Genomic DNA, 57,221 nt, shown 5'->3' on the forward strand with positions numbered 1-57,221 from the left:
CGGCTGGGGCAATGCCATGCGCTGGTTGCTGACTGGCGATGATTTGATGCCCACGAAGCGTGTCGTTTGGGACTGGTGCAAGAAGTGTTGGCCAGCGAAGAGCTGATGCCGCGCGCCCTGCACTTGCGAACGGGTTGCCGCGCAACGCCGCTGGGTGTGCAGGCGACCTTAGCATCTGCACGCCAGGCCGTGACGGAAGGTGAAGGCGCGGCGGCGGCGGCCCACCCGCCACCATGCGCCGACTGATGGGCAGCGACGATGCCCAGGAAGGCGTACGCGCCATGCAGGAGCGCCGCCGGGCGAATTCAAAGGGCGTTGAATCAGGTCGCGGGACGCACCAGATCAATCAGGGGCTGCAAGGAATAGCCAAGCTGGGTTTGCAGTGCCGTCGCGCGCTGCTCGAGGGCGGCGACATCCAGTTCCTGGTCGAGGTCGGCCGGCACGATCAGAATCACATTGCCCTCCTTTACCGGCAGCTCCAGTAATGCCGGTGATACAAACCCGCAGCAGCGCCGCGCCCAACGGCTTGCCGTCATCACTGGCCCACTGATTGATCACCAGCCAGCCGCCCGGATTCAGACGCTTCTGGCAGCCTTCAAGAAAACGCCAGGCCAGGTGACCGACAGCGGGCCCGGTGTCGGTGTACAGGTCGACGAAAATCAGGTCAGCGTTTTCCGCGCTTTCCAGCAGTTCCAACGCGTCGCCAATGCGCACGTACAGCCGCGGATCGTCGTCCAGGCCCATGTATTCCATGGCCAGACGCGGCACATCGGGGCGCAGTTCAATGGCTTCTACGTCGTCCAGCGGCAAAAACTTCAGGCACGCCTGAGTCAGCGTACCGGCGCCCAAGCCGAGGAACAGCGCGCTCTCCGGCTGCGCATGGCTGAGCGCGCCGATAAACATGGCACGGGTGTAGTCGTACTCCAGCCAGGTGGGATCGGGCAGAAACACGCAACTCTGCTCGATGGCATCGCCGAACTCCAGAAAGCGGTAGTCGCCCACCTGCATGACCTTGATCACGCCGTGTTCGTCATGCACCTCGGCCAACAGAAGCTCTTCGGTCAGCTCGTCCCGTGGCGGCTGTTCAGGCATTGCAGTCTCCAAAATCCACCGTGACATCGCCGACCAGGCGCTGCCGAGAAAGGCGCCGATTGTCATTGATGAGCCGGGGCCCGGTCACGCGATAATTCGCCCACTTTGTACCCCCTCACTAGAATAAAAATGCTCAGGTCGTGTGAAAACGTAGCGAGCGAAGGGTAGGCAAGGCAAAAACGGGCGAACAAGCGGAGTTGGCTGTAGCCAATGAGCATTGTGATCCCGTTTTTAACGCCGCCTAACCGAGCGCAGTAGTTTTCACGCGACCTGAACGGGAGATTGTTATGTACGCGATTATCGGCGCTGGTCCATGGGCCTGTGCACCGCCCGCCAGCTGCAAAAACACGGTATTTCCTTCGTCGGCTTCGAGCTGCATGACGACGTGGGCGGCCTGTGGGATATCGATAATCCGCACAGCACCATGTACGACTCGGCGCACCTGATCTCCTCCAAGGGCACCACCCAGTTCAGCGAATTCCCGATGCGTGACGACGTGGCGCCCTACCCGCACCACAGTGAAATGCGCCGTTATTTCCGCGACTACGCCGAGCACTTCGGCCTCTACGAGCACTACCAGTTCGGCACCCGCGTGCTGCGCATGGAGCGTCAGGAAAAGGCTGGAAGCTGTATACCGAGAAAGCCGGCGTTACCCGCGAATGGCAGTTCGAGGGCGTGCTGATTGCCAACGGCACTTTGCACAAACCGAACTTTGCCAAATTGCCGGGCCAATTCAGTGGCGAGCTGATGCACTCCAGCGACTATCGCTCCGCCGAGGTGTTCGCTGGCAAGCGCGTATTGATCGTCGGCTGCGGCAACTCGGCCTGCGATATCACTGTGGATGCCGTGCACCGCGCCGCGTCGGTGGATTTGTCGGTTCGCCGCGGTTACTACTTCCTGCCCAAGTTTCTCCTCGGCCGGCCTATCGACACCTTTGGCGGCGCGGTAAAACTGCCGCGTGCGTTGAAGCAGCGCATCGACGGTCTATTGATTCGCGCCTTGATCGGCAAGCCGTCGAACTATGGTCTTCCGGACCCAGACTACAAACTCTACGAATCCCACCCGGTGGTGAACTCGCTCGTGCTGCATCACCTCGGCCATGGCGATATCAAGGCGCGCCGCGACGTGGCAAATGTCGACGGCAAATGGGTGACCTTTACCGACGGCGAACAGGTCGAGTACGACCTGATTCTGCAAGGCACCGGCTACAAATTGGATTACCCCTTTATCGAACGCAGCCACCTCAATTGGCCCGAAGGCGCCGGCGCGCCGAAGCTTTACCTGAACGTGTTCCACCCCGAGTACGACGACCTGTTCATGATGGGCATGGTCGAAGCCTCGGGGCTCGGCTGGCAGGGCCGCGCCGAGCAGGCGGAACTGGTGGCGCTATTTATTCGCCAGGTGCAGGCCGGCAGCGACGCCGCCAAGGCGTTCCGGGCCACCAAGCGCGAGCGCGCCAGCATTCGTCTGGACGGCGGCTACCAGTACCTGGAGCTGGAGCGCATGGCCTACTACGTGCACAAAGACACCTACCGCCAAAGCATCGCCGAACACGCCGCCGAGCTGCGTTTGCAGGCGCACCACATCGAGCAGTTGAGCACCGCCGCGAATGCCTCTTGAGGTTCACCTGGCGTTAGGCGTTTTCATTCTGCTGGCGTACACCCTCGAAGCGATTACCGGGTTCGGCAGCGTGGTCATCGCGCTGTCGCTCGGTGCTCTGCTGCTGCCCATCGAGCAATTGCTGCCGATATTGGTGCCGCTGAATATCTGCATGACCGGTTACCTGAGCTGGCGCTACCGGAAGCTGATCGACCGCCGCTTGCTGGTGGGCAGCATTCTGCCGGGCATGCTGGTCGTCACCCTGCTCGGCTATTGCCTGCTGCCGTGGCTGGATGGTCAGGCGTTAAAGCGTGGTTTCGGGGTATTGATCCTGTGGTTTGCCGCGCGGGAACTGCTTCGCCGCCCGAGCGACAAGGTGCGCCATGTGCCGCGCTGGATCATGCGCGCCATCACCACCGCCGCCGGTGTTTGCCATGGGTTGTTCGCGTCCGGCGGGCCGCTGTTGGTGTTTGCGCTGGCGGGTAGTTCGCTGGATAAAAGCCATCTGCGCGCCACCTTGGTGGCGGTCTGGTTCACCCTCAATGGATTGCTGACGCTGGCGTTTCTGCTCGATGGCCGCCTATGGCCGGCACTGCCGCAAGTGGCAAGTTTTGCGCCGCTGTTGGTGGTCGGCGTATGGCTGGGCGAGCGCTTGCATCACCAAGTGGATGAACGCTATTTCCGACGTGGCATTTACCTCTTGCTGGTAATCACTGGGCTGTTGCTGATCGCACCGTGGAAACTGCTCTGAAAACGTCTATTCAACGCCTCTATCGCGCCTATCAACCGCCTGTGCGCTTGTGACCGCAGGCCGATCGGTTACCATGCCTGTCCGCCTAATCTGCTTGAGCCGAGAACCTCGATGTCGCAACCATGGAGCCCCAGCAGCTGGAGAGCTAAACCCATCCAGCAGCAACCGCAGTACCCAGACGCCGCCCACCTGAGCACCGTTGAACAAACCCTGGCCGGTTATCCGCCGCTGGTGTTTGCCGGCGAAGCGCGCGAACTGCGCCGCCAGTTTGCCGAGGTCACCCAGGGCCGTGCGTTTCTGCTGCAAGGGGGCGACTGCGCCGAGAGTTTTGCCGAATTCAGCGCCGCGAAGATTCGCGACACCTTCAAGGTGTTGCTGCAAATGGCCATTGTCATGACGTTTGCCGCCGGCGTGCCGGTGATCAAAGTCGGGCGCATGGCTGGGCAGTTTGCCAAACCGCGTTCGGCCAATGACGAAACCATCGACGGCATCACCCTGCCCGCCTACCGCGGCGACATCGTCAACGGCATTGGTTTCGACCCCACCAGCCGCGTGCCCGACCCGGAGCGTCTGCTGCAGGCCTACCATCAGTCCACCGCCAGCCTCAACTTGCTGCGCGCCTTTGCCCAGGGCGGCTTTGCCGACCTGCATCAAGTGCATAAGTGGAACCTGGAGTTCATCGAGAACTCGGCCCTCGGCGAAAAATACAACCAGCTCGCCGACCGCATCGACGAAACCCTGGCCTTTATGCGCGCCTGCGGCATGGACAGCTCCGCGCAAGTGCGCGAAACCAGCTTCTTCACCGCTCACGAAGCGCTGCTGCTGAACTACGAACAAGCCTTCGTGCGCCGCGACAGCCTGACCGGCGGCGACTACGCCTGCTCGGCGCACATGCTGTGGATTGGCGACCGTACCCGTCAGGTCGACGGCGCCCATGTGGAATTCCTGCGCGGTGTGGGCAACCCCATCGGCGTGAAGTGTGGGCCGAGCATGAGCAGCGAAGACCTGATCCGCCTGATCGATATCCTCAACCCGGATAACGACCCAGGCCGCCTCAACCTCATCGTGCGCATGGGCGCCGACAAGGTCGAAGCCGGGCTGCCGCGTTTGCTGCGCACGGTTAAAGAAGAAGGCCGCCACGTGCTGTGGAGCTCCGACCCCATGCACGGCAACACCATCAAGGCGTCCAGCGGCTACAAGACCCGCGACTTCGCGCAGATCCTTGCCGAGGTGAAGCAGTTCTTCCAGGTGCATGAGGCCGAGGGCACGTATGCCGGCGGCATTCATATCGAGATGACCGGGCAGAACGTCACCGAATGCATCGGTGGTTCGCGGCCGATTACTGAAGATGGGTTGTCGGATCGCTACCACACCCATTGCGACCCTCGGATGAATGCCGATCAGTCGCTGGAATTGGCCTTTTTAATTGCAGAAACGTTGAAGCAGGTTCGGCGTTAAGCCCTAAAAGCATCGAGGCTGAAGCCTCTCCCACAGTAGAAACTCGATCCTTTGTGGGAGAGGCTTCAGCCTCGATTCCTGGAAACATCTATCCCCCGCCCTACACCCTCAACCCCGGGCTCAGGCGCAACATATCCAACGCCACATCCACGATCCGTTCCGCCTCTTTGCCCAGGGCAAAGCTCTTGGGTGCCAGCAGCCATTTGGCCAGCGTGCCGTCGATAAACGAATGCAAACAGATCGCCGCGCGCTTGGTGTCAAGGTCGGCTGGCAGCTGGTTTTTGTTGATGGCGTTCCGTAACGTGAGCTCGATACGCTGATCGCAGTCGATGCTGTTGTCTTGCATCTGCTGACGCAAGTCGTTGAGTTCTTCGGTGTATTCACACTTGTGGAACAGAATTTCGTTGATGCGCCGCACCTGAGCGTCCGACGCCGTCTGTTTCAACACCTGCACCAGCAGCTCACGCATGCGCCCTAACGGGTCCGGCTCGGTCGTGCTTTCGCTGGCTTTGGCCAGCTCTTCGAACGGCAGGTGCGCACGCTCGAGCATAGCTTCGAACAAATCGCTCTTATTGCTGAAATGCCAATAGATGGCGCCGCGGGTTACCCCGGCCACATCGGCAATTCTGGCCAGCGTGGTGCGCCCGACGCCATGCTCGTAAAACGCCTTTTCGGCGGCATCGAGAATTTGGCTGCGGGTTTCCTGCGCTTCTTCTTTTGTACGTCTGACCATGCAAAACAGCCTTTGGTTAGCGACACGTAAGGGATATGTCAGCGTCGTGTCAGTTAGGTGCAAAGCGTAAAAAAAGCTTATGTAACAGTGAGCTTTAGGCGTTTACAAACAACCATGAATGTAAGTATATTTCTTAGCATCCTACCTATCCAATCTAAATTTTTTAATTTTTGATCACACCTTGATCAGCCGCCTAACCAAAACGCTTAAAAACTAACCAATCGTACCGACGCCGTTTAACGCGCCGATCGACATGAGGCCTTTCATGCAATTCAAGCCAGCCCCCACCGCTCTGGTTACCGCCCTCGCACTGGCAACGCTGTTGCTCACCGGTTGCGAAAAAGCAGCAGAAGCGCCGCCACATCAAACCCCGCAAGTGGGTGTGGTGACCTTGAAGCCGCAGGCCTATTCCCTCGTCAGCCAACTGCCCGGCCGTACCAATGCGTACCGCGTGGCCGAAGTTCGCCCGCAAGTGAATGGCATCATCCTCAAGCGTCTGTTCACCGAAGGCCGCGAGGTAAAAGCTGGCGAGCAGCTCTATCAGATCGACGCCGCCGTCTACGAAGCCACCCTGAAAAGCGCCGAAGCCACCCTGCAATCGGCCAAGTCTCTGGCCGACCGTTACAAGCAGTTGGTGGGTGAGCAAGCGGTAAGCCGCCAGGAATACGACAACGCCGTGTCCCAGCGCCTGCAAGCCGAAGCCGCTCTGCAAAGCGCACAGATCAACCTGCGTTACACCAAAGTACTGGCGCCAATCGCCGGCCGCATTGGTCGCTCCGCCGTTACCGAAGGTGCGCTGGTGAGCAATGGCCAGACCACCGCCATGGCCACCATCCAGCAACTCGACCCCATCTATGTGGACGTCACCCAGTCTTCCGCCCAGTTGCTGAAACTGCGTCGCGAACTGGAAAGCGGCAACCTGCAGAAAGCCGGCGACAACGCCGCCAAGGTCAAGCTGGTGCTCGAAGACGGCAGCCTGTACGAGCAGGAAGGCAAACTGGAATTCTCCGAAGTGTCGGTAGATGAAGGCACCGGTTCGGTCACCATCCGCGCTGTGTTCCCCAACTCGAAGCACCAGTTGCTGCCGGGCATGTTCGTGCACGCCCAGCTGCAAGCCGGGGTTAACGAAAACGCCATCCTCGCCCCGCAGCAAGGCGTAACCCGCGACCTCAAAGGCCTGCCCACCGCCCTGGTGGTCAACGCCGAGAACAAGGTGGAGCTGCGTCAGCTCAATGCCGAACGCACCCTCGGTACCGATTGGCTGGTCAATGACGGCCTGAAAGCCGGCGACCGCGTTATCACCGAGGGCCTGCAGTACGTGAAACCAGGCGTGGAAGTAAAAGTTTCCGAAGCCACCAACGTCGCTCCAGCCGCAGCTGCCAATGGGCAACCGGCTGCCGCACCGGCAAAAGCTGACGACAGCAAAGCGCCCGCTCAAGGTGCAGATCAAGGCGAAGGGAAGTAACTCATGTCGAAATTCTTTATCGACCGCCCCATTTTCGCCTGGGTAATTGCCCTGGTGATCATGCTGGTCGGCACGCTGTCCATCCTCAAATTGCCGATCAACCAGTACCCGGCCATTGCGCCGCCTGCTATCGCCATTCAAGTGACCTACCCAGGTGCGTCCGCACAAACCGTGCAAGACACCGTGGTGCAGATCATCGAGCAACAGCTCAACGGCATCGACAACCTGCGTTATGTGTCCTCGGAAAGTAACTCCGACGGCAGCATGACCATCACCGCCACCTTCAACCAGGGCACCAGCCCCGATACCGCCCAGGTTCAGGTGCAGAACAAGCTCAACCTGGCCACCCCGCTGCTGCCGCAAGAAGTGCAGCAACAGGGTATCCGCGTCACCAAGGCGGTGAAGAACTTCCTGATGGTGGTGGGCCTGGTGTCCGAAGACGGCAGCATGACCAAGGACGACCTGTCCAACTACATCGTCTCCAACATGCAAGACCCGATCTCGCGTACTGCCGGTGTGGGTGACTTCCAGGTGTTCGGTGCCCAGTACGCCATGCGTATCTGGCTCGACCCGGCGTTGCTGAACAAATTCCAGCTGACCCCGGTGGACGTAAAAACCGCTGTCGCCGCGCAGAACGTGCAGATTTCTTCCGGCCAGTTGGGCGGTTTGCCAGCGGTTGCGGGGCAGCAGCTGAACGCCACCATCATCGGCAAGACCCGCTTCCAGAACGCTGACCAGTTCAAGAACATCCTGCTCAAGGTGAACAGCGACGGTTCGCAAGTACGCCTGGGTGATGTCGCCAAGGTCGAACTGGGCGGCGAGAACTACAGCATCAGCGCTCAGTTCAACGGCAAGCCGGCGTCCGGTCTGGCCATCAAACTGGCCACCGGTGCCAACGCCCTGGACACCGCCAAAGCGATCCGCGCCACCATCGCCGACCTGCAGCCATTCTTCCCGGCCGGCATGAAAGCCGTGTACCCGTACGACACCACGCCGGTAGTAACGGCCTCCATCGAAGGCGTGGTGCACACCCTGCTTGAAGCGGTGGCCCTGGTGTTCCTGGTGATGTTTCTGTTCCTGCAGAACATCCGTGCCACCATCATCACCACCATGACCGTGCCGGTCGTATTGCTCGGCACCTTCGGCATCCTCGCGGCCTCCGGTTTCACCATCAACACCCTGACCATGTTCGGCATGGTGCTGGCCATCGGCCTGTTGGTGGACGACGCCATCGTCGTGGTGGAAAACGTCGAGCGGGTGATGGCCGAAGAACACCTGTCACCCAAGGAAGCCACCAAGAAATCCATGGGGCAGATCCAGGGCGCTTTGGTCGGTATTGCCATGGTGCTCTCGGCGGTACTGCTGCCGATGGCCTTCTTCGGCGGCTCCACCGGTGTGATTTACCGTCAGTTCTCCATCACCATCGTGTCGGCCATGGGCCTGTCGGTGCTGGTTGCCCTGATCTTCACCCCGGCGCTGTGCGCCACCCTGCTCAAACCGATCAAGGAAGGCGAGCACGGCGTGCCGAAACGCGGTTTCTTTGGCTGGTTCAACCGTAATTTCGACCGCAGCGTGCGCGGTTACGAGCGCGGCGTGAGCAGCATGCTGCGTAACAAAACGCCGTACCTGCTGGGCTACGTCGTGCTGCTGGTCGGCATGGTGTGGTTGTTCACCCGCATTCCTACCGCGTTCCTGCCGGAAGAAGACCAAGGCGTACTGTTCGCCCAGGTACAAACCCCAGCGGGCTCCAGCGCCGGCCGCACCCAGGTGGTGGTCGATGAAATGCGTGCGTACTTGCTCAAAGATGAAGCGGATACCGTGAACTCGGTGTTTACCGTTACCGGCTTCAACTTCGCCGGTCGCGGCCAGAGTTCGGGCATGGCCTTTATCATGCTCAAGCCATGGGGTGACCGTAAGGCGGAAAACACCGTGTTCGCCCTCGCCCAGCGCGCCCAGCAGCACTTCTTCAGCTTCCGTGACGCCATGGTGTTCGCCTTCGCGCCACCAGCCGTACTGGAGCTGGGTAACGCCACCGGCTTTGACGTGTTCCTGCAAGACCGCGCCGGCATTGGCCACGACAAGTTGATGGAAGCCCGTAATCAGTTCCTCGGCATGGCGGCGCAAAGCCCGAAACTGATGCAAGTGCGCCCCAACGGCCTCAACGATGAACCGCAGTTCCAGCTGACCATCGATGACGAGCGCGCCAGTGCCCTGGGCATCACCCTGACCGACATCAACAACACCCTGTCGATTGCCTTGGGCGGTAGCTACGTCAACGACTTCATCGACCGTGGTCGGGTGAAGAAGGTCTATATCCAGGGCGAAGCCAAATCGCGGATGACGCCCGAAGACCTGCAGAAATGGTACGTGCGCAACGCTGAAGGCAAGATGGTGCCGTTCGCCGCCTTCGCCTCCGGCTCGTGGATCTACGGCTCGCCGAAACTGGCTCGTTACAACGGTGTAGAAGCCATGGAAATCATGGGTTCCCCAGCACCGGGTTACTCCACCGGTGAAGCCATGGCCGAAGTCGAAGCCCTCGCGAAGAAACTGCCGGCAGGTGTCGGTATCTCGTGGACCGGTCTGTCGTACGAAGAGCGCCTGTCTGGCTCGCAAGCGCCGGCGCTGTACGCCATCTCGCTGCTGCTCGTGTTCCTCTGTCTGGCAGCGCTGTATGAAAGCTGGTCGATTCCGGTCGCGGTGATTCTGGTGGTGCCGCTGGGTATCATCGGTGCGCTGATGGCCACCAGCCTGCGCGGGCTGTCCAACGACGTGTTCTTCCAGGTGGGCCTGTTGACCACGGTGGGCTTGGCGGCGAAAAACGCCATTCTGATCGTCGAGTTCGCCAAAGAGCTGCACGAACAAGGCAAGTCTCTGACCGAAGCGGCGCTGGAAGCGTGCCGCATGCGTCTACGGCCGATCATCATGACCTCCATGGCCTTTATCCTCGGCGTGGTGCCTCTGGCGATCTCCACCGGCGCCGGTTCAGGCAGTCAGCACGCCATCGGTACCGGCGTGATCGGCGGCATGATCACCGCCACCGTACTGGCCATCTTCTGGGTGCCCCTGTTCTTCGTCACCATCTCTTCGCTGTTCAAAGGCAAAGAGACCGAAACCCCAAGCAATGAGGCTGGCCACTGATGCGCAAGTCCCTACTGTCCCTCGCGATTGCCAGCCTGATGATGAGCGGCTGCTCGCTGATTCCTGACTACATGCAGCCGGCCTCGCCGGTGGCCCAGGCCTACCCGCAAGGGCCGGCCTACGGCCCTAACGAGTCGGCGCAAGTGGCTGAAGCCGAGCAAGGCTGGCGCCAGTTCTTCCACGACCCGGCACTGCAACAGCTGATTCAGACCGCACTGGTGAATAACCGCGACCTGCGCGTGGCGGCGTTGAACCTTGACGCCTACGCCGCGCAGTACCGTATCCAGCGCTCCGAGCTGTTCCCGAAAGTCACCGCCAACGGCACTGGGGTACGTCAGCGTACTCCGGGCGATCTGTCGCAAACCGGCGAGGCAACCACCAGCGGCCAGTACTCGGCCACTTTGGGCGTCAGCGCCTATGAGCTGGACCTGTTCGGCCGCGTGCGCAGCCTGAGTGAAGAAAACGTTGCAAACCTACTTCTCCAGCGAGCAAGCACGACGCAGCACCCAGCTCAGCCTGGTGGCCAACGTCGCCAATGCTTACCTGACGCTGACGGCCGATCAGGAGCTGTTGCGGCTCACAGAAGAAACGCTGAAAACCTACGAAGACAGCCTGCGCCTTACCCAGCGCAGCAACGAAGTAGGTGTGGCCTCGGCCCTGGACCTCAGCCAATCGCGCACCTCGGTAGAAAGCGCGCGCGTGGCCCTGGCCCAGTACCAACGCCTGGTCGCCCAGGACCGCAACAACCTGGCGCTGCTGCTCGGCACCTCCGTACCGAATGACTTGGTCGCCAACAAGCCGCTGGCCGATGACCTGCTGGAAGAAATGCCGGCTGGCTTGCCGTCTGAATTGCTGCAACGTCGCCCGGATATTCTCCAGGCCGAGTTCCTGCTCAAAGCGGCCAACGCCAATATCGGCGCGGCCCGTGCCGCGTTCTTCCCGACCATCAGCCTGACCGCCAATGCCGGCAGCAGCAGTGCCGACCTGTCCAATCTGTTCAAGGGTGGCTCGGGCAGTTGGTACTTCTCGCCGACCATCAGCATTCCGATCTTCAACGCCGGTGAGCTGAAGGCCAGCCTGGACTACTCGAAAATCCAGAAAGACATTCGCGTAGCTCAGTATGAGAAATCGATTCAGACCGCCTTCCAGGAAGTGTCCGATGGCTTGGCAGCACGCCAGACCTACAGCCAACAGTTGCAGGCGCAGCGTGACTTCGTCACCGCCAACCAGGACTACTACCGTTTGGCTGAACGTCGCTACCGCACTGGTATCGACAGCAACCTGACCTTCCTTGACGCTCAGCGTTCGTTGTTCAGCGCCCAACAAGCACTGATCACCGACCGGTTGGCGCAGCTCACCAGTGAAGTGAATCTGTACAAGGCACTGGGTGGTGGCTGGGTGGAAAACACCGGGCAGAAACCGGCTGAGCCGGCCACGCCGGGACAGTTCTCCGAGTGATAAAAAAGCCCGCCGAAATGGCGGGCTTTTTTATGGATAACGTCTCAGGTTTTGAATTCACCCCGTCATTCCGGCGTAGGCCGGAATCCAGGTTCGGTGATAGTTCAAACGACGCCGTAACCTACAAAATTCTGGATTCCGGCCTGCGCCGGAATGACGGTGTTGCAAGGGGTACCTTTTCCTTCTGCAAATGCGCCACCGTAAGGTCGATGGCGGGCTTTTTTATGGCGACTGTCTCAGCCTTCGAACCCTCCCCCGTCATTCCGGCGCAGGCCGGAATCCAGGTTCGGTGATAGTTCAAACGACACCGTAACCTACAAAATTCTGGATTCCGGCCTGCGCCGGAATGACGGTGTTTTTTGGGATGCGGCGATCTACTTCTGCAAATCCGCCAACGTCAGATCCAGACACTTACGCGCCTTCTCCACCAACTCATCAATCTCGGCTTTGCTGATCACCAACGGCGGCGCAATGATCATGGTGTCACCTACAGCGCGCATGATCAGCCCGTTATTGAAGCAATGCCCACGGCAGATCATGCCCACGCCCTTCCCTTCGTACCGCGCACGGGTGGCTTTGTCTTTCACCAGCTCGATAGCGCCGAGCATGCCCAGCCCGCGTACTTCCCCTACCAGCGGGTGATCCGCCAGCTCACGCAGACGCTTCTGCAGGTACGGCGCCGTCTCTTCCCGCACGTTCTCGAGAATCTTCTCTTCACGAATGATGCGCAGGTTTTCCAACGCCACCGCCGCCGCCACCGGGTGCCCGGAGTAGGTAAAGCCGTGGTTGAAATCGCCGCCTTCGTTGATCACTTCGGCCACCTTGTCGCTGACAATCAGGCCACCCATGGGGATATAGCCCGAGGTCAGGCCCTTGGCGATGGTCATCAGGTCCGGCGTATTGCCGTAGTAATCGCTGCCGAACCACTCGCCGGTGCGGCCAAAGCCACAGATCACTTCGTCGGCGGCAAACAGAATGTCGTACTTGGCGAGGATTTCACGCACGCGCGGCCAGTAGGTTTCTGGCGGGATGATCACGCCGCCGGCGCCCTGAATCGGCTCGGCGATAAACGCGGCCACCTTGTCTTCGCCGACTTCGAGAATTTTCTTTTCGAGCTGATCGGCGGCCCATACGCCGAACTCGGCCGGGCTCATATCGCCGCCCTCACCGAACCAATACGGCTGGGGAATATGCACGATGTCCGGCAGCGTGCCGGCCTGGTCGTGCATACCCTGCATACCGCCCAATGCCGCGCCCGCGACGGTGGAACCGTGGTAACCGTTGATACGGCCGATGATCACTTTCTTCTCTGGCTTGCCCTTCACCTGCCAGTAGTGACGGACCATACGCAGCATGGTGTCGTTACCTTCGGAACCCGAGCCGGTAAAAAACACGTGGTTCATATGCGCCGGCGCCAGGTCGGCGATGACCTTGGCCAGCTCCAGCACCGGCGGGTGCGCGGTCATAAAGAACGTGTTGTAGAACGGCAGCTCCTTCATTTGCTTGGCGGCGGCATCGGCCAGCTCGTCACGGCCGTAGCCGATGGCCACGCACCAGAGGCCGGCCATACCGTCGAGAATCTTGTTGCCTTCGCTGTCCCACAGGTACACGCCGTCGGCGTTGGTAATGATGCGCGGGCCGACCTGCTTTAGCTGCTTGTAGTCACTGAATGGCGCCAGGTGGTGGCTGTCGCTCAGGGCTTGCCACTCCGCCGTTTTCGGGTTCTTCGTCGACTTGCTCATACGCACTCCTTACGGCCCGGCACCACGGTGCCCGGCAGGGAAAAATTAAAGAAACCAGCGGTACTCGCGGACGCTGATTTCCTGCAGAAAGGCCAGGTGGTCCTGGCGCTTGTTTTCGCAGTACACATCCACAAACTCGGCGCCCAGACCCTGGCGCAGTTCAGGTTGCTGCTGCATGGCACGCACGGCTTGGAGGATATCCAGGGGGAAATCCAGGCCGCTGCTACGGTCTTCGTTCAGTGGTGCAATCGGCTCACGACCATTGGCCAAGCCTTGTTCCAGGCCGACCAGAATGGCCGCCAGCACCAGGTAGGGGTTGGCATCGGCGCCGGAAATACGGTGCTCGATACGCAGGTTTTTCGCGTCCGACTCGGGAATGCGCACACAGGCATCGCGGTCTTCATAACCCCAGCTGGCGCGCGTCGCCGCATTTACCGTGCCGCCCAGGCGCCGATAGGCGTTCTGGTTCGGGGCGAAGATCGGCATGCAATGCGGCAGCAGCTCCAGGCAGCCGGCCACAGCGTGGCGCAGCGCCTGCTGTTCATTGGCCGCCAGCAGGTTGTTGCCATCGGCGTCGTACAGGCTGACGTGCACATGCATGCCGCTGCCGGGGTGTTCGAGGTACGGCTTGGCCATAAAGCTGGCGCGGTAGCCGTGCTTGAGCGCCACGCCACGGGTGCTGCGGCAGAACATGGCGGCCCAGTCGGCGGCCTTGAGCCCGTCGTCGAGGTGGCCGAAGTTGATTTCGAACTGGCCGGGGCCGAGTTCGGCGGTGATCACCGTGGTGTCGATGCCCTGCAGGCGAGCGGTTTCCACCATGTCGTCGAGCACCGGGGCGAAACGGGTCAGGCGCTCGATATGCATGTTCGGCATGTCGTCGCCGTCGTCGCTCAGTTCGTCGCGGGGAAACTGCGGCAAGCCATCGCGCAGCTTCTTGTCGAACAGATAGAACTCCAGCTCAAACGCCACCACCGGGTGAATGCCCTTGCTGCGCAAACGCTGCAGCACTTGGGCCAGCACTTCGCGAGGTTCGAATTCGATGGGTGCGGCGGTGCCGTCGGAGGTGATCAGCATTTGCCCCACGGGCTGCGCTTCCCAGGTCACCGGCTTGAGGGTGCCCGGCACCAGACGGCGCACGGCGTCGGGGTCACCGTCGTGGAAGCAGTAGTCGCCAATCTTGAACAGCCCGCCCTGCACGCCCAGCAACACGCAGTTCTGCGGCAGCTTGAGGGCGCTACCGGCGGCGACTTTTTCCAGCATCTCCACCGGGTAGCGTTTGCCGTAGAAGTGCCCGGGAATATCCAGGGAAATCAGGTCGACATAACGCACCTCGGGGTAGCGCTGGCGAAAGGCGCGCACTTCGGCGAGCAGGTCGGCGTTTTCTGCGCTCAACGGGGCGGCAGGCATGGCGGGAAGTCCTTCAGAGTTGATCATGTGTACACCCACAGCACGCGGGTCGGTTTTTCGGAGAGGTTGCCGTAACGGCAATGGGCGTGTTGGTCGAGCTGGAACGCGTCTCCGGTGTGCAATACGACGGGCTCATCGCTGTCGCCGAGCCACAGGGTCAGCTCGCCTTCGAGCACGTAACCGCCCTGTTCGGAAATATCGCTAAGGGTTCTTTCACCAGAGCTGGAGCCCGGCTCCAGCAAGCTTTCCAGCATCGAAAAGCTGGCCGACATTTTGGGCGACACCAGAATGTCGGTGATGCCATTGGCGAAATACAGGGTGCGGCGCTCGTCCGGGCGGGTTACCCAGGGCAGCTGCTTGGGTTTGGACAGGTTGTAGAAATACGTGGTGGTGACGTCCAGCGCCTGACTGATGGCGGTGAGATCGGCCACCGTCGGGCGCGACAAACCCCGCTCCACCTGTGAGAGAAAACCCACCGAGCGGCCGATTTTGTCCGCCAATTCCTGCAGGGTGTATTTCTTGTGCTTGCGCAGGTCGTGAATCAGGATCGCCAGCGCGGCAATTTCTTCTTCTTTGGTCACTGGGGTGTGCTCCATCAGATGCTGTCGCGCAGGCGGTAATAGGCTTTGCCCACCGCTTCCAACGGGGCCGCCAGGTAGCGGCCGCCGGGGAAACTTGGGTTGCTCAGGCCTTGGTACAAACTGAGCAAATCGGGGCTACCGAGAATGGCGTCGCTGACCGCACGGGCGCCGGCCAGCGTCGGCAATACGCCGTGGCCCGAATAGCCTTGCAGCCAGTAGCGATTGCCCTCGCGACCGAGGTCCGGGGTGCGCTTGAGGGTGATGTCGATATGGCCGCCCCAGGCGAATTCGATCGGCACACCGGCGAGCTGCGGGAATACACGTTCGAGGAATGGCCGGGTAGCGCCGGCGATGTCTTTCGGCATGCCGCCCAGGTAGGTGCAGCCGCCGCCGAACAGCAGGCGGTGGTCCGGCGTGAGGCGGAAATAGTCGAGTACGAACTGGTTGTCGGTGACGCAGGCATTGGTCGGCAGCAGCGCCTTGGCTTGCGCTTCGTCCAGCGGCGCGGTGGCCACCTGGTAAGTGCCGACCGGCAGTACGCGCTTGGCCAGCGCCGGGTCGAGTTCATCGATATAAGCGTTGCAAGCCAACACCAACACATCGGCACGCACACTGCCCTGCTCGGTTTTCACCACATAGCCCGAGCCTTCTTCGGTGTAGCTGAGCGCCTTGCTGTGTTCGTGAATGCGCCCGCCAGCAGCCTCGATGGCCGCGGCTAGGCCGAGGGCGAGTTTCAACGGATTGAGGTGGCCACCTTCAGGATCGTACAAGCCGGCCTGATAGCGGTCGCTGGCGACCCAGTTGGGCAGGTCTTCGCGGGGGATAAATTGCAGCGCATCGTGGCCCCATTTGTGGCTGGCCTCGTGCTGCCATTCATGCAGGATGGCGTTACGGCGCGGCATCACCGAGGTCCACAGGTGGCCGGCGCGGTAGTCGCAATCGAAGCCATGCCGACCCGGCAGTTCGCGCAGTTCCTGGGCGGCCCAGCGCATGCTGTCCCATAGGCGCCGGGCGCGCTCCAGCCCCAGCGCGGCTTCCAGCGGCGGCATATCGCACGACCAACCCAGAATCGCCTGCCCGCCATTTCGGCCACTGGCGGCCCAGGCAACGCGGCTGGCCTCGATCAGCGTCACGCGCTTGCCGGCTTTGGCCAGGCGCAGTGCCGTGTGCAAGCCGCTAAAGCCAGCGCCAATCACGACGACGTCGGTGTTGTGCTCGCCCTGTAGCGGCGCGCGCGGCTTCAATAACGCCGCGCAGCTGTGGGCGTAGTAGCTATCAACGTGCTGGGAAGAGCGCTGAAACATGGACCGTCCAAATTCACCCAGGTGAAATTTATTTAGATTAATTTCATGAAAATTATCTGAAAAATTTCACCAGGGCAACCTTGGGGCTCAAAACGGCCGCTGCGCTTGACCTTGCCATGGTGGTAAGCGCGAATCTGCGTACGCCACAAGATTCTGGATTCCCGCCTTCGCGGGAATGACGGTGGAATACACAAAACCCCCGTCGTCCCAGCGAAGGCTGGGACCCAGAATGGCCTAGGAAACTTCATTCGCTCCGCCAACCTGTCACTCACGGACCGACGCTCTACTACGAATTGGAACATTCACATGACCACCCGCCGTACCTTCGTAAAAAGCCTGGCCGCCGGCACCGTGCTCGGCGGCCTGGGCCTGTGGCGCACACCGGTATGGGCATTTAATAGTCCCGGCCAGCTACCAACGCTCAGCGGCACCGAGTTCGATCTCAGCATTGGTCAGACGCCGGTAAACATCACCGGCAACCCCCGAACCGCCATCACTATCAACGGCAGCCTGCCCGGCCCGCTGTTGCGCTGGCGCGAAGGCGACACCGTGACCTTGCGGGTAAAAAACCGCCTGCACGAAGACACCTCCATTCATTGGCACGGCATTCTGCTACCGGCGAATATGGACGGCGTGCCCGGCATGAGTTTCGACGGCATCGCGCCGGACGGCGCATACACCTATCGCTTCAAGGTCAAGCAGAATGGCACCTACTGGTACCACAGCCACTCCGGCATGCAGGAACAGGCCGGGCTGTATGGGCCGCTGGTGATCGACCCGCTCGAACCCGAGCCTTTCGCCTTCGACCGCGACTACGTGGTGCTGCTCAGCGACTGGACCGACGAAAACCCCAACACGCTGCTGCCCACCCTGAAAAAACAGGCCGACTACTACAACGGCCAGAAACGTACCGTCGGGGACTTTATCGACGACGTCGGCCGCCACGGCTGGAAAGCCACTTTCAGCGAACGCCTGAACTGGGCGCAAATGCGCATGACGCCGACCGATATCGCCGACATCACCGGCCAGACCTACACCTACCTCATCAACGGCCACGCGCCGGACGAGAACTGGACCGGCCTGTTCACCCCCGGCGAGCGCATTCGCCTGCGCTTGATCAACGCCGGCACCATGACCTACTTCGACGTTCGCATTCCCGGCCTGAAAATGACCGTGGTCGCTGCCGATGGACAGTACGTCAACCCGGTCACCGTCGATGAACTGCGCCTGGCCTCGGCGGAAACCTACGACGTGATCGTGCAACCGGAGGGGGCCGAGGCCTACACCCTCTTCGCCCAGGCCATGGACCGCAGCGGCTTTGCTTGCGGCACGTTGGCGGTTCGTGAAGGCCTGCGCGCCGAGGTACCGCCGCTCGACCCGCGGCCGCTGCTGAGCATGAGCGATATGGGTATGGACCATGGCGCAATGGCCGGGATGGATCACAGTCAGATGGCCGGCATGCAAACCCACCCCGCCACGGAAACCGACAACCCACTGGTCGATATGCAAGCCATGACGCCCAGCGCCAAGCTCGATGACCCCGGCATCGGTTTGCGCGATAACGGCCGCCGCGTGCTCACCTACAGCGACCTGCGCAGCGCCTTCGCCGACCCCGACGGCCGCGAGCCCAGCCGCACCCTGGAACTGCACCTGACCGGCCATATGGAGAAATTCGCCTGGTCGTTCGACGGCGTGCCGTTTTCGGCCGCCGAGCCAATTCGCCTCACCTACGGCGAACGTGTGCGCCTCGTGCTCGTGAACGACACCATGATGAGCCACCCCATCCACTTACACGGCCTGTGGAGTGATCTGGAAGACGAGCACGGCAACTTTCAGGTACGCAAACACACCATCAACCTGCCCCCGGGCAGCAAACGCAGCTACCGGGTCACCGCCGACGCCCTTGGCCGCTGGGCCTATCACTGCCACCTGTTGCTGCATATGAGCGCCGGCATGATGCGTGAAGTCCGGGTAGAAGAAGGACAAACCCCATGAAGCGCCTGACCTGCGCCGCCCTTGCCGCCTCCTTGTTGAACGGCGCCCACGCGGCCGAGACCATGGACCATTCCATGCACGGAAATATGAGCATGCCCGGCATGGATATGTCGGGCATGGACCACGACATGAGCGCTGACAGCACGCAGCTACCCAGCGCCACTGAAAGCCGTACGCCCATCGCGCCGCTTACCGATGCCGACCGCCAGGCCGCCTTTCCCGTCCTGCACAGCGGCCACGAAAACCACGACCAAGCCCTCAACAGCTACGTGCTGATCGACCGCCTGGAATGGCAAAACCTCGACGCCGGAAACGCGCTGGCCTGGGATATCGACGCTTGGCTGGGCGGCGATATCGACCGTCTGTGGCTGCGCAGTGAAGGTGAACGGGTGGATGACCGCACCGACAAGGCGGAGCTTCAAGCATTGTGGGGCCACGCGATCAGCCCTTGGTGGGATGTGGTGCTCGGCGCACGGCAAGACTTCAAACCCGGCTCACCGCAAACCTGGGCCGCGCTCGGCATTCAGGGCACGCCGCTGTATGGCCTGGAAACCGAAGCCACCGCTTACTTAGGTGAAAACAACCAGAGCGCCGTGCGCGTGAAAGCTGAGTACGACCTGCTGCTCACCAATCGCCTGGTGCTGCAGCCGCTGGCGGAAGCCAATTTCTACGGCAAGGACGATGCTGAGCGAGGGGTAGGCTCCGGCTTGGCAAACACCGAATTGGGTCTGCGGTTGCGCTACCACCTACGCCCGGAAATTGCGCCCTACGTGGGCCTGACCTGGAACAAAAGCCACGGCGATACACCGGCCGAAGAGGACGATGGTGAGGCGCGACTGGTGGTGGGAATAAGGGCGTGGTTCTGACCGTCGTCACCACGCCCAGTGCGCAGGAGCTGAGCACAAATGATCCATATAAAGATCATCGCCCCCAAGCATGATCTTTTTATGGATCAAAGCTGGTAACCGCCGAACACAGGCGGTTTCGCCCTCAGCGCAACCGATGCTTATGCAACAACCGATAAAACGTAGGCCGCGAAATACCCAGCATGCGCGCCGCCACACTCATGTTATTGCCATAACGCGCCAGCGCATCGCTTAGTGCCTGACGCTCGGCATTGCTTTTATAAACGTTCAGTGTGGCCAACGGAGTCGGCGAGTCTTGGCTATCGAGCATGTCGAGCATGGCATTCTGCTCCCTGGCATCCGTTATATTTTTTCCGATTAAAAACAAGCGTTTTCGAGCCCTGATTCAACCCTAGCAAGTTTTTTGACGCTGGTTGGATGCTTTTCTTCTAAGCAATGCGGTGCGGCTGATAAAAAAGTTCCCAATTTCCATAAGAACATTAGGTGATTAGCGTCTTGCCATTCCTGCGTTTGCTTGGCATAAACGCTCAGCCAACAAAAAATGCACAAGGACTGTTCCCCATGAAGGTTGTGAAGCGGGTTTTGCTTCTGGTGTTGCTCGCCGTTTTGGCGCTGCTCGCCGTCGTGTTGTATTACATCGCCAACCCCAATTTGCCGGCCTACGAACAGCCCAGTCAGCTGCACTATCTGGAGCAGTGGAGCCCCGAGGCGCGGCAAACCTACTACTACACCCCGCAAGGCACCGAGGTTAAGGGCCTGCGCTATGAGTGGTTCACGGCGCTGGAAGTGCCGTTCTCGGAGGCGAAATTCGCCGCCCCCGATTACCTCGCCCGCTTCGGTTTTCTGACCGAGCCCAATCAAAAAGCCACCGCATTGAACCCCGGCAACTTGCCGGTGGGTTTTGCTCGCCACGAAGAAGACGAGACCGGCGTGCAACTGCTGGATATCAGTTGCGCCGCGTGCCACACCGGCGAGCTGCGTTTCAAAGGGCAATCGGTGCGTATCGACGGCGGCGCAGCGCTGCATTCGCTGGCCTCCACGGTGCCAACGCTGAAAGGCGGCAGCTTTGGCCAGGCCCTGGGCATGAGCCTGGCTTTTACCTACTACAACCCGATCAAATTCACCCGTTTCGCCAAGAACGTATTGGGCAGCAAGTACCCCGAAGGCCGCGATCAACTGCGCGCCGACCTCAAGGTGACGCTCAACCGCATTCTGTCCCAAGCCTGGAACGACACCCACCGCGGCCTGTACCCGACCGAGGAAGGCTTTGGCCGTACCGATGCGTTCGGCCGGATTGCCAACAGCGTGTTTGGCGATGCCATCGACCCGAGCAACTACCGCGTCGGCAATGCCCCGGTGAGCTACCCGCAGTTGTGGGATATCTGGAAATTCGACTGGGTGCAGTGGAACGGTTCGGCCATGCAGCCGATGGCCCGTAATATCGGCGAAGCCCTGGGCGTGGGCGCCACGGTAAAACTGTTCGAAGACAATCAGGGCCGTGTGCCGGAAGCCGAGCGATACGCCTCCAGCGTGCGCGTGCGCGACCTCTACACCCTGGAAGAAACCCTTAAGCAACTCAAGCCGCCGACCTGGCCGGAAGATGTGCTGGGCAAGGTCAATATCGAACTGGCCAGCCGTGGTCATGCACTGTTCCAGGAAAACTGCGCGTATTGCCACGCGCCCGATCCGAAAGCGCCGGATAAACGCCTGGCGCCGAGCCGCGACCCGGAATGGCGGATGCGCATCGTGCCCGTCAGCATCATCGGCACCGACCCCACCACCGCCGACAACATTGCCGACCACCGCTTCAATATCAGCAAGCTGGGTTGGAGCAAGGAACAATTGAGCACGCTGGGCGTGAAGCTGTTCGACGGCAAACTGGAAGACCTGAATTTCCGCAGCATTTCCAGCGCCAAAGGCCTGGCCTACGTCACCGCCTATGTGGAAAACCGCGCTTACCAGGACGCCGACATCAGCGGCGAAGAACGCTGGAAAATGGACGGCTACGGCCTGCCCATCGGTGTGCAGGAAAAACGCGGCTACAAGGCTCGGCCGCTGGACGGCATCTGGGCCACCCCGCCGTTCCTGCACAACGGCTCGGTACCGACGTTGTTTGAACTGTTCTCGCCGGTTTACGAGCGCCGTGCGCAATTCTGGGTGGGCAACCATGAATACGACCCGGAGCGCGCCGGCTACCGCAGCGAACAATTCGATGGCGGCTTTTTGTTTAAAACCGGCATCACCGGCAACAGCAATCAGGGCCATGAATTCCGCGACGGCTGCCGCCAGCAAGGCGTGATCGGCCGCGGTCTGCAGCCCAATGAACGCCTGGCGTTGATCGAATACCTCAAGGTATTGGGCAACCCGGCGCTGGAAAGTCAACTGCAGCCGATCACCCCGGCGCCGTGGAACCCCGGCCCGAGCTGCCCGGGCGCCAGCGTGCAAGCCAGTAACTAACGACAGGGATGCCGGGCACCCTGCCCGGCTTAGCCACCGACTTCACAAGGATTCGCTTCATGCTTAAACGCTTCTGGCTGTGGCTTGGCCGTCTGCTGGGCAAACTGGTGCTGTTTCTCGCGGTGGTCGGCCTGGGTGGCTGGGGCATCGCCGAAATTTACTACGCGTGGAAATTCTCCGGCCCCGTATCGGCCGAGGAACAGATTCCGCCCGGCGAAGCAGCCATGACCCGCGGCATTATCGAAGACGCCATTCGCGTGGTGGAGCAGCACAAAGACCAGACCCGCGTGCTGCGCGACGCCCACGCCAAGGCCCATGGCTGCGTGAAGGCCGAGGTCACCGTGCTGCCGGAATTGAATGGCGAACTGCGCCAAGGCGTGTTCAGCGAGCCGGGCAAAACCTGGCACGCCTTGATGCGCTTATCCAACGGCAATGCCTACCCGCAATTTGACCGCGTGCGCGATGCGCGCGGCATGGCGATCAAGCTGCTCGACGTGCCCGGCGCGAAGCTGATGAACTCGCCAGCGGTGGCCGGTGAGCAAGACTTTGTGATGTTCAATCACCCTTCGTTCTTTGTGAGCGACGTGGCCGAATACCAGAGCAACTTCAAGGCCCAGGCCAATGGTCAGCAAGTGCTGGCGTTTTTCCCCAGCCTGGATCCACGCAGCTGGCAGATTCGCCACCTGACCATCGCCCTGAAAACCCTGGCGCCGGCCCCGGACAGCCCGGTGGCAACCACCTACGACTCGGTGGCTCCGTTCAAATTTGGCCCGCACAACATCAAATACCGCGTGGTGCCGGCCCCCGAACGCTGCCCGGCCTACACCCTGCCGGCGGTGAATACCGACATGCCCAATTTCCTGCATGACGCGCTGTACCAGCAGCTGTCGCTAGACCGCGTGCCGGCCTGTTTCGAGCTGCAAGTGCAACGGCAAAACCCCGACCACTACATGCCGCTGGAAGACACCAGCATCGAATGGAGCGAAACCATTTCGCCGTTCGAAACCGTGGCCACCATCAAAGTGCCGGCGCAGGATTTCGATAGCACCGAGCAAACCATCGCCTGCGACAACCAGTCGTTTAACCCTTGGCATGCCCTGCCAGAACACCGGCCATTAGGCGGCATCAACCGCCTGCGCAAAGCGGTGTATGAGGCGGTGAGTGCTTACCGGCACGAGCGCAATAATCCGCAGTGATTGGGTAAGCGCATAAGCCTTCTAACGCCCCCAGCCGCGCTCCGGCAAAAATGGGTGTGACGCAAGTCGTTGCGTCACACCCGTCATCCCTGCCTGCGCAGGGATGACGGTGGGTTGTTTCAGTACCAGCGTTCCCTGCCTCACCAAGCCGCCTAAAAGCCCCGCCAGTCGGGGCTTTTTGCTGAAAAACTTGGCGCTTTTATCAGATTTGCGACTTTTTTCTGCTAATCAGCGACTTTGTTGTGACTCATAGGTCAGGTGCGGCCATCAACACCCTGAAGGCCCCAGTAGCGAAGACTCGCTCCAGCGGCCGCTTACTGTTGGGACCCATCGGAGAAACAACCCCATGAATACCCCGCTCCGTGTTAACGAAGCCTTGTTGATTGCCCACCGCGCTTTTCAACCTTTTCAATGCGTCGCCTGGGCGCCACAAGATGGCACCGGCGAAGTGAATTTTTCAGTCGTCGACCGCACCAATACCCGTCTGCTGGGCCGTACTCAGGTTTCCCCCAGCGCGTTCACCAACCCTGCCGAGCTGGAGCGCCTGCTGAAGCAATCGCGCGCCGAGTTGAACCAACAAGGTTACGACCTTGAGCCTTGGCAGATGAGCGCCTGATAACGGCGTAACAAACTCTACTGCGCTCCCTGGGGGAGAGGCTTCAGCCTCTCCCCCAGTGCTATCTACAGCCCACAAATACTCCGAACCTAACCCCGCGCCCCGCCGTCTACCTTCAACAACTGACAGGCAGGACGTCTCCCATGTTTTTACCCCCGAGCAATGGCTCATGACCGCCTTCGATTGGCAGCGAATGCTGATCGCCGAACTGCCCGTGCAGTTTCTGCTCGAAGTCACCCTACGCACGCTCTTCGCCTACCTCGTAGTCTTCACCTTTCTGAAGATTTCCGGGCGCCGTGGCGTGCGCCAACTATCGCTGTTCGAGCTGGTGGTAATCCTCACCCTGGGTTCGGCCGCCGGCGATGTCACCTTCTACGACGACGTGCCGCTGCTGCCCGTGGCCGTGGTGTTTATCTCCCTGCTGGCGATATACCGCGCGACCACCCATGCGATGGAGCGCTTCCCACGTTTTGGTGATTGGCTGGAAGGCAAACCGGCGGTGATCATCGAAGACGGCGTGTGCGACGTGCCGAACCTGGAACGCAAAAACATCTCCACCGACGAGTTCTTTATGGAGCTGCGGCAAAAGGGTGTGGAGCACCTCGGCCAGGTGCGCATCGGCATCATGGAAGTGAATGGCGATGTCAGCCTGTACTTTCAACCAAACGACGATGTGCGCCCCGGCCTGTCCGTGCTGCCCAGCCCGTTGCGCCAGCAATACCGCCATGTGCCCAGCGCTGGTTTGTATGCCTGCACTTGCTGCGGCAAAACCACCTCCCTGAATGCTGGTGAGGGTGGCCCGTGCACGCGCTGCAAGCACGAAGAATGGAGCGAAGCGATCAACAGCCACCGGCACTCTCCTGCATAAGGCGTTCACCATGACCAGTGCGATCAACCCCGAAGTACTGCCGCTGGCCAAGGGCAAACGTCCATTGCCCGACGATGAAGGTGGCGACACCGGCACCCTGCTCTGCCCCGCACTGCCGCCCGACCTGCACTACGTGGATGACCGCCAGCCCGGTTTTCGGCGGCGCAAGCTACGGGGCAAATTCGTCTATTTCGATCTCGACGGCGAGCGCATTCGCGACGAGGGCGAGATCCAGCGCATCAACAAATTGGCCATTCCACCGGCGTACCAGGACGTGTGGATTTGCGCCGACCCCAAAGGCCATTTGCAAGCCACCGGCCGCGATGCCCGCGGGCGCAAGCAATACCGCTATCACCCGCGCTGGCGGGAGATTCGTGATGCCGACAAATACGAACGCCTGCTGGAATTCGGCCGTGCCCTGCCCAAATTGCGCACGCGCATGGAAGAGCACTTGCAGTTGCCGGGGCTGGGTCACGACAAAGTCGTGGCCACGGTGGTCGCCCTGCTCGACTCCACCCTGATTCGCGTCGGCAACAGCCAGTACGCGCGCGATAACAAATCGTTCGGACTCACCACCCTGCGCAACCGCCATGTCGAGGTCAAAGGCGCCGGTATCCGCTTTCATTTCCGAGGCAAAAGCGGCGTCGAGCATCAGGTCAGCCTGCAACACCCACGGTTGGCGCGCATCATCCGCCGTTGCCGGGAGTTACCCGGCCAACACCTGTTTCAGTACCTGGACGACGACCAACAACGCCGGGTAGTGACCTCGTCCGACATCAACCTCTACCTGCAGGAACAAAGCGGCAGCGACTTCACCGCCAAGGACTACCGCACCTGGGCCGGTACCGCCCTGGCCCTCGACCAGTTGCGCCAGCTACCTAAGGAAGAGCGCTCCGTCACCGAACAGAAGCGGCTGATCAACGAGGTGATCAAGGATGTTGCCAGCCAGCTCGGCAACACCCCGGCCATCTGCCGCAAATGCTATGTGCATCCAGCGGTGCTGGAGAGTTTTATTGCTGGAGAACTGGCCAGCTTAGGCAAGCCACGCACCCGCAAAGGGCTGCGCGATGAAGAAGTGACGCTGATGCGCTTTCTGGAACAACTCAACCCGGCGTAACGCCGCCACACCTTTGTAGGAGCGAGCTTGCTCGCGAAGCTGTTGACGTTAAGAGCTTCGCGAGCAAGCTCGCTCCTACGCCCCCGCCAAATTGGCAAGATCTGTGGGCTTATTGTCATTGTTGCCAAGCCCGTCGCGCGACAGAATGGCCCCATCGTTTCCGTTGGTGCCCACCCCATGGCCAAGTCTCTGCCACCCGAACACCTGCGCACCGTCGCCTGCCTGGTTTATCCGCAGGTAATGAGTCTGGACGTTACCGGCCCCATGCAAGTATTCGCCTCGGCCAATGTGGAGCGCGAACGCCAGGGCCTGCCACGTGCCTATGAGCTGCTACTGATCGGCGCCGATCTCACGCCCGTGGCCACCTCGGCCGGCATGCGTTTGTGCGTGGACCGAACCTGGCGTGAAGTCGACGCGGCGCACCTGGACACCCTGCTGGTACCCGGTGGCCTGGGCGTGAATGAGCAGATGCTCGACGGTGATTTGCTGGCCTGGCTGCATGCCGCCGAGCCCAAGGTAAGGCGCCTGGGCTCCATCTGCTCCGGCGCGCTGATTCTGGCCGAGGCCGGCGTGCTGGACGGGCGTCAGGCCACCACCCATTGGGCTGACGTCGACGAACTGCGCTGCCGCTTTCCGACGGTGCTGATTGAAAGCGACCGCCTGCACACCTTCGACCCGCGCAACCTGGACGGCGACAGCCATGTATTTACCTCGGCTGGCGTGACCGCCGGCATCGACCTGGCCCTGGCCTTGGTTGAAGCCGACCTGGGCCGCCCCATTGCCCTAAGCGTGGCGCGCCGCCTGGTGATGTTTTTGCGCCGCCCCGGCGGTCAGACCCAGTTCAGCGCCCTGCTAACTCCCGAACCCAGCCGCGTGCCGCGCCTGGCCGCGCTGCTGGACTGGTTGCCGGCTAATCTGGGTGGCGACCTGTCGCTTGAAACCCTGGCACAACAGGCCAAGCTGACGCCGCGCACGCTGTCGCGCGTATTCACCCAGGAACTGGGCATGGGCCCCGGCCGCTACGTGGAACGGCTGCGCCTGGAAGCCGCGCGCACCCTGCTGCAAGACGCGCAGGCCTCAATCTCCACCGTGGCGCGGCTGACCGGTTTCGGCCACCCGGAAAATCTGCGCCGCACCTTCCATAAACACCTGGCGGTAAGTCCCCAGGAATACGCCCAACGCTTTGGCTAAAACATCGACGAAAGGAATCCCGCCATGCTCGAACTACGCCCCAACTGCGAATGCTGTGACCGCGATTTACCACCCGACTCGGTGGATGCGCGCATCTGCACCTTCGAATGCACCTTCTGCGTCGACTGCGCCAATACCCACCTTAACGGTGCCTGCCCAAATTGCGCCGGCGAACTGCTGCAACGCCCACGTCGACCGGCCGCCAAGCTGGCCAACAACCCGGCCTCCACCGAGCGCGTGCTAAAGCCTGAAGGCTGCGCCAAAGCCGGCTAACACCCTCCGGCTGCGCCTCCAGGTGCAGCCGCCCCTACCTGTAGTTCGTTTACGAGGCGCCATCATGTTGCTGCTGCGCAATGCTTCCGTTCGCCTGCTGTTCGGCGGTCAGGCCCTGTACTGGTCCTGTTCGCTGATCGGCATCACCCTCACTTCACTGGTGGGCCTGCAATTGGCGCCCAGCAATGCGCTGGCCACCCTGCCGCTGGCGATGCTGGTACTGGGCAACCTGTTGGCGGTGCAGCCGCTATCGCTATTTATGCAGCGTCATGGCCGCCGACCGGGACTGATGCTCGGCGCTGGCAGCGGCGTGGTTGGCGGCCTGATCTGCGCGCTGGGCGTTGGCGTAGGCGACTTCGCCCTGTTCTGCCTCGGCGCGCTGCCCATCGGCGCTTATCAGGCCTCGGCGATGTACTACCGCTTCGCCGCGCTGGAGGCGGTGGAGGAACAGCAGAAAGGTCGTGCCACCGCCTGCGTGATCGGCGGCGGCGTACTGGCAGCGCTGGTCGCCCCGAGCCTGGCGCTGTGGTCGCGCACTGCACTGAGCACGCCGTATATGGGCGCCTACCTGATGATTGCCGTGTTGGCGGCGCTGGGCCTGCTGCTGGTCAGCCAATTGCGTGAAGGCGCCGCGCCTGCGCCGGGCAAGGCCGGCCTGGCGGCCATGCGTGAATTGCTGGCCCGGCCGCTGGTACGCGCCGCCATCGCAACCACGGCCATCGGCCATGGCCTGATGATTCTGGTGATGAACGCCACGCCACTGGCGATGAGCTTCTGCGGCTTTGATGTGGCCACCAGCGCCGGCGTTATTCAGTGGCACATGCTCGGTATGTTTTTGCCCGCCTTTGTCGCCGGCCCGCTGGTAGACCGCCTGGGCAGTCGCCGCGTAGCCGTACTGGGCGGCAGCATATTGCTGGCCAGCGCCGTGGTGGCGTTGCTGGGACTGAGCCACGCGCACTTTCTGCTCAGCTCGTTTCTACTTGGCCTGGGTTGGAACCTGGCGCTTATCGCCGGCACCACCCTGCTCGCCGAAGGCCATAGTGCCAGCGAGCGCGGCCAGGCGCAGGGCTTGATGGAGTTGGTGAACGGTTCGGTGGCGGCCTGTGCCTCGTTTGCCTCCGGCGCGTTGATCACAGGCCTCGGTTGGTCAGCGATCAACATCGGCGTGCTGCCGTTGGTAGCGATTGCGTTGCTGATGCTGATACCGGCGCGGCGCTTGGCGACCGCCTAACGCGCGCACAAAAAAGGCGACCCTGAGGTCGCCTTTTTGCCAACGGACCGCGCTTAGTAGTAAGCGTTTTCCTTGTTGGTGTGGTCGGTTACGTCGCGCACGCCTTTGAGTTCCGGAATGCGCTCGAGCAGGGTTTTCTCGATGCCTTCTTTCAACGTCAGGTCGACCTGGCCGCAGCCCTGGCAACCGCCGCCGAACTTGAGCACGGCAATGCCGTCTTCCACCACGTCGATCAGGCTGACTTCGCCGCCGTGGCTGGCCAGCCCCGGGTTGATCTCGGTTTGCAGGTAGTAGCTGATGCGCTCGTTGACTGGGCTGTCTTCGTTCACCATCGGCACTTTGGCGTTAGGCGCCTTGATGGTCAGCTGGCCGCCCATACGGTCGGTGGCGTAGTCGACTACGGCGTCTTCCAGGAAGGCTTCGCTGAAGGCGTCGATATAAGCGGTGAAGCTTTTCAGGCCGATGGCGTGGTCTTCAGGTTTTTCTTCGCCTGGCTTGCAGTAGGCAATACAGGTTTCGGCGTACTGGGTACCCGGTTGGGTGATGAAGACGCGGATACCGATGCCGGGCGTGCTCTGCTTGCTCAGCAGGTCGGCTAGATAATCGTGGGCAGCTTCAGTAATGGTGATGGCGCTCATGGCAACTCCTCGCAAACATGGGCGCAGTTTACGCCCATGGGGCTTGTGAATAAAGCCCTAGTAAATCAGTCAGGAATAGCCGATCTGTTCGTAACGGCGTTCGGCGTGTCCAGCCAGACCTTGGCCTGCTGGAAAAATCGCTTCTCGATCAGCTCGTAGCTGCCCCAGGAGGCGAGCACGATAGCTGGAATGCAGGCGCCGATCATCCAATAAATATTCAGGTCGTAGCGCTGGGTGAGGTACCAGCCCAGCGACAACACCAGCACGTGCACCAGATACACCGAGTACGAACAGTCGCCCAGCGACTTGAGCACCCGATTACCTCGGAAATAGCCCTCAAGCGAGATGCAGCTGGCGACGATCAGCGCGCTCGGCACGCCCCAATGCAGCACGCGCATTTCGGTGTCGAGGTGATAGATGGTCAGAAGCGAGGCCACGATCAGCATCACCGGCAACCAGCGGCCGGGGCGAATCCAGCCGCGCTGATAGGCCATGCCGAGCAGAATGCCAAACAGGAATTCATACACGATGCTGTTGCGGTAGAAGTCGCTCACCCAGTCTTCGCGCGTGGCCACCGTGCCCACCAGAAACAGCGCCCCTGCGATCAGCCACAGGCGATAGCGCTCCGGCACGCTGAAGCCCAGGGCAAAAAGCAGGTAGAAAAACATCTCGTAATTGAGCGTCCAGCCCACCGCCAGCGTTGGGTATAGCCCGTAACCGGCGGGGTTGGACGCGGGAATAAATAGTAGCGAAAGGATGAAGTGCTGCAGGTCGAACGCTTGCCCCGGCATCATCGGTTTGGCGTATACGATCAGGAGTGCCGCCAGCAGCGAGAACAGCCAATACGCCGGCACGATACGCAGCACCCGGTTGAGCAGAAAACGTCCGGCGGCGATGTCTTTGCCTTGGGTAGACAGGTAGATCACGAAGCCGCTGATTACGAAAAAAATGTCGACGCCAACGGCGCCCTTGTCGATAAAAAATTGCCCAAACGGGCTGTCTGTCTTGAAGTCGAAAAACACTTGCATGATGTGGTGACCCACCACCAACCAAGCCGCTAATGCTCTTAGCGCTTGCAGTGAAATCAGCATAGAACCTTGCTCCCAGCCAGCGCGCCACACGGCGCCAAACCCAGCGCGCCCATGGCAAACCGACACCACGGCACGCCACCTCGCGTTACAGGGTTGACCCTGGCGGGGTTGGAAAAGGTCCATAAATCAGAGAGCCAAACTGCTGAGGCACGCCCGTACGAGATCTCTTAGGCTAGAGCCAGGCAAGGCGCCCCGCAGCTTTTAAGCGCAGCGTACTGCAGTACGTGAGCATTAAAAGCGAGGACGCAACGCCGCATGGCCGACGACTAAGAGATCGGCCAGGAGATCACAGGTTTTCGTAGCGGTTCATATCGAGGATGCCGGCTTCAACGGGGTCGGTGCGCTGGATATAGCGGTCCAGATCATGGAAATACCGCCAGAACTCAGGATGCGTACGACGCACGCCCCACTGTTTCACCAACTGTTCAAACGCCGCGTCATCACGCACTTGCTCCATGGCCGCGACAAACGCCGGCACCTGCGCAACCGGTACGTTGAACATAAAGTTGGGATAACTACTCATCACCCCCGGATACACCGTGAGCGTGTCCAGCCCCGGCTGGTAGCGCAGGCTTTCGCCCATCATGAATGCCACATTGCTGTGCGCGCGGTTGCGCAGCAAGCTGTAGAAATCGATCGTGCCGTCGCCCTCTTCCACCCGCACCATGGTCGCTTCCGGCAGGTGCTGAATCACTTTGAGCCCGGCGCCCGGCTTGTTGGTCAGCCGGCTAAGCGCCTGTTCGGCGTCTTGCTGCGGTTTGGGGAAGTTGCGGCGGTAGCAGGCGCCATCGACGCAGCGGTTGATCGGGTCCGGGCGCATATTGAAGCCGGTGTAGCGCTCCAGCAGTGCTTGGCGAAGGCATTCTTGGCGTCGGCTTCCGGCAGTTTGAGGCCGGTGGGGCTGTCGTCGTCGATGTCTTGATAGTCCATCCACACCTTCAGCTTGCCGCTGTTCTGGTACCAATCATCAAGAATGCCAGCGCGCGCGTCGGGCGGCATCAGGCGCAGGAAGTTCTGCTCGGCGCCATTGCGGATCAGGTCGAAATACAGCCGCGTCTGCGCCTGGTGCGACACGTTGCCGAACACGTCGAAATTGACCACCAACTGGTAATACGTGCGTTCCAGCAGCGGGTAGTCCATCCACCAGATGGTTTGCGGCACCTCGCCAATCAGGCCCTTCTTCACCGTGGCGCTGTCGTAATGACGGAAGATCGACAGCACCGCATTGTCGTTACCGGCCCAGATATGCGACCAGCTTGGCGGCGGCGCATCGGCATAGGCGTCCTGGCGGGCGGCTTCGTACTCGTTGCGTTTGTCACGGTAGGTGCGCCATAGACTCAGCGTGGCACTGAGGCCATCCATCTGCCCCGGCAAGGCAAGCTGTTCGGTGACCTGGCCGCGGTAGTTGGGGTCGGTGATAAAGAGGTCGTGGTCGGGGTCCTGGAACATCACCCAGAAGTTATCGCGGATCACGTCGGTGGCAATCTGCCCGCGGCACACCGGGCCGCGAATAAAGGTCTGCACAAAGTATTCGGCGTTTTCCAGCATGAACTGATAGCGCGCTTTGGCCGGAATGGCGGCGAACGTATCAAACGGGTTGGCGCGGCGCTGCGGGCCGTAACCCGGTGAGGCCACCACCTGCCAGTCGCTGCCGAAGAACAGTTCTTTCACGCGCGCCAGTTTCTGCGGGCTGAGTGGATACGTGATGTGGGTTTTGTGCACTATCACGCCCTGCACGGGAATCAGGCGGTAGTAAAAGACGGTGCCTGGGTCATCGTTGGGGCGGCGGCTGGCAATGGGGTCGACCGCCGTTCCGCTCGGCGTACGTGAGCGCACTACCTGGAAGAAATGGCGATTGTCGCCGTTCTGGAAATACAGGTGAGCGAGAAACAGGTGCTCATACAGCCAGCGCGCCACCAGGCTTTCCCGCGCGCCGGGGGCATTGAACAGGTCTTCCCACTGCTTGACCTGGGCCAGTTCGATGTCGTTCGCGACCAGGGCTTGCTGGTCCAGCGGCGCGCCGGCGGCCAGCCAGGTTTTCAGGGTTTGCAGTTCGGGCGGGGTCAGGCCGGTGACTCCCAGCGGCATGCCTTCGTGGGCATGGGTCTTGGCGTACGTATCGAATTCGCCGGGCAGTGGGCAGGTGTTGGGCCGGTCTACACCCAGCTTGATGTCGGCTGGCAGCTTGGCATTGGGCTCGACGGGGCTCTGCTCGCCCAGCTCCAGCATGCGCGCCATCAAGGCGGCCTGGCCGCTCTGGGCGCCTAGCACCGAGTAGAAGCCCTTGTGCTGCCAGGCCAACGGGCCATGGGCGTCGAGGAACAGGCGAGTGGTGTCGGTGGCTTGCGTGCGGCCGCCGTCATACACCGGGGTTTTGCTTGCCCCGCGCGCCACGCCCTCGGCACTACCCAGGTTCAACTGGCAAGGTGCGTCGTAGCAAGCGTGGCAGGCCACGCACTTCTCAGTGAGGATGGGCTGCACATCGCGGGTATAGGAGATGGATTCGGCGCCGGCACCCATGGCAAAAAACCACAGGACTGCTGCGACGTAAGAGCGGTATGACATTGGCACATCCTTGAGTCTCAAGGCTGCGAGTCTACCGGCACGCCGGCGTTTTGGCAGCCTGCCCAAACGCAGGGTCTGCTCCGCGCACCAAGCGATTTCCGAGCGAACACCCAACATGAGCCAAATTCATGTAAACCGCCAACCCGCTCCAGGCCATTGCAGCTTTGCTATTATCGCGCCCACTTTATTTCGCGCTTTTCAGGTAACGCCTCCATGTCCGATCGCCAAGCTCGCCTCCAGTCCCTTCAGCAAGCCCTCAGAGAGCGCATTCTGATTCTCGACGGCGGCATGGGCACCATGATCCAGAGCTACCGCCTGGAAGAAGAGGATTACCGTGGCAAGCGTTTCGCCGACTGGCCCAGCGATGTAAAAGGCAACAACGACCTGTTGCTGCTCAGCCGTCCGGACGTGATTCAGGCCATCGAAAAAGCCTACCTGGACGCCGGCGCCGACATTCTGGAAACCAACACCTTCAACGCCACCCAGGTGTCCCAGGCCGACTACGGCATGGAAGCGCTGGTGTATGAGCTGAACGTGGAAGGCGCCCGTTTGGCCCGTGAAGTCGCCGACGCCAAAACCCTGGAAACCCCGGATCGCCCCCGTTTTGTTGCCGGCGTGCTCGGCCCTACCAGCCGCACATGCTCGCTGTCGCCGGACGTAAACAACCCCGGTTTCCGAAATGTCACCTTCGACGAGTTGGTGGAGAACTACACCGAAGCCACCAAAGGCCTGATCGAGGGCGGCGCCGACCTGATTCTGATCGAGACCATTTTCGACACCTTGAACGCCAAGGCCGCGATCTTCGCCGTACAAGGCGTCTACGAAGAGCTGGGTTTCGAGTTGCCGATCATGATTTCCGGCACCATCACCGACGCCTCCGGCCGCACCCTCTCCGGGCAAACCACCGAAGCGTTCTGGAACTCGATCAGCCACGCCAACCCCATTTCGGTCGGTTTGAACTGCGCTCTGGGCGCCAAGGAACTGCGTCCGTACCTGGAAGAATTGGCCAGCAAGGCCGACACCCATGTGTCCGCGCACCCCAACGCCGGCTTGCCCAACGAGTTCGGTGAGTACGACGAAAGCCCGGCGCAAATGGCCGTGGTGGTGGAAGAGTTCGCCGCCTCGGGCTTCCTGAATATCATCGGCGGCTGCTGCGGCACCACGCCCGGCCATATCAAGGCCATTGCCGAGGCTGTTGCCAAATACAAACCGCGCGCCATTCCGGATATTCCCAAAGCCTGCCGCCTCTCCGGCCTGGAGCCGTTCACCATCGACCGCCAGTCGCTGTTCGTGAACGTCGGCGAGCGCACCAACATCACCGGTAGCGCCAAGTTCGCCCGCCTGATCCGTGAAGACAACTACACCGAAGCTCTGGAAGTCGCCCTGCAGCAGGTGGAAGCCGGCGCCCAGGTGATCGACATCAACATGGACGAGGGCATGCTCGATTCGAAGAAGGCGATGGTCACCTTCCTCAATCTGATCGCCTCCGAGCCGGACATTTCCCGCGTGCCGATCATGATCGACTCCTCCAAGTGGGAAGTGATCGAGGCCGGCCTCAAATGCATCCAGGGCAAGGGCATCGTCAACTCGATTTCCATGAAGGAAGGCGTCGAGCAGTTCAAGCACCACGCCAAACTGTGCAAACGCTACGGCGCGGCCGTGGTGGTGATGGCGTTCGACGAACTCGGCCAGGCCGACACCGAGCAGCGCAAGATCGAAATTTGCAAACGCTCCTACGACATTCTGGTGAATGAAGTCGGCTTCCCGCCGCAAGACATCATCTTCGACCCGAACATTTTCGCCGTCGCCACCGGCATCGAAGAGCACAACAACTACGCGGTCGACTTTATCAACGCCTGCGCCTTTATCCGCGACAACCTGCCCTACGCCCTGAGCTCGGGCGGGGTGTCCAACGTGTCGTTCTCGTTCCGCGGCAACAACCCGGTGCGCGAGGCGATTCACTCGGTGTTCCTGTACTACGCGATCAAGAACGGCCTGACCATGGGCATCGTCAACGCCGGCCAGTTGGAGATCTACGACCAGATCCCGGCCGAGCTGCGTGACGCCGTGGAAGACGTGGTGCTCAACCGCACCCCGAACGGCACTGATGCACTGCTGGCGATTGCCGACAACTACAAAGGCGACGGCAGCGTCAAAGAAGCCGAGACCGAAGAGTGGCGCTCCTGGACCGTGAACAAGCGCCTGGAACACGCGCTGGTCAAAGGCATCACCACGCATATCGTGGAAGACACCGAGGAGTCGCGGCAGTCGTTCGCGCGCCCGATCGAAGTGATCGAAGGCCCGCTGATGTCCGGCATGAACATCGTCGGCGACCTGTTTGGCGAGGGCAAAATGTTCCTGCCCCAGGTGGTGAAATCTGCCCGCGTAATGAAGCAGGCCGTGGCCCACCTGATTCCGTTTATCGAGCTGGAAAAAGGCGACAAGCCCGAAGCCAAAGGCAAGATTCTGATGGCCACGGTAAAAGGCGACGTGCATGACATCGGCAAGAACATTGTCGGCGTGGTGCTCGGTTGCAACGGCTACGACATCGTTGACCTGGGCGTGATGGTGCCGGCGGAAAAGATTCTGCAAACCGCGATTGCCGAGAAGTGCGACATCATCGGTTTGTCCGGCCTGATCACCCCGTCGCTGGATGAAATGGTGCACGTCGCCCGCGAAATGCAGCGCCAGGGCTTTACCCTGCCGCTGATGATCGGCGGGGCTACCACCTCCAAAGCGCACACCGCGGTGAAGATCGAGCCCAAGTACCAGAACGATGCCGTGGTGTACGTCACCGACGCCTCGCGCGCCGTGGGCGTGGCCACCCAGTTGCTGTCCAAGGAGCTGAAAGCCGGCTTCGTCGAAAGCACCCGCAAAGACTACGTGGAAGTGCGCGAACGCACCGCCAACCGCAGCGCCCGCACCGAGCGCCTGAGCTATGGCGCGGCCGTGGCGAAGAAGCCGCAGTTCGACTGGGCCACCTACCAGCCGACCGTGCCGACCTTTACCGGCGTGAAGGTGCTGGAAGATATCGACCTGAACGTGCTGGTCGAGTACATCGACTGGACGCCGTTCTTTATCTCCTGGGACCTGGCCGGCAAATTCCCACGCATTCTTACCGATGAAGTGGTCGGTGAAGCGGCGACTTCGCTGTACAAAGATGCGCGGGAAATGCTGACCAAGCTGATCGACGAAAAACTGATCCGCGCCCGCGCTGTGTTCGGTTTCTGGCCAGCGAATCAGGTGCAGGACGACGATATCGAGCTGTACGGCGAAGACGGCCAACCGCTGGCCAAGCTGCACCACCTGCGTCAGCAAATCATCAAAACCGACGGCAAGCCGAACTTCTCCCTGGCCGACTTCGTTGCGCCGAAAAGCAGCGGCGTGACCGACTACGTGGGCGGTTTTATCACCACCGCTGGCATCGGTGCCGAAGAAGTGGCCAAGGCCTATCAGGACGCCGGCGACGACTACAACTCGATCATGGTCAAGGCCCTCGCCGACCGCCTCGCCGAAGCCTGCGCCGAATGGCTGCACCAGCAAGTGCGTAAAGACTACTGGGGCTATGACCCGGAAGAAGCGCTGAGCAACGACGAGCTGATCAAGGAAGCCTACAAAGGTATCCGCCCGGCGCCTGGCTACCCGGCCTGCCCGGACCATACCGAGAAAGGCACGCTGTTCGAGCTGCTCGACCCGGCGGCTGAAGAACTGAAAGCGGGTGTGAGCGGTGTATTCCTTACCGAGCACTACGCGATGTTCCCGGCGGCGGCGGTCAGCGGCTGGTACTTCGCGCATCCGCAGGCGCAGTACTTTGCGGTGGGTAAGGTGGATAAGGATCAGATCGAGAGTTACACCGCGCGTAAAGAGCAGGACTTGGCGGTGACTGAGCGGTGGCTGGCGCCGAATCTGGGTTACGACAACTGATCGATTACCCTCTCCCCTAGCCCCTCTCCCGCACACGGGAGAGGGGAACTTATCTGTGTAAACCCTGCTTATGCATACGCTTGAACAACTGCGCCGGGGCGAACTGGCGGGCATCACGCGCCTGGATTTATCTGGCGCGCTAACCGAGTTTCCGGCGGAAATCTTCGAGCTGGCTGATAGCCTCGAAGTGCTCAATCTCTCGGGCAGTCAGCTCAGCCAGCTGCCGGCCGATTTGCCACGTCTGCATAAACTCAAAGTGCTGTTCTGCTCGGACAACCCCTTCACTGCCGTGCCGGAAGTGCTGGGTGAGTGCGCGCACCTGGAGATGGTCGGCTTCAAGGCCAACCGTATTGCCCATGTGCCGGCCGCGTCTCTACCGCCGCAGCTACGCTGGCTGATTCTGAGCGACAACCAGGTGGCCGAGCTGCCGGCTGAGCTGGGTGACCGACCACGGCTGCAAAAGCTGATGCTGGCCGGTAATCGCCTGGCCGCCTTGCCAGAGAGCCTGAGCGCCTGCAGCAACCTGCAACTGCTGCGTATCGCCGCGAACCGTTTTGAACAGCTGCCCGACTGGCTGTTGGAGTTGCCGCAGCTGGCGTGGCTGGCGTATGCCGGCAACCCGGTCAGCGACGTGGCGGAGCGTGCGGTCCTGGCGAGCCACCCAATGGCGGCCATTCCCATGGCCGAGATTCAACTGGGCGAAGTGCTCGGCCAAGGCGCCTCCGGGATTATTCATGCGGCGCAATGGAACGCCCGCAGCATGGCCGCCAAGCTGTTTCGCGGCGAGGTCACCAGCGATGGCCTGCCCCATAGCGAAATGGCCGCGTGTTTGGCGGCGGGCAATCACCCGAATCTGATCGGCGTGGCCGGACCACTCGACAGCACGCCGCCGGGGTTGCTGCTGGAGCGTATCAGCGCCGACTACCAGGTGCTGGCCGGCCCGCCATCGCTGGCCAGTTGCACCCGCGATTGCTATGCCGAAGGGCGGCGTTTCGAACTGGAGGAAGCCTTGGCTATCGCCCGAGCCGTGGCGTCGGCCATCGCACATCTGCATGTCAACGGCATCGTGCATGGCGACCTATATGGCCATAACCTGCTGGTGAATAAAGCAGGCCGCTGCTTGCTTGGGGATTTTGGCGCAGCGTCGTTCTTTGACCCGGCGAGCGAGCAAGGCCAAGCGTTACAGCGCATTGAAGCACGGGCGTTTGGCTGTTTATTGGAGGAGCTGCTGGAGCGCTGTGACAACGTGCCGGAGCGCTTGTGGCAGTTGCAGCGGGCGTGTGTGGCGGGCCAGGTGGCTGAGCGTCCACTGTTCAGTGAGGTTTGTCGCTCGCTGTAGATCAAAAACTCGAGGCTGAAGCCTCTCCCACAAGGATCGGAGGTTTCTGTGGGAGAGGCTTTAGCCTCGATGCTGTTGATCTACGATCAGCGCAGCTGCGATGGCGATTTGCGCACGATTTTGATCGAGTGGGTCAGCGTCGGCTTGCGGGTGACGCTGATGGCTTTGCGGCTGACGGTGTCGATGGTGATATTCCAGAAACCGCTGCTCGGCACCACGATCTTGGCCGGGAAGTCTACGAATGCGCCGCCGTGATAGGTGTGGCGGCCGCCGTTCTTGAAGCTGCGAAAGTTCGCGTCATTCATCAGGCGGATATTGCAGGCTTGCGAGCACTGAATGACGACGATGTCGTCTTCGTTGAGGTGTTCGCGCTGGTGTATGAATTTCATGAAAACTCCGCACGGCGTTTCAAGAACGAGCGTATTGGCAATATGGAAAGGCGCCTAGTATGGCTGAGGCCGGGCCCGGTGGCGATCTTCGGCTATGGTTGCTGCATGGGATGCAACCAGGAGCGCGCAATGGACGACTCTAACAACAACGATCAGCCCCCTACCCTCTGGCAAATGCTGCACAGCGTAATGGCCGCTGCCTTTGGCGTACAAAGCGGGAAAAACCGCGCCCGCGACTTTCGTCATGGCAAACCCAGCCACTTCATTTTTATCGGCCTGCTGTTCACCGGCATCTTCGTGTTGGTGCTGTTTGCCTTGGTGAAATTGGTGCTGCACCTGGCTGGGTTGTAACGGCTCAGTCGAGCATCGGCCGCAGCGAAAAATTGTACTCGCGCAGCTTGGACTGGTTTTGCAGGCAGTAGCGGCGGAAATCCAAGCCGTAGTTATCTTGGCCGGCAATATGACTGGCGAGATGCGCCGACTGCTTCTCATCGAGGGTGACGTAGATCGGCACGGTGCGATCCTTGCCGCCGCGCTTGGCGAAATCCACACCGTTGTCGTAGTCATGCAGCATCACCAGCGCCCAGCCGCCGATGGTGAACTGACCGCTCACCAGCACGTCGATACGCCCGTCGATCTTGGCCTGCAGCGCTTCAGCGCTGGAATTGATGGTGGCGAAATGGATGTCCTGGCCAGGCTTGTGGCCCAACTCTACGGCGGCCTGCATGGCGCCGAGCGCCATCTCGTCGCTGGCGGCCCAAATCATGTTGATACCGGAATAGCGCGGCAGCAGGGTGCGTGCCTGGTCATAGGCGCGCTGCCGCTGCCACCCGCCATAGGCCATTACCCGCAGACGCACGTCGGGGTTTTCGGCCAGGGCTTTTTTCAGCCCCTGCTCACGCTCCTGGCTGGAGGGCGTCTGCTTGACGCCACTGAACGCAAGCATTTCCAACGGCTGGCCAGGGTGCGACTCGCGGGCGCGTTTAATCAACCCGCTGGCCAGCATGTAGCCGGCGTCGACATCGTTGGGCACCAGGCTGCCAATCCAGTTGGGGTACGTTTCACGGCTGCTGCCGATCACGTGTTGCTGATCAGTGGTAAGGGTGTTGCTGACGGCGAACAGCTTGACGCCCGAGTCCTTGGCAAGACGCAGAATTTCCGGGGCAGCGTATTCTTCGTTGATAAACAGGAGATAGTCGGGCTTGTTGTCGCCCTGCAATACGGTGCGCGCTTGCGCGAGCATCAAGTCGCGGTCGCGCTGGGCGTCGAGCACGCGCAGTTGCATGCCAAGATCGCTCGCGGCGGCCTGCATGAACTTGACGTAGCCAACCCAGAATTCCTCACCGGTCTTGCCCGGATTAAGGAACACCACGCTAGCTGCATTGACGCAATTCCATGCGAGTAAACCCACTACCGCAACCACGGTGCGCAATGACCACTTCACCTTCATGCACTCACACCCAGAACAGCCGCGGAGTATACGCGGACGAGTAATGGCAATCTGTCACCATCTGTCAGGGAATGCTTACAAAAAACGCCGCTTTCTTATCTAAAAGCGGCGTGGCGAAGCGCTATTGATGGCTGACCCAAAACACGGCAGTGGAAACCGCCAGGGCAATAAGAATAAGAATGGCCCAGGCGTCGACAACGCTGTCACGGTTGTCGTCTTCTGGAACGGCGCTGGAGGTGTGGGTATGGTCGGTCATGGCTGCCCCTTGTTGTTGTGCTTATGGGATGGTCCGGTTTGCAGTTAAGACCACACAACGCATGCCGACAAATGCCGACCGTAGGAGCTAGCTTGCTAGCGAACCCTGGAAACGGCATTCGCGACCGCGTTGGCCGGGTTCGCGAGCAAGCTCGCTCCTACAAGTAGAGGGCGGCGATGAGAATGACTTATAGCTGGCGGTTCTTATCACCATAAGTTTCGTTCTTATACTAAAACATCACTTTTGCGCATAAACCCGAACTGGTATCTTCCCCCGGCTCCGCGAGGAGTGCGCGGCCGTGCGCGCTGATTTGGCAGTAAGCAGCCTGAAAACAGGACCCGTATGTACGTCTACGACAGTTACGATCAAGACATCATCGAGAGCCGCGTAAAGCAGTTCCGTGATCAGACCCGCCGTTATCTGGCTGGCGAACTTTCTGGCGAAGAATTTCGCCCGTTGCGCCTGCAGAATGGCCTCTATATCCAGCGTTTCGCGCCGATGCTGCGCGTGGCCGTCCCGTATGGCCTGATGTCCTCGGCGCAAGTGCGCATGATGGCCAAGATCGCCCGCGACTACGACAAAGGCTACGCCCACATCAGTACCCGCCAGAACGTGCAGTTCAACTGGCCGGAACTGGAAGACGTACCGGAAATTCTTGCCGAGCTGGCCACCGTGCAGATGCACGCGATCCAGACCAGCGGCAACTGCATCCGGAACACCACCACCGACCAGTTCGCTGGTGTAGCCAAAGACGAACTCGTCGACCCACGTCAGTGGTGCGAAATCATTCGTCAGTGGTCCACCTTCCACCCCGAGTTCTCGCACCTGCCGCGCAAGTTCAAGATCGCCGTCAACGGCGCCGTGAGCGACCGTGCAGCCATCGAAGTGCACGACATCGGCCTGGAAGCAGTGAACAACGAAGCCGGCGAGCTGGGCTTCCGCGTTTCCGTCGGCGGCGGCCTGGGCCGTACCCCAATCGTGGGCAGCTTCATTAATGAATTCCTGCCGTGGCAGCACCTGATCAGTTACCTCGACGCCATTCTGCGTGTGTACAACCGCTATGGCCGCCGCGATAACAAGTACAAGGCGCGCATCAAGATTCTGGTCAAGGCGCTGACCCCCGAAGTGTTCGCCGAGCGCGTGAATGCTGAATGGGTGCACCTTAAAGACGGCCCGACCACCCTGACGGAAGCCGAAGTGGCCCGCGTTGCCGCGCACTTTATCGACCCGGCTTACAAGGCTTTGGAAGACCAAGCCGACGCACTCGCCGCCCTGCGCGCCGAGCACGCCGGTTTTGATCGCTGGGCGAGCCGCAACGTATTCGCCCACAAGAAGCCCGGTTATGCCGCCGTTACCCTGTCGCTGAAACCGACTGGCGTGGCCCCTGGCGATGTCACCGACAAGCAACTGGATGCCATCGCCGATCTGGCCGATCGCTACAGCTTCAGCGAAGTGCGCAACAGCCATAACCAGAACATCATTCTGGCCGACGTCGAGCAAAGCCAGCTGTTCACCCTGTGGGGCGAGCTGCGCGAACTGGGTTTTGCCACCCCGAACGTGGGTCTGCTGACAGACATCATCTGCTGCCCGGGCGGCGACTTCTGCTCGCTGGCCAATGCCAAGTCGATTCCTATTGCCGAAGCCATTCAGCGCCGTTTCGACGACCTGGATTACCTGTTCGACATCGGCAATATCGACCTGAATATCTCCGGTTGCATGAACGCCTGCGGTCACCATCACGTCGGCCACATCGGTGTTCTGGGTGTGGACAAGAAAGGTCAGGAGTTCTACCAGGTCTCGCTGGGCGGCAGCTCTGGCCGCGACGCCAGCCTGGCGCAGATCCTCGGCCCGTCTTTCGCCGAAAAAGACATGGCAGACGTGATCAGCAAAATCATCAACGTCTACGTGGAAACCCGTAACGAAGAAGAAAACTTCCTCGATACCTTCCGCCGTGTCGGCATCGACCCGTTCAAGGAGCGCGTATATGCAGCGAATCATTAAGAACGGTCAGCTGGTTGACGAGACCTGGCACCTGTTGCCGAAGGACGCGACCCTGGAAGGCGTGTCCAACTGCGACGACCTGATCGTGCCGCTGGGCCTGTACGTGGAACACAGCAGCGCCCTGAAAGCCCGCGACGGCGGCCTGGGCGTGTGGTTGGAAGCCGGTGAAGAAATCGAAGAGATCGCTGATCAACTGGATAACTTCCAGGTGATCGCCCTGAACTTCCCCGCCTTCACCGACGGCCGCCACTCCTCCACCGCGTATATGCTGCGCACCCGCTACGGCTACAAAGGCGAAGTGCGCGCCATTGGCGACGTGCTGCGTGACCAGCTGTGGGCGTTGCAGCGCGTGGGTTTCGATGCCTTCGCCTTGCGTGAAGACAAAGATCCGGATGATGCGTTGAAAGCGTTTAGCGAGTTCGGTGAGGTGTATCAGGCTTCGGCTGATCAGCCGCAGCCGCTGTTCCGCCGCCGGGCTTGATTGGTCGGTGATTAAAAAAGCCCCGCCTAGTGCGGGGCTTTTTGTGGGGCGGTCTTTTGCAGGACCGCTGGCTTATGCCCGCACGCTTTCCCAGGCCACTTGCGCCAACAACTCTCGACACGCCGCAAACTCCGTCTGCGCCCGCCCCGCCAACCAGTTCCGAGCGAAATCATGGGTCGGCCCGATAATCACCGACGCAAAACAATCCGCCGGCATTTCGCGGAACAGACCTTGCTCACGGTAGCCGGCCAAGGCCGCGAAAATCCGCGAGAAATGCTCACGGTTGGCCTCGCGTAACTGCTCGCCCATCTCCCCGGCCTCAACCCGCCCGCGGCTGTGCAACACAAACCGCGCCCAGTCAGGGTTGGCCGTCACCCAGTCGATATAGCTGGTCACCAGCAACTTCACGCAGTCCTTGGCGGTTTTCGCTTCGCTAAACCCTTGCTCCAGCATCGCCGCGTATTCGCCGGTACCGGCCAAATACAGCGCGCCGATGATGCGTTCCTTGTTGCCGAAGTGGTGATACAGGCTGCCAATACTGGCGCCGGACCGGTCGCGGATCATCTCGATGGTGGTGGCATCCACGCCGATCTCGGTGAACAGCGCCAGAGCGGCTTGCAGGATGTCGTCTTTACGCGAAGGGCGGGCCATGGAAGCGCTTCTCTCGTCGGGAGCTCGAACAAACTAGAATCTTTTTCTAGAATTAATTTCTAATGCAGGTAATACTGACTCGGCGCGCACTGCTGTTCAACTAAAAAATCACGTTCAGGAGTTGTTATGAGCCAGATGATGCAGATGTACCAACAAGCCGGCGCCGCCCAATTTAGCGGCATGATCGGCCAGGTCGCACCCTACTTCGCCAGCATTGCCCCGCAGTTTGTTGAGCTGCGCCCAGGTTATGCGGAAGTCACCTTCGCCAAGCGCCGCGAAGTGCTCAACCATATCGGCACGGTGCATGCGATTGCGCTGTGCAACTCGGCGGAATTGGCAGCCGGCACCATGACGGATGTATCGATTCCAGACGGTTGCCGGTGGATTCCAAAAGGCATGACCGTGGAATACCTGGCCAAGGCCGACGGCGACATCCGCACCGTGGCCGATGGCAGCGCGGTGGATTGGGAGGCATTGGGAGATGTGAAGGTGCCGGTGATGGCGTATGTGGGGGAAAAGGCGGTGTTTCGGGCTGAGATCACGATGTATGTGAGTAAGGCTTAACCGCGCAATCATCTATTGCGTTGAGATTCTGGATTCCCGCCTTCGCGGGAATGACGGTGTATCTATAAAACACTCCGTCATCCCCGCGCAGGCGGGGATCCAGAATCGCCAAGGAGAAGAAGATGGGTAAAGCGGACACCCCTAGGGTCAACCCAGATTGAGCAACACCCGCCCAACCATCTTCCCGGCCAGAATGCGCTTCAACGCTTCCGGCAACTGCGGCAAGCTCACCTCTTCCACCAGCGGCTCCAGGTCGAGCTTCCATTGCAGCGACAGGCGATCCCACATCGACGCCTTCACCACCATCGGCAGCTCAACCGAATCCACGCCGAGCAGATTCACGCCGCGCAGAATGAACGGCATCACACTGCCCTTGAAGCCAACGCCAGCGGTCAACCCGCAGCAGGCCACGCTGCCGCCGTATTGCAGCGCTTTGACCACGTTGAAGAGAATGTCGCCGCCAACTGTATCCACGGCGCCGGCCCACTGCTCTTTGAGCATGGCTTTCTCGGTGCCGGCTTGCAGGTCTTCACGAGTGACGATCTGGCTCGCGCCCAACCCTTTAAGAAACTCCGCCTGCTCCGCCTTGCCGGTAGACGCCGCCACTGTGTAGCCCAGACGTTTCAGCAACACCACCGAGATGCTGCCAACGCCGCCAGTAGCACCGGTGACCAGCACCGGGCCGCTGTCCGGGCGTAGGCCAGCCTGTTCGAGCTTGTCGACGCACAGCGCAGCCGTAAGGCCGGCAGTACCCAACACCATCGATTCGCGCAGCGACAGCCCTTGCGGGCGCTTGATCGCCCAGGCCGCCGGAATGCGGATGTACTGGCCGAAACCGCCAGCGGTATTCATGCCCAGGTCATACCCGGTGACGATCACTTCATCGCCAGCGGCAAACTCGCTAACGCTGGATTGCTCCACCACACCGGCGGCATCAATGCCCGGCGTGTGCGGATAGTTTTTGGTGACGCCACGGTTGCCGCTGGCGGACAACGCGTCTTTGTAGTTGAGCGAGGAGTACTGCACACGGATCAACAACTCGCCAGCTGGAAGGTCCGCGGTGTCACGCTCAATCACCTGCGGCTCGAACACGCCAGCCACTTCACTGACCTGTAGTGCGTTGAACTTACTCATATCGCTCTCCTTGAACGCGGTCGCTTACCAGAAACGCTGTTGCTGCAGGCGGCTCAGCCAGGTCAGCAGCAGGCGGTCGACAGACAGGCTGGCCGCCAGGCCCACCCTTTCCGGCAAACTTTTCTTGTGCGCATAGTGCAGTTGGAACACGTCTGCGGTTTTCGCCTTGGTGGCGATGTATTCGTCGCTGGTCATCAGCTCATCCACCAGCTTCTTGCCCAGTGCCTGCTGGCCCAGCCAGACCTCGCCGGTGGCAATCTCTTCCATCTGCAGCTGCGGGCGGTAGCTGGCGACAAAGTCCTTGAACAGCTCGTGGGTGATTTCCAGGTCTTGCTGGAATTTCTCCCGGCCCTTCTCGGTGTTCTCGCCAAACACCGTCAGCGTGCGTTTGTATTCACCGGCGGTCAGCACTTCAAAATCGATTTCATGTTTCTTCAGCAAGCGGTGCACGTTGGGCAACTGCGCGACCACGCCGATGGAGCCGAGAATGGCGAACGGCGCTGACACAATCTTCTCGCCGATGCACGCCATCATGTAGCCGCCGCTGGCCGCCACCTTGTCGACGCACACCGTCAACGGCACGCCGGCCTGGCGAATACGCGCCAGTTGCGAAGAAGCCAGACCATAACTGTGGACCATGCCGCCGCCACTCTCCAGGCGCAGCACCACTTCATCCTTGGGCGTGGCCAGGCTCAGCAGCGCGGTCACTTCATGGCGCAGCGCGTCGGTGGCCGAGGCTTTGATATCGCCGTCGAAATCCAGCACATACACGCGCGGCTTTTCTTCAGGGTGTTTCTTGGCCAGTTTGTCTGCCTTGGCTTGAGCCTTGTGCAGAACCTTCAGCTGGTCCTTGTTCAAAATCGAGCCTTGCAGGCGCTCATGCAGGGCTTTGTAGAAGTCATTAAGTTTATGGACCTCCAATTGCCCACTACGTTTACGTCCTTTGCCACGCAGTACCGCGATGGTCAGCAACACCACCACAATGGCCACCAGCACGGTGAATGTCTTGGCCAGAAAGCCAGCGTAATCGGCAAGAAACTCCACGCGTATTCTCCTGTAAACGTCAGCTCGAAATGACAGATAGGCGCCCGGCGTCGGGCGGCAGGTAAGGGGTCCAAGCATACCGACGCGGCCTGTGCCCGGCCAGCGGCGCAGAGCGGGTTATCTATGCCAACCTGTGTCGCCCGGCTGCCTTATAGAGCGCCGTGATATCGATTCAAACAAGCGTATGTTTTTTCGTTGACAGGCCCCACCTATCCTCATACCCTCGCGAAACTTTCACCGTAGCGGGATGACGCTCACGTGGGCAGCATTTACATGATTCGCCATGGCCAGGCTTCGTTCGGCGCCGACGATTACGACGTGCTGTCCGACGTCGGCGTGCAGCAAGCCGAAATCCTCGGCAAGCACCTGGCGCAGCTCGACGTCCGCTTCGACCGCGCCATTGCCGGCAGCCTCTCGCGTCAGCAAAACACCGGTACCGGTGCCCTCGCCCAACTCCAGGCTGCTGGCATTGCCACGCCGGAATTGGAAACCGATGCAGCCTTCAATGAATTTGACGCCGACGCGGTCATTCGCGCGCTGCTGCCGGGCATCCTGCCGCAAGAGCCCCACGCACTGGACACCCTGCGCAACGCCAAGAACAACCGCGCCGAATTCCAGCGCCTGTTCGCCCTGCTGATCGGCCGCTGGATTTCCGGCGACTACCCGGTAGCGGGCCTGCAAAGCTGGCAGGAATTTGTAGAGCAAGTGGAAGGCGGCCTGGCGCGTATTCTCGAGCGTGCCTCGAGCAAAGACAGCGTCGCCGTGTTCACCTCAGGCGGCACTATTACCGCCATGCTGCATCTCATAACTGCAATACCGGCGGCTCAAGCTTTCGAGCTGAACTGGCAAATCGTCAACACCTCGCTCAACCGCTTCAAGTTCCGCGGTCGCGAGGTGGCCCTGGCTTCCTTCAACAGTCACGCGCATTTGGAGCTGTTGAAGGCGCCGGAACTCATCACTTTCCGCTGAGTTCCGGACTACTGTGGCCCGCAAGGCCGCGCGTAACCCGAAAAAACTATAAAGGATCGAATCATGACCACAGTTGCTGACATCGCTCAAACCATGAAATCCAAGTTCAACCCTGCCGCTGCTGCTGGCCTGGACCTGGTTTTCGGCTTCAAAATCGAAGACGGCGAAGACTTCTTCCTGACCGTTAAAGACGGCACCGTAGACCTGGCCACCGGCGTTTCGCCAGACGCCAACGTCACCCTGATCATGAACACCGAAACCCTGTCCGGCATCACCACCGGTGAAACCGACGGCATGCAAGCCTTCATGGGCGGCAAACTGCGCGCCGAAGGCGACATGATGCTGGCCATGAAACTGGGCGAACTGTTCCCGGTTTAAGGGAAATAGCGTCTACGCTTGATAAAAAACCGGAGTCTTAGGACTCCGGTTTTTTTTCGACTGCGCACTGTCTACCGAGCGGTTTTGTCGGACGAATCAGGCGCGCTGATTATCCAAAAACACGCTCACCAATAAGGGCCCGCGCGGCTTGTAGGGCCTCTGCCACGGCATTAGATTAGCCAATAATCTAAGGCCTCTATTATAAGTAGAAGGGATAAGTATGGCGCTCACCGACCAGTCCACCCGCATTCGAAATGGCGAAGAACTCGACGCCGCCATTATCGACCCGTACCTCAAAGCCCACATTCCTGGCCTGACTGGCGAGCCCAAAATCAGCCAGTTCCCCGGCGGCGCCTCCAACCTCACCTACCTCATCGAATACCCCGAGCAAGAGTTCGTACTGCGCCGTCCGCCGTTTGGCCACAAAGCCAAATCCGCCCACGACATGGGCCGCGAATTCCGCATTCTCAACCAGCTCAACGACGGCTTCCCGTACTGCCCGAAAGCCTACGTGCACTGCACCGATGAGAGCGTGATTGGCGCCGAGTTCTACGTGATGGAACGCGTCAACGGCATCATCCTGCGCACCGACATGCCGGCCGAGATGAACTTCGGTTTCGACCAAACCCGCGAGCTGTGCAAAAACTTCGTCGACAAATTCGTCGAGCTGCACCAGGTCGACTACAACGCCTGCGGCCTGGGCGACCTCGGCAAGCCCGAAGGTTACGTAGAACGGCAGATCGGCGGCTGGACCGACCGTTACGAAAAAGCCATGACCCCCGACGCCCCGAGCTGGGAAGTGGCCAAGGCCTGGCTGCGCGACAAGATGCCCGCTGACCACCACAAGCCGGCCATCGTGCACAACGACTACCGCCTGGACAACGTGATTCTGGACAGCAAAAACCCGACGCAAATCATCGGCGTGCTGGACTGGGAACTGACCACCATCGGCGACCCGCTGATGGACCTGGGCAACACCCTGGCCTACTGGATCGATGAAACCGACTCGGCGCCAATGCAGATGATGCGTCGCCAGCCCAGCAACGCACCGGGCATGTTCACGCGCCAGGAATTCGCCGATTACTACGGCGAGCGCGCCGGCATCGAAGTGAAGAATCTGGACTTCTACTACACCTACGGCTTGTTCCGCCTGGCCGGCATCGTGCAGCAGATTTACTACCGCTATTTCCACGGCCAAACCCAGGACAAACGCTTCGCCTCGTTCATTCAACTGAACAAGCTGCTGGAGCAAACCAGCCTGCAGGTCATCAAGAAATCCACGCTGTAACGCGCCTTGTAATCCGCCGCCCTGCCCGCTAAGTGGCGGCGGATTCAGCCCTTCATCTCCATCATCTACAAAACAGACTCAGGGGAACCCCATGTCCAAGACCAATCTGTTCGACCTCGACGGCAAAGTGGCCTTCGTTTCCGGCGCCAGCCGCGGTATCGGTGAATCCATCGCCAAATTGCTGGCCCAGCAAGGCGCACACGTGATCGTGTCCAGCCGCAAAATCGAAGGCTGCCAGGCCGTGGCCGACGCCATCATCGCCGACGGCGGTAAAGCCACCGCCATCGCCTGCCACATCGGCGAGATGGAACAGATTCAAAACGTGTTCGCACAAATCCGCGAACAGTTCGGCCAACTGGACATTCTGGTGAACAACGCCGCCACCAACCCACAGTTCTGCAACGTGCTGGACACCGACCTGTCGGCCTTCCAGAAGACCGTTGACGTGAACATCCGTGGCTACTTCTTCATGTCCATCGAAGCCGGCAAGCTGATGCGTGAGAAAGGCAAAGGCAGCATCATCAACGTCGCCTCCATCAACGGTATCTCCCCAGGCATTTTCCAGGGCATCTACTCGGTGACCAAGGCTGCAGTTATCAACATGACCAAAGTGTTCGCCAAGGAATGCGCCCAGTTCGGCATTCGCTGCAACGCCCTGCTGCCGGGTTTGACCGACACCAAGTTTGCTTCGGCGCTGGTTAAAAACGATGCGATTCTGAACCAGGCGCTGGCACAAATTCCGCTGAAGCGCGTGGCTGACCCGAGCGAAATGGCCGGTACCGTGCTGTATCTGGCAAGCGATGCTTCCAGCTACACAACAGGCGTGGCATTGAATGTGGACGGTGGTTTCCTTTCGTAAGGGCAACCCTCGAATCGCAGAAACAACAAAGGGGCCCGAAGGCCCCTTTGTTTTTGCACAATCCCTAAGGCTTATGCGTGCTCGGCGTTGATCTCGTTTTCCGGGTACCAAACGTCGATCAGTGGGCTGGCGGTGTAGTCGGTGACTTCACTGCGCGCCTTCAGCCAGGCTTCAACGGTAGCGCGTTGCTCTTCGCTGACCGAGCCACGCTTGGCCAGGCACACCAGACCGTAGTCTTCGCCGCCGACATAGCCAAGACCGTTGTCGTTCATGGCCTCACGCAGGAAAGCGTCGAGGAAAGCGTCGATGTCCGCTTCGCTCAGGTCCGCCTTGAGGTTCAGGTTCAGCTCGAAACCGAGCTCCTGGAATTCATTTACGCAGAGTTTTTTGCGCAGGCGGCGGGAACGGTTAGTAGCCATGGAACAATCCTCAGAAGTGATAACGCGCGGCACTTTACCAGCAAAGGCCGCGCCTTGCCCGACTCTCTGCCGGGCGCCCGTAAAACGGCGGACAAAAATCCGCGACTACCCCGCCAACTGTAGAAGGCTTCGGGCATAATGCCGGCACTTTCTCGGCGCAATTGGGAACCTGTGGCCCCCTGCGCTTTCTTCTTTACGCCATCTTTCTTTTTTGGCCCTTGCCTGAAGGGTTTTTCGCCAATGATCAAATCGCTTCGCCACCTCGTCATCGCCAGCCTTTTGCTTCCCGCCGCGCTGCCGGCATTGTCTGCCCCGCTAAACACCACCCTGCCCGCCTCCGTACAAAAAGCCATGAAAGCCGGCAAGATCGGCAACGACTCCATCTCGGTCGTTACCCTGCCCATGACCGGCAACGGCACGCCGACCATCATCAATGCCGACGTCTCGGTAAACCCGGCTTCCACCATGAAGCTGATCACCACCTACGCCGCTCTGGAATGCTTGGCCCCACCCACCAGTGGAAAACCGAGTTCTATGCCGACGGCCCGGTAAAAGACGGCGTGCTCAACGGCAACCTCTACCTCAAAGGTGGCGGCGACCCGAAGCTGAACATGGAAAAACTCTGGTTGCTGATGCGTGACCTGCGCGCCAACGGCGTGTTGAAGGTTACCGGCGACCTGGTGCTCGACCGCACGCACTTTATCCAGCCGCAGTTGCCGGTGTTCGACGACGACGGCAAAGACGACAACAAGCCCTTCCTGGTTACCCCGGATTCGCTGCTGATCAACCTCAAAGCCGTGCGCATGATCACCCGCGCCGACAGCGGCAAGGTGACGGTGATGATGGAGCCGCCACTGACCAACGTGCGCATCGACAACCGGGTGAAATACCTGGGCAAAGGCAAGTGCGTCGGCGATGTTCGCTTTAACCCCGTCACCGAATTCGACGGCACCACGCTTGTGGTGACAGGCCAATTGAATGAAGGCTGCAACACCCAGTCGTACCTGTCGCTGCTCGACCACGCTGGCTATGCCGCCGGCGCCGTACGGGCCATCTGGCAGGAACTGGGCGGCACCATCATGGGCAAAGACCGCATCGATGAAGTGCCGAAAAGCGGCACTCTGCTGGCTCGCGCCTACTCGCCGGACCTGGCGGAAATCATCCGCGACATCAACAAGTTCAGTAACAACACAATGGCCCGCCAGCTGTTCCTGAGCCTGGGTGCGGAATTCCGCAACAGCGCTGACGGCGATGATGCCAAGGCGGCACAGCGGGTCATTCGCCAGTGGCTGGCGAAAAAAGGCATTACCGCTACCCACCTGGTGATGGAAAACGGTTCAGGGTTGTCGCGTGCTGAGCGCGTGAGTGCGCGGGAGATGGCGGCCATTCTGCAAACCGCCTGGAAAGGCCCGTATGCGGCTGAGTTCATCAGCTCGCTACCGATCGTGGGCGAAGACGGCACTATGCGTAAACGGCTGAAAAACACCCCGCTGCGCGGCGATGCCCATATCAAGACCGGCACGCTGAACACCGTACGAGCCATCGCCGGCTTTAGCCGCGATGCCAATGGCGACACCTGGGCGGTAGTCGCCATCCTCAACGACCCACGCCCATGGGGTGCGTCGTCGATTCTGGATCAGGTGTTGCTGGATCTGTATCGCAAGCCTAACTAAGACATCTCAAACGCCACCGTCGTCCCAGCGTAGGCTGGGACCCAGAATCTGAAGTCGAACTCCTTCAGAAGTACCGCACCTGGATTCCTGCCTGCGCAGGAATGACGGAGGTTTTGGCCGCTACCCGCGTCGTCCCAGCGCAGGCTGGGACCCAGAATCTGAAGTCGAACACCTTCAGAAGTACCGCACCTGGATTCCTGCCTGCGCAGGAATGACGGCGTCGAACACGGAAGCCTTACTTCGCCATCAACTTCCACGCCCGGTGAATCTTCGCGTTGCGCGTGAAATCCGGGTCCAGCGTGCTGGCGGTGATTTCTTCCACTTCGTAACGCGCTGCCAGCCCTTCATCGAGCTGGAATTTGCGGAAGTTGTTGGAGAAATACAGCACCCCGCCCGAGGCCAGTCGCGCCATGGCCAGGTCCAGCAACTGCACGTGATCGCGCTGCACGTCGAACACGCCTTCCATGCGCTTGGAGTTGGAGAAGGTCGGCGGGTCGATAAAGATCAGGTCGTATTCCTGCCGATCGGCCTCCAGCCAGGTCATCACATCACCCTGCTCCAGCTTGTTCTTGTCCGAAAAACCATTGAGCGACAGGTTGCGCCGCGCCCAGTCCAGATAGGTTTTCGACAGGTCGACGCTGGTGGTGCTGCGCGCACCGCCCTTGGCCGCATGCACCGACGCCGTGGCGGTGTAGCAGTAAAGATTGAGGAAGCGCTTGCCGTTGGCCTCACGCTGAATGCGCAAGCGCAGCGGGCGGTGGTCGAGGAACAGGCCGGTGTCGAGGTAGTCGGTGAGGTTGACCAGCAACTTCACACCGCCTTCGCTCACCTCGGTAAAGGTGCCTTGGCTGGCCTGACGCTCGTACTGCTTGGTGCCGCTCTGGCGCTCGCGACGCTTGATCACCACTTTGGATTTGTCGACGCCCAACGCTTGGGGAATGGCAGCCAGCGCATCGAATAGACGGGCCTGGGCCTTGTCGGCGTCGATGGTGCGTGGCGGTGCGTATTCCTGCACGTGCACCCAGTCGTGGTACAGGTCGATGGCCAGGGCGTATTCCGGCATGTCGGCGTCATACACGCGGTAGCAATCCACGCCTTCACGGCGCGCCCACTTGCCCAGCGTTTTCAGGTTTTTTTGCAGGCGATTGGCGAACATCTGCCCGCCTTCGCTCAGACGTGCTTGCTCGATCGGCGCGTTGGCTGGCGCGTCCGGCGTGGTGCCCAGCGCCTCTTGCTCGCGCTCGCGTTCACGCTGTTCCGGCGTGCGGCGCTCGCCAGTAACGAACTGCTCGGGTTGAACCTTGATCAGCAGCAGCTTGCACGGTAACGCACCGTTCCAGAAGGCGTATTGCTTGTGGCTGCGAATGCCCATGCGCTTGCCCAGGTCCGGCGCGCCGGTAAATACCGCCGCCTCCCAGTTCATGCAGGCCTGACGCAGACGCTCGCCGAGGTTTTGGTAGAGGTAGAGCAAGCTGGCTTCATCACCCAGGCGTTCGCCGTAGGGTGGGTTGCACACGACCAGGCCGGTCTGATTGTGGTCCGGACGCGGCTCGAAAGTGGCGACTTCGCCCTGATAGACCTTGATCCAGTTGGACAGACCGGCACGTTCGATGTTGTTGCGCGCGGGCTGAATCAGGCGCGGGTCGGCTTCATAACCGCGAATCCACGAGGGCTGTTTGGCCAGGCCGGCGTCGGCACGCTCCTGCGCTTCGGCATGCAGTTTCTTCCACAGCGCCGGCACATGGCCGAGCCAGGACGTAAAACCCCAGCGCTCGCGGCGCAGGTTGGGGGCGATATCGGCGGCGATCATTGCCGCCTCCACCAAAAAGGTACCCACACCGCACATCGGGTCGGCCAGGGCGCCGCCGGCAGCGGCAATGCGCGGCCAGCCAGCACGGATGAGCACGGCGGCGGCAAGGTTTTCTTTCAGCGGCGCGGCGCCTTGTTGCAGGCGGTAACCGCGCTGGTGCAGGCTGTGGCCGGAAAGGTCGAGCGACAGAATCGCTTCGCCACGGTCCAGACGCAGGTGAATGCGCAGGTCCGGGTTGAGCTTGTCGATGGAAGGCCGCTCACCCGTCGGGGTGCGCAGCTTGTCGACGATGGCGTCCTTAACCTTCAGGGCGCCGAAGTGAGTGTTATCGATACCCGACCCGTTACCGCTGAACTCAACGGCCAGGCTGCCGGCGGCGTCCAGGTGTTCGGCCCAGTCGACCGAAAGCACGCCGTCGTAAAGGTCATCGGCATTGGCCATGGGGAAACGCTTGAGCACCAGCAGGACGCGGTTGGCCAGGCGCGACCAGAGGCACAGGCGATACGCCGTTTCCATCTGGGCAAAGCCACGGATCGCGGAGGTGTGTTCGCGGGTTTCTTCCAAGCCGAGCGCGGTGGCTTCCTCGGCGAGCAAGCCTTCCAAGCCCTTGGGGCAGGTAAGAAAGAGTTCAAAACGATCCGACATGTGTATTCCAGTGCCTAAGCGTTGCGGCCCGCAGGTCTGCTGCGTGCCCGGTTAAAGACCTCGGTTCTACCCGACGATCCCGCACTCCAGGATGGAGCGCTGTGCGAGCCAATGGTGGCCCCTTACTGCCAGTCCAGACGGTTTGGCACTGCACAGGAGCCTAGTCGCAGCCTCTGTGTCGTGCCTGTCGCCAGGCCTAGCGCGTGGCCGCAAATAGACGGCGACCACAGAAAAATGTCATCGACAGCGGGGTTTGCACCCTTCGTCGGAATACCCGAACCATGCATCTGCGAAAAGATCGCACTGGCCTTTGGCCGTTACCAGAGGCCACACCCCCGGCCCTGCTGGCGTTAGCGGCAAAGGCGCAAATCCCTTATGGCCTCACCACGACAAACGTTACGTGCTTATGACAAAACGATCATTCCCAGCACCCCCGGCATTCGATAGAAATCAACTCAGCCCAACGCCGCAACGACGCTGGGAGGAGACCCGTAACGCCGGCAGCGGGCTCCACTGGTAGAGGATTTCTGCCAGGCCTCGAAAGAGGCGAACTAGGACATAACAGTCAACAAGTGAGGGCAACACCCTATGAGAAGACTTAAGCGTGATCCTTTAGAAAGAGCTTTTTTGCGCGGCTATCAATTTGGCGTCCATGGCAAATCTCGTGAATTGTGTCCATTTACCCTTCCGTCCGTACGCCAAGCCTGGATTAACGGCTGGCGAGAGGGTCGCGGTGACAACTGGGACGGAATGATCGGCACCGCCGGTATCCATAGGCTTAACGAACTGAACGCAGTCGGTTAAACAGGGACACTCCGACTACTTACTCCCGCTTTACCATGCTCGTCCCATCCGGACGGCGGGCGAGAGCCCAGGGGCTCCTTTTAAGGAGCCCTTTTTATTGCCTGGCGTTTATTTCGGCATCGCACCAATCGCATCTACCGCTTCGCGGATCAGCGCCGGGCCTTTATAGATAAAGCCGGAGTAGATCTGCACCAGGCTCGCACCCGCAGCGATTTTCTCAGCCGCGTGTTTGCCTTCGGTAATGCCGCCCGCAGCAATGATGGGCAAACGCCCGCCCAACTCGGTGGCCAGGGCTCGAACGGTGTAGGTGCTCTTGTCACGCACCGGCGCGCCAGACAAACCGCCCGCCTCGTCACCATGGGCCAGCCCTTCGACACCCACCCGGCTCAATGTGGTGTTGGTGGCGATCACCGCATCCATGCCCGCCTCGACCAGCGCTGCGGCCACTTCAATGATTTCTTCATCGCTCATATCCGGCGCGATCTTGATCGCCAGCGGTACGCGCTTGCCGTGCTGCTGGGCCAGGTCTTCCTGGCGCTGACGCAAGGCTTCGAGCAGTTGCTTGAGTGAGTCACCGAACTGCAGGCTGCGCAGGCCCGGGGTGTTGGGCGAGCTGACGTTGACGGTCACATAACTGGCGTGGGCGTACACCTTGTTCAGGCACAGCAGGTAGTCGTCCACCGCGCGCTCAACCGGCGTATCGAAGTTCTTTCCGATATTGATGCCCAGCACGCCCTTGAATTTGGCCGCTTGCACGCGGGCAATCAGGTGGTCGACGCCGTGGTTGTTAAAACCCATGCGGTTGATGATCGCCTCGGCTTGCGGCAGGCGAAACAGACGCGGCTTCGGGTTGCCCGGCTGCGGGCGCGGAGTGACGGTGCCGATTTCGACAAACCCGAAACCCAGCTGAGCGAAGCCGTCGATGGCGTCGCCGTTTTTATCCAGGCCTGCCGCCAACCCGACGGGATTAGGGAAATCCAGGCCCATCACCCGCACCGGCAACCGCGCCGGCTGCTTGCACAGCAAGCCATTTACGCCCAGGCGGCCGCCAGCGCCGATCAAGTCGATCGACAGTTCATGGGAAGTTTCTGCGGAGAGTTTGAACAGCAGCTCGCGGGCCAGGGTATACATGGGCAGGCTTAGCTCGAGAAAAAGAGGTCGGCGATTATAGCCGTGCCGGGCCCCTCCCGGCGAGGCGCTTAGCGCTTGGGCGCCACACGGCGTAGGGTTAGAAGCTCACCCGCGCTGTTAAACTCGAGCTCGAAGGAACCGTAGACGCCGTCGTGGGTCAGAAATGGCCGCAGGTGGTGCGCAGGCAAACTGACTTTGCGCCCGTCGCGGCTCCGCAACAACACTCGGTTGGCCTGCCCTTGATAGACCGCGCGCAAACTCTCCGCAGATAGGGCAATATCCAACTCAAGGCTTGGCATGGAGGCTACCTCGCAAATGATTCACGCAATACTGCCACAGACGGCGGCCCAGCTGCTGGCACCAGGCTGCCGACCAGGCGGCGATAGCTGTTTGACAATTGCACCGGCAGATTTGCACATCGTCTGCCACACTGGCTTGGATGACCCAGGATGTAGCATTTGGCCATGAGTCCCAGCGAGCACCCCGCCTCCCTCACCGAACGTATCTCGGCCCTGGCCCAGCGCCTGGGCTTGAGCAGTCGTGGGCCACGACAAATCCTGCAACGGGCCAGCAACTTGCGCCTGCCCTTTCAGCCGTTGCCGCAGCCTGGCGAGCAAATCTGGTGGCAAAACGGTGCGCCGTTGCAACGGTTGGTAGACCTGCCACGCAACGCCCTCTCCGGCCCGGTGCAGGAAGACAAAGCCGAAGCCCATTCGATGTTGGCCAAAGTGGTAGAGCACGACACCCAGCAACTCAATGCATTCGACCTGCGCTTGATCGACGGCCTATGCGGCCACGACCTCGCCGCGAAGCCCTTCGCCAGTTTCGAGGAATACGCCAGCAGCGAAGCGTGCCGGGGCGTTCGCATCATCAGTTACAAGGATTTCGTCAAAGTCATCAGCACCGCGTTACCGCGCTTTCTTGCCGGTGAGCGCATTGTGCTGCGCCAGGCCGACTGGGTAGGCAATCGCGTGTACTGGGCCGGCGAGCATCACCATGAGGCGTTCGCCAGTGCCATTGCTTACGCGCGCTTGCGGGGGCTGGATGTCAGCCTACCGGCGGAAATTACCCGCTACCGTTTGAATATCGAGGGTTTGCACGCGTTGCAAGCCAGCTACCACATGCTGGCGATGCCAGTGCAAGCCTGGAGCGATCCGCAATTTATGGGGTTGTTGCTGGA

Annotated in this window: 43 protein-coding genes and 7 pseudogenes (1 of these 50 running past the window's edge); 30 read left to right on the forward strand and 20 right to left on the reverse strand. The window is 60.7% G+C overall.

Annotated features, from left to right (window positions below; genetic code table 11):
• Positions 1-317 (forward strand): annotated as a pseudogene (locus AC0V2S_RS23955) (enoyl-CoA hydratase-related protein); the annotation flags it as partial.
• 3 nt (positions 318-320) lie between these two features.
• On the opposite strand, the pseudogene AC0V2S_RS23960 reads toward AC0V2S_RS23955, so the two are convergent.
• A pseudogene (locus AC0V2S_RS23960) lies at positions 321-1,092 on the reverse strand (spermidine synthase).
• A 287-nt stretch (positions 1,093-1,379) separates the two neighbouring features.
• Here AC0V2S_RS23960 and AC0V2S_RS23965 point away from each other — a divergent pair.
• The 3 genes and pseudogenes from AC0V2S_RS23965 (at position 1,380) to AC0V2S_RS23975 (ending at position 4,900) form a co-directional block, all read left to right on the forward strand.
• A pseudogene (locus tag AC0V2S_RS23965) lies at positions 1,380-2,712 on the forward strand (flavin-containing monooxygenase).
• Positions 2,702-3,442, forward strand: coding sequence for a sulfite exporter TauE/SafE family protein (locus tag AC0V2S_RS23970; protein ID WP_475511903.1), 741 nt, complete (start codon positions 2,702-2,704; stop codon positions 3,440-3,442). Before AC0V2S_RS23965 ends, AC0V2S_RS23970 begins: the two are co-directional and overlap by 11 nt.
• Before the next feature lie 111 nt (positions 3,443-3,553).
• Positions 3,554-4,900, forward strand: coding sequence for a class II 3-deoxy-7-phosphoheptulonate synthase (locus AC0V2S_RS23975; RefSeq protein ID WP_475511904.1), 1,347 nt, complete (start codon positions 3,554-3,556; stop codon positions 4,898-4,900).
• Between the two features lie 100 nt (positions 4,901-5,000).
• Here AC0V2S_RS23975 and AC0V2S_RS23980 read toward each other — a convergent pair whose 3' ends face one another.
• Positions 5,001-5,633, reverse strand: a complete 633-nt coding sequence (locus AC0V2S_RS23980) for a TetR family transcriptional regulator (RefSeq protein WP_475511905.1) — start codon at positions 5,631-5,633, stop codon at positions 5,001-5,003.
• A gap of 265 nt (positions 5,634-5,898) precedes the next feature.
• Between AC0V2S_RS23980 and AC0V2S_RS23985 the strand changes: the two genes are divergently transcribed.
• From AC0V2S_RS23985 to adeC, 3 genes and pseudogenes are all read left to right on the forward strand, one after another.
• Positions 5,899-7,098 carry an efflux RND transporter periplasmic adaptor subunit gene (locus tag AC0V2S_RS23985; protein ID WP_475511906.1) on the forward strand — a complete coding sequence of 400 codons (1,200 nt, stop codon included), beginning with the start codon at positions 5,899-5,901 and terminating at the stop codon, positions 7,096-7,098.
• A gap of 3 nt (positions 7,099-7,101) precedes the next feature.
• The gene (locus tag AC0V2S_RS23990) at positions 7,102-10,236 is read left to right on the forward strand and encodes an efflux RND transporter permease subunit (protein WP_475511907.1); all 3,135 of its coding nucleotides are present in this window, start codon (positions 7,102-7,104) and stop codon (positions 10,234-10,236) included.
• Positions 10,236-11,694 (forward strand): annotated as a pseudogene (adeC, locus tag AC0V2S_RS23995) (AdeC/AdeK/OprM family multidrug efflux complex outer membrane factor). Before AC0V2S_RS23990 ends, adeC begins: the two are co-directional and overlap by 1 nt.
• Before the next feature lie 374 nt (positions 11,695-12,068).
• On the opposite strand, the gene AC0V2S_RS24000 reads toward adeC, so the two are convergent.
• Genes AC0V2S_RS24000 through AC0V2S_RS24015 form a run of 4 tightly spaced genes read right to left on the reverse strand, consistent with a single transcriptional unit; the run spans position 12,069 to position 16,728 of the window.
• Positions 12,069-13,436 (reverse strand): aspartate aminotransferase family protein, encoded by a 1,368-nt coding sequence (locus AC0V2S_RS24000; protein ID WP_475511908.1) that lies wholly within the window; start codon positions 13,434-13,436, stop codon positions 12,069-12,071.
• Positions 13,437-13,481: 45 nt separating this feature from the next.
• Positions 13,482-14,843 carry a glutamine synthetase family protein gene (locus AC0V2S_RS24005; RefSeq protein ID WP_475511909.1) on the reverse strand — a complete coding sequence of 454 codons (1,362 nt, stop codon included), beginning with the start codon at positions 14,841-14,843 and terminating at the stop codon, positions 13,482-13,484.
• Positions 14,844-14,866: 23 nt separating this feature from the next.
• Positions 14,867-15,424, reverse strand: a complete 558-nt coding sequence (locus AC0V2S_RS24010) for a helix-turn-helix domain-containing protein (RefSeq protein WP_475511910.1) — start codon at positions 15,422-15,424, stop codon at positions 14,867-14,869.
• A gap of 14 nt (positions 15,425-15,438) precedes the next feature.
• Complete coding sequence (locus tag AC0V2S_RS24015; protein ID WP_475511911.1) at positions 15,439-16,728, reverse strand: NAD(P)/FAD-dependent oxidoreductase; 1,290 nt, start codon at positions 16,726-16,728, stop codon at positions 15,439-15,441.
• Positions 16,729-17,028: 300 nt separating this feature from the next.
• Here AC0V2S_RS24015 and AC0V2S_RS24020 point away from each other — a divergent pair, with 300 nt between their 5' ends.
• Together AC0V2S_RS24020 and AC0V2S_RS24025 are read left to right on the forward strand one after the other, a co-directional pair.
• A complete protein-coding gene (locus AC0V2S_RS24020; protein ID WP_475511950.1) occupies positions 17,029-18,723 on the forward strand; it encodes a copper resistance system multicopper oxidase in 1,695 nt (564 codons plus the stop codon).
• The gene (locus AC0V2S_RS24025) at positions 18,720-19,589 is read left to right on the forward strand and encodes a copper resistance protein B (protein WP_475511912.1); all 870 of its coding nucleotides are present in this window, start codon (positions 18,720-18,722) and stop codon (positions 19,587-19,589) included. Before AC0V2S_RS24020 ends, AC0V2S_RS24025 begins: the two co-directional genes overlap by 4 nt.
• A 124-nt stretch (positions 19,590-19,713) precedes the next feature.
• Here the strand turns inward: AC0V2S_RS24025 and AC0V2S_RS24030 are convergent.
• Positions 19,714-19,884 (reverse strand): annotated as a pseudogene (locus AC0V2S_RS24030) (helix-turn-helix domain-containing protein); the annotation flags it as partial.
• A gap of 266 nt (positions 19,885-20,150) precedes the next feature.
• Here AC0V2S_RS24030 and AC0V2S_RS24035 point away from each other — a divergent pair.
• The 8 genes from AC0V2S_RS24035 to AC0V2S_RS24070 all read left to right on the forward strand — a co-directional run bounded on the left by AC0V2S_RS24035 (position 20,151) and on the right by AC0V2S_RS24070 (position 28,538).
• Complete coding sequence (locus AC0V2S_RS24035) at positions 20,151-22,046, forward strand: di-heme-cytochrome C peroxidase (protein ID WP_475511913.1); 1,896 nt, start codon at positions 20,151-20,153, stop codon at positions 22,044-22,046.
• Positions 22,047-22,105: 59 nt separating this feature from the next.
• Positions 22,106-23,242 (forward strand): catalase family protein, encoded by a 1,137-nt coding sequence (locus AC0V2S_RS24040; protein WP_475511914.1) that lies wholly within the window; start codon positions 22,106-22,108, stop codon positions 23,240-23,242.
• A gap of 346 nt (positions 23,243-23,588) precedes the next feature.
• Entirely contained in the window at positions 23,589-23,858 is a 270-nt protein-coding gene (locus AC0V2S_RS24045) for a hypothetical protein (RefSeq protein ID WP_475511915.1), read from the forward strand.
• Positions 23,859-24,027: 169 nt separating this feature from the next.
• Positions 24,028-24,726, forward strand: a complete 699-nt coding sequence (locus tag AC0V2S_RS24050) for a DUF421 domain-containing protein (protein WP_475511916.1) — start codon at positions 24,028-24,030, stop codon at positions 24,724-24,726.
• 10 nt (positions 24,727-24,736) lie between these two features.
• Positions 24,737-25,843 carry a DNA topoisomerase IB gene (locus tag AC0V2S_RS24055; RefSeq protein ID WP_475511917.1) on the forward strand — a complete coding sequence of 369 codons (1,107 nt, stop codon included), beginning with the start codon at positions 24,737-24,739 and terminating at the stop codon, positions 25,841-25,843.
• A 177-nt stretch (positions 25,844-26,020) separates the two neighbouring features.
• A complete protein-coding gene (locus tag AC0V2S_RS24060; RefSeq protein WP_475511918.1) occupies positions 26,021-27,034 on the forward strand; it encodes a GlxA family transcriptional regulator in 1,014 nt (337 codons plus the stop codon).
• Positions 27,035-27,058: 24 nt separating this feature from the next.
• The gene (locus AC0V2S_RS24065; protein ID WP_475511919.1) at positions 27,059-27,307 is read left to right on the forward strand and encodes a DUF1272 domain-containing protein; all 249 of its coding nucleotides are present in this window, start codon (positions 27,059-27,061) and stop codon (positions 27,305-27,307) included.
• Between the two features lie 67 nt (positions 27,308-27,374).
• Positions 27,375-28,538, forward strand: coding sequence for an MFS transporter (locus tag AC0V2S_RS24070; protein WP_475511951.1), 1,164 nt, complete (start codon positions 27,375-27,377; stop codon positions 28,536-28,538).
• A 53-nt stretch (positions 28,539-28,591) separates the two neighbouring features.
• Here AC0V2S_RS24070 and nfuA read toward each other — a convergent pair whose 3' ends face one another.
• The 3 genes and pseudogenes from nfuA to AC0V2S_RS24085 all read right to left on the reverse strand — a co-directional run bounded on the left by nfuA (position 28,592) and on the right by AC0V2S_RS24085 (position 32,949).
• A complete protein-coding gene (gene nfuA / locus AC0V2S_RS24075; RefSeq protein WP_475511920.1) occupies positions 28,592-29,176 on the reverse strand; it encodes a Fe-S biogenesis protein NfuA in 585 nt (194 codons plus the stop codon).
• A gap of 65 nt (positions 29,177-29,241) precedes the next feature.
• Positions 29,242-30,267, reverse strand: coding sequence for an acyltransferase family protein (locus AC0V2S_RS24080; RefSeq protein ID WP_475511921.1), 1,026 nt, complete (start codon positions 30,265-30,267; stop codon positions 29,242-29,244).
• A 286-nt stretch (positions 30,268-30,553) separates the two neighbouring features.
• A pseudogene (locus tag AC0V2S_RS24085) lies at positions 30,554-32,949 on the reverse strand (fatty acid cis/trans isomerase).
• 96 nt (positions 32,950-33,045) lie between these two features.
• Between AC0V2S_RS24085 and metH the strand changes: the two are divergent.
• Together metH and AC0V2S_RS24095 are read left to right on the forward strand one after the other, a co-directional pair.
• Positions 33,046-36,756, forward strand: coding sequence for a methionine synthase (gene metH / locus AC0V2S_RS24090; RefSeq protein ID WP_475511922.1), 3,711 nt, complete (start codon positions 33,046-33,048; stop codon positions 36,754-36,756).
• Positions 36,757-36,826: 70 nt separating this feature from the next.
• On the forward strand, positions 36,827-38,095 hold the full coding sequence (locus tag AC0V2S_RS24095; RefSeq protein ID WP_475511923.1) for a leucine-rich repeat-containing protein kinase family protein: 1,269 nt from the start codon (positions 36,827-36,829) through the stop codon (positions 38,093-38,095).
• Between the two features lie 86 nt (positions 38,096-38,181).
• Here the strand turns inward: AC0V2S_RS24095 and AC0V2S_RS24100 are convergent, their stop codons facing one another.
• Positions 38,182-38,484, reverse strand: coding sequence for a DUF1883 domain-containing protein (locus AC0V2S_RS24100; protein ID WP_475511924.1), 303 nt, complete (start codon positions 38,482-38,484; stop codon positions 38,182-38,184).
• A 129-nt stretch (positions 38,485-38,613) separates the two neighbouring features.
• On the opposite strand from AC0V2S_RS24100, the gene AC0V2S_RS24105 reads away from it, so the two are divergent.
• Positions 38,614-38,835 carry a DUF2970 domain-containing protein gene (locus AC0V2S_RS24105; RefSeq protein ID WP_475511925.1) on the forward strand — a complete coding sequence of 74 codons (222 nt, stop codon included), beginning with the start codon at positions 38,614-38,616 and terminating at the stop codon, positions 38,833-38,835.
• Between the two features lie 4 nt (positions 38,836-38,839).
• On the opposite strand, the gene AC0V2S_RS24110 is transcribed toward AC0V2S_RS24105, so the two are convergent.
• Positions 38,840-39,934 (reverse strand): ABC transporter substrate-binding protein, encoded by a 1,095-nt coding sequence (locus tag AC0V2S_RS24110; protein WP_475511926.1) that lies wholly within the window; start codon positions 39,932-39,934, stop codon positions 38,840-38,842.
• Positions 39,935-40,055: 121 nt separating this feature from the next.
• Positions 40,056-40,190 (reverse strand): hypothetical protein, encoded by a 135-nt coding sequence (locus AC0V2S_RS24115; RefSeq protein ID WP_475511927.1) that lies wholly within the window; start codon positions 40,188-40,190, stop codon positions 40,056-40,058.
• Between the two features lie 342 nt (positions 40,191-40,532).
• Between AC0V2S_RS24115 and AC0V2S_RS24120 the strand changes: the two genes are divergently transcribed.
• Positions 40,533-42,191 carry a nitrite/sulfite reductase gene (locus AC0V2S_RS24120; protein ID WP_475511928.1) on the forward strand — a complete coding sequence of 553 codons (1,659 nt, stop codon included), beginning with the start codon at positions 40,533-40,535 and terminating at the stop codon, positions 42,189-42,191.
• Positions 42,175-42,672, forward strand: a complete 498-nt coding sequence (locus AC0V2S_RS24125; protein WP_475511929.1) for a DUF934 domain-containing protein — start codon at positions 42,175-42,177, stop codon at positions 42,670-42,672. The genes AC0V2S_RS24120 and AC0V2S_RS24125 overlap by 17 nt, the downstream gene beginning before the upstream one ends.
• Before the next feature lie 72 nt (positions 42,673-42,744).
• Here AC0V2S_RS24125 and AC0V2S_RS24130 read toward each other — a convergent pair whose 3' ends face one another.
• Positions 42,745-43,323, reverse strand: coding sequence for a TetR/AcrR family transcriptional regulator (locus AC0V2S_RS24130; protein ID WP_475511930.1), 579 nt, complete (start codon positions 43,321-43,323; stop codon positions 42,745-42,747).
• Between the two features lie 126 nt (positions 43,324-43,449).
• Between AC0V2S_RS24130 and AC0V2S_RS24135 the strand changes: the two genes are divergently transcribed.
• Positions 43,450-43,887, forward strand: a complete 438-nt coding sequence (locus AC0V2S_RS24135; RefSeq protein ID WP_475511931.1) for a hotdog fold domain-containing protein — start codon at positions 43,450-43,452, stop codon at positions 43,885-43,887.
• Between the two features lie 147 nt (positions 43,888-44,034).
• Here AC0V2S_RS24135 and AC0V2S_RS24140 read toward each other — a convergent pair whose 3' ends face one another.
• Complete coding sequence (locus AC0V2S_RS24140; protein WP_475511932.1) at positions 44,035-45,021, reverse strand: YhdH/YhfP family quinone oxidoreductase; 987 nt, start codon at positions 45,019-45,021, stop codon at positions 44,035-44,037.
• A gap of 24 nt (positions 45,022-45,045) precedes the next feature.
• Positions 45,046-46,065 (reverse strand): protease SohB, encoded by a 1,020-nt coding sequence (sohB, locus tag AC0V2S_RS24145; RefSeq protein ID WP_475511933.1) that lies wholly within the window; start codon positions 46,063-46,065, stop codon positions 45,046-45,048.
• A gap of 258 nt (positions 46,066-46,323) precedes the next feature.
• Between sohB and AC0V2S_RS24150 the strand changes: the two genes are divergently transcribed.
• From AC0V2S_RS24150 to AC0V2S_RS24165, 4 genes are all read left to right on the forward strand, one after another.
• Positions 46,324-47,034, forward strand: coding sequence for a histidine phosphatase family protein (locus tag AC0V2S_RS24150; RefSeq protein ID WP_475511934.1), 711 nt, complete (start codon positions 46,324-46,326; stop codon positions 47,032-47,034).
• A 63-nt stretch (positions 47,035-47,097) separates the two neighbouring features.
• A complete protein-coding gene (locus AC0V2S_RS24155; protein ID WP_475511935.1) occupies positions 47,098-47,412 on the forward strand; it encodes an SCP2 sterol-binding domain-containing protein in 315 nt (104 codons plus the stop codon).
• Between the two features lie 220 nt (positions 47,413-47,632).
• Positions 47,633-48,700, forward strand: coding sequence for a phosphotransferase family protein (locus AC0V2S_RS24160; RefSeq protein WP_475511936.1), 1,068 nt, complete (start codon positions 47,633-47,635; stop codon positions 48,698-48,700).
• Positions 48,701-48,791: 91 nt separating this feature from the next.
• Entirely contained in the window at positions 48,792-49,559 is a 768-nt protein-coding gene (locus AC0V2S_RS24165; RefSeq protein ID WP_475511937.1) for an SDR family oxidoreductase, read from the forward strand.
• Between the two features lie 71 nt (positions 49,560-49,630).
• Here the strand turns inward: AC0V2S_RS24165 and AC0V2S_RS24170 are convergent, their stop codons facing one another.
• Positions 49,631-49,978 carry a YggL 50S ribosome-binding family protein gene (locus tag AC0V2S_RS24170; RefSeq protein ID WP_475511938.1) on the reverse strand — a complete coding sequence of 116 codons (348 nt, stop codon included), beginning with the start codon at positions 49,976-49,978 and terminating at the stop codon, positions 49,631-49,633.
• Between the two features lie 240 nt (positions 49,979-50,218).
• Between AC0V2S_RS24170 and dacB the strand changes: the two are divergent.
• Positions 50,219-51,651 (forward strand): annotated as a pseudogene (gene dacB, locus AC0V2S_RS24175) (D-alanyl-D-alanine carboxypeptidase/D-alanyl-D-alanine endopeptidase).
• A gap of 235 nt (positions 51,652-51,886) precedes the next feature.
• On the opposite strand, the gene rlmKL reads toward dacB, so the two are convergent.
• On the reverse strand, positions 51,887-54,106 hold the full coding sequence (gene rlmKL / locus AC0V2S_RS24180) for a bifunctional 23S rRNA (guanine(2069)-N(7))-methyltransferase RlmK/23S rRNA (guanine(2445)-N(2))-methyltransferase RlmL (RefSeq protein ID WP_475511939.1): 2,220 nt from the start codon (positions 54,104-54,106) through the stop codon (positions 51,887-51,889).
• 588 nt (positions 54,107-54,694) lie between these two features.
• Here rlmKL and rmf point away from each other — a divergent pair.
• Positions 54,695-54,910, forward strand: coding sequence for a ribosome modulation factor (gene rmf, locus AC0V2S_RS24185; RefSeq protein ID WP_108099858.1), 216 nt, complete (start codon positions 54,695-54,697; stop codon positions 54,908-54,910).
• A gap of 108 nt (positions 54,911-55,018) precedes the next feature.
• Here rmf and AC0V2S_RS24190 read toward each other — a convergent pair whose 3' ends face one another.
• Together AC0V2S_RS24190 and AC0V2S_RS24195 are read right to left on the reverse strand one after the other, a co-directional pair.
• Positions 55,019-56,041, reverse strand: a complete 1,023-nt coding sequence (locus AC0V2S_RS24190) for a quinone-dependent dihydroorotate dehydrogenase (protein WP_475511940.1) — start codon at positions 56,039-56,041, stop codon at positions 55,019-55,021.
• Positions 56,042-56,109: 68 nt separating this feature from the next.
• Positions 56,110-56,340 (reverse strand): DUF2835 domain-containing protein, encoded by a 231-nt coding sequence (locus AC0V2S_RS24195; protein WP_475511941.1) that lies wholly within the window; start codon positions 56,338-56,340, stop codon positions 56,110-56,112.
• Positions 56,341-56,505: 165 nt separating this feature from the next.
• Here AC0V2S_RS24195 and AC0V2S_RS24200 point away from each other — a divergent pair, with 165 nt between their 5' ends.
• A protein-coding gene (locus AC0V2S_RS24200) for a DUF6685 family protein (protein WP_475511942.1) crosses the window boundary here: on the forward strand, positions 56,506-57,221 show its 5' portion. Its footprint extends 175 nt past the window's final position; only the first 716 of its 891 coding nucleotides appear in the window; it begins with the start codon at positions 56,506-56,508; its stop codon lies beyond the right edge, outside the window.

Source organism: Pseudomonas sp. CC11G (assembly GCF_056174845.1).

What these genes read in the sequence shown, in the direction of transcription:
- AC0V2S_RS23970 (WP_475511903.1), top strand. Translation starts at nt 2,702, where the DNA reads ATGCCTCTTGAGGTTCACCTGGCGTTAGGCGTTTTCATTCTGCTGGCG.
- AC0V2S_RS23975 (WP_475511904.1), top strand. Translation starts at nt 3,554, where the DNA reads ATGTCGCAACCATGGAGCCCCAGCAGCTGGAGAGCTAAACCCATCCAG.
- AC0V2S_RS23980 (WP_475511905.1), bottom strand. Translation starts at nt 5,633, where the DNA reads ATGGTCAGACGTACAAAAGAAGAAGCGCAGGAAACCCGCAGCCAAATT.
- AC0V2S_RS23985 (WP_475511906.1), top strand. Translation starts at nt 5,899, where the DNA reads ATGCAATTCAAGCCAGCCCCCACCGCTCTGGTTACCGCCCTCGCACTG.
- AC0V2S_RS23990 (WP_475511907.1), top strand. Translation starts at nt 7,102, where the DNA reads ATGTCGAAATTCTTTATCGACCGCCCCATTTTCGCCTGGGTAATTGCC.
- AC0V2S_RS24000 (WP_475511908.1), bottom strand. Translation starts at nt 13,436, where the DNA reads ATGAGCAAGTCGACGAAGAACCCGAAAACGGCGGAGTGGCAAGCCCTG.
- AC0V2S_RS24005 (WP_475511909.1), bottom strand. Translation starts at nt 14,843, where the DNA reads ATGCCTGCCGCCCCGTTGAGCGCAGAAAACGCCGACCTGCTCGCCGAA.
- AC0V2S_RS24015 (WP_475511911.1), bottom strand. Translation starts at nt 16,728, where the DNA reads ATGTTTCAGCGCTCTTCCCAGCACGTTGATAGCTACTACGCCCACAGC.
- AC0V2S_RS24025 (WP_475511912.1), top strand. Translation starts at nt 18,720, where the DNA reads ATGAAGCGCCTGACCTGCGCCGCCCTTGCCGCCTCCTTGTTGAACGGC.
- AC0V2S_RS24035 (WP_475511913.1), top strand. Translation starts at nt 20,151, where the DNA reads ATGAAGGTTGTGAAGCGGGTTTTGCTTCTGGTGTTGCTCGCCGTTTTG.
- AC0V2S_RS24040 (WP_475511914.1), top strand. Translation starts at nt 22,106, where the DNA reads ATGCTTAAACGCTTCTGGCTGTGGCTTGGCCGTCTGCTGGGCAAACTG.
- AC0V2S_RS24045 (WP_475511915.1), top strand. Translation starts at nt 23,589, where the DNA reads ATGAATACCCCGCTCCGTGTTAACGAAGCCTTGTTGATTGCCCACCGC.
- AC0V2S_RS24050 (WP_475511916.1), top strand. Translation starts at nt 24,028, where the DNA reads ATGACCGCCTTCGATTGGCAGCGAATGCTGATCGCCGAACTGCCCGTG.
- AC0V2S_RS24055 (WP_475511917.1), top strand. Translation starts at nt 24,737, where the DNA reads ATGACCAGTGCGATCAACCCCGAAGTACTGCCGCTGGCCAAGGGCAAA.
- AC0V2S_RS24060 (WP_475511918.1), top strand. Translation starts at nt 26,021, where the DNA reads ATGGCCAAGTCTCTGCCACCCGAACACCTGCGCACCGTCGCCTGCCTG.
- AC0V2S_RS24065 (WP_475511919.1), top strand. Translation starts at nt 27,059, where the DNA reads ATGCTCGAACTACGCCCCAACTGCGAATGCTGTGACCGCGATTTACCA.
- nfuA (WP_475511920.1), bottom strand. Translation starts at nt 29,176, where the DNA reads ATGAGCGCCATCACCATTACTGAAGCTGCCCACGATTATCTAGCCGAC.
- AC0V2S_RS24080 (WP_475511921.1), bottom strand. Translation starts at nt 30,267, where the DNA reads ATGCTGATTTCACTGCAAGCGCTAAGAGCATTAGCGGCTTGGTTGGTG.
- metH (WP_475511922.1), top strand. Translation starts at nt 33,046, where the DNA reads ATGTCCGATCGCCAAGCTCGCCTCCAGTCCCTTCAGCAAGCCCTCAGA.
- AC0V2S_RS24095 (WP_475511923.1), top strand. Translation starts at nt 36,827, where the DNA reads ATGCATACGCTTGAACAACTGCGCCGGGGCGAACTGGCGGGCATCACG.
- AC0V2S_RS24100 (WP_475511924.1), bottom strand. Translation starts at nt 38,484, where the DNA reads ATGAAATTCATACACCAGCGCGAACACCTCAACGAAGACGACATCGTC.
- AC0V2S_RS24105 (WP_475511925.1), top strand. Translation starts at nt 38,614, where the DNA reads ATGGACGACTCTAACAACAACGATCAGCCCCCTACCCTCTGGCAAATG.
- AC0V2S_RS24110 (WP_475511926.1), bottom strand. Translation starts at nt 39,934, where the DNA reads ATGAAGGTGAAGTGGTCATTGCGCACCGTGGTTGCGGTAGTGGGTTTA.
- AC0V2S_RS24115 (WP_475511927.1), bottom strand. Translation starts at nt 40,190, where the DNA reads ATGACCGACCATACCCACACCTCCAGCGCCGTTCCAGAAGACGACAAC.
- AC0V2S_RS24120 (WP_475511928.1), top strand. Translation starts at nt 40,533, where the DNA reads ATGTACGTCTACGACAGTTACGATCAAGACATCATCGAGAGCCGCGTA.
- AC0V2S_RS24125 (WP_475511929.1), top strand. Translation starts at nt 42,175, where the DNA reads ATGCAGCGAATCATTAAGAACGGTCAGCTGGTTGACGAGACCTGGCAC.
- AC0V2S_RS24130 (WP_475511930.1), bottom strand. Translation starts at nt 43,323, where the DNA reads ATGGCCCGCCCTTCGCGTAAAGACGACATCCTGCAAGCCGCTCTGGCG.
- AC0V2S_RS24135 (WP_475511931.1), top strand. Translation starts at nt 43,450, where the DNA reads ATGAGCCAGATGATGCAGATGTACCAACAAGCCGGCGCCGCCCAATTT.
- AC0V2S_RS24140 (WP_475511932.1), bottom strand. Translation starts at nt 45,021, where the DNA reads ATGAGTAAGTTCAACGCACTACAGGTCAGTGAAGTGGCTGGCGTGTTC.
- AC0V2S_RS24155 (WP_475511935.1), top strand. Translation starts at nt 47,098, where the DNA reads ATGACCACAGTTGCTGACATCGCTCAAACCATGAAATCCAAGTTCAAC.
- AC0V2S_RS24160 (WP_475511936.1), top strand. Translation starts at nt 47,633, where the DNA reads ATGGCGCTCACCGACCAGTCCACCCGCATTCGAAATGGCGAAGAACTC.
- AC0V2S_RS24165 (WP_475511937.1), top strand. Translation starts at nt 48,792, where the DNA reads ATGTCCAAGACCAATCTGTTCGACCTCGACGGCAAAGTGGCCTTCGTT.
- AC0V2S_RS24170 (WP_475511938.1), bottom strand. Translation starts at nt 49,978, where the DNA reads ATGGCTACTAACCGTTCCCGCCGCCTGCGCAAAAAACTCTGCGTAAAT.
- rlmKL (WP_475511939.1), bottom strand. Translation starts at nt 54,106, where the DNA reads ATGTCGGATCGTTTTGAACTCTTTCTTACCTGCCCCAAGGGCTTGGAA.
- rmf (WP_108099858.1), top strand. Translation starts at nt 54,695, where the DNA reads ATGAGAAGACTTAAGCGTGATCCTTTAGAAAGAGCTTTTTTGCGCGGC.
- AC0V2S_RS24190 (WP_475511940.1), bottom strand. Translation starts at nt 56,041, where the DNA reads ATGTATACCCTGGCCCGCGAGCTGCTGTTCAAACTCTCCGCAGAAACT.
- AC0V2S_RS24195 (WP_475511941.1), bottom strand. Translation starts at nt 56,340, where the DNA reads ATGCCAAGCCTTGAGTTGGATATTGCCCTATCTGCGGAGAGTTTGCGC.